Genomic DNA, 43,152 nt, shown 5'->3' on the forward strand with positions numbered 1-43,152 from the left:
ATAAAACAACTCTCAACAAAAGCTGCTTAACCTTATGGGGGTGTTTTGTTCCCCGCATATCTACGAGCACCCCCACCCTTCCTAACACTTTCAAGTAATGCGTGATTCACGCCACACGTGAATTGCATCTCAATGTAACGAGAAAAGATATGGCGCCTCGTCCAGCTGCTATAACGCAACCAGCCATTGCTCGCGCTTTAAGAGAAGCGAAAAAGCAAAAATGCGAACTCATAGAAATCAAACCTACCGGTGAACTGCTTATCTATCTTAAAGCAGATATTCCAATACCAAACTCAACAGCACATCCTGATAAAATATGGAATTTATCTCGTGATGATTATGAATTTGATATCATCTTATAGGTGTTCCCATGCCAAAACCACGCCCTCCTCACCTTGTGAAACAAATTACCCAACATGGCAAAATCGTATGGTATGTACGTATTGGTCATGGAAAACGTATTAGAATACGTGGTACCTATGGAACGCAAGAGTTTGTTGACAATTACAAAAGCGCACTTGCTGAATTACAAGGGCTTATACTCCCTAAATCCAAAACCGGTAAGCTAGTCGAAGGTTCATTTGCATGGCTCCTTAAACAGTATTTTAATAGCTCCAATTGGCATAGCCTCGCTAAAGCCACAAAGAAACAAAGAGAATACATCCTTATGAAGATATGCGATTCCGTAGGAGATATCCCATACCAAGCAATTAATAAGAAACATATCATAGCTGGAGTTGAACGGCGTAAAGAAACGCCAGCAATGGCTAGAGAATTTCTGAAAGTACTTAATGGGCTTTTTAATTGGGCAATTGACCAAGGTCTTTTGGAAAACAATCCGACTTTAGAGGTCAAAAGGCCTCCCCTAAAAAATAAGGGGGGCTTTGCTGTTTGGACAGAAGAAGATGTCGAAAAATATTATCAAAGATGGCATCATGGTACCCATGAACGCGTCTGGATTGATGTTCTTCTATATACGGGCTTGCGTCGTGGTGATGCGGTCCGCATTGGCTGGAAAGACGTCAAAGATAATATCATTCACATCAAAACAGAAAAGAGCCAATTTAAAACAGATGTATTTCTCCCAATTTTGCCAGAATTAGCCAAAACGCTTGAAGTTGGTCCTATTGGAGAAGAAACATTCATTTGTGGTAAACGCGGGAAAAAAATACCCAAAAAAAGCTTCGGAATTACATTTTATAATGTGTGTACCAAAGCAGGTATCAAAAAATCAGCGCATGAATTGAGAAAATTAGCAGCAAAACGTGGCCGCTAATTCTGGTGCAACAGTATCACAACTCAAAGCAATTTTTGGCTGGACAAATGATGCTATGGCATCTCTTTACACAAAGAGCACAGACCGTAAAAAACTCGCTCTTGCAACCATAAAAAAGCTTCAAAAAGATGAGGGATAGAGGCAAAAAAACTCAATAGAATCAAGATTCACCTATTCCCTTATATTAGACATAAATATTTTATTTTACTTGCTTTTTATTTGCCTAATGAATATACTAACAACTTCATAACATTGGTAAAATTATCCGGCGGGCTATTATTAAAAGAATCAGAAAGTTTTTTGTAAAATTCTTTCCACAAACATTTATTTTCAATAAAGCCACCTAATTCATCAGCCTTAACTTTAGCAAAGATATAACCAAAGTCTTCTAAAGCTTTAATGCGATAAAGAGTGAGAGTATAAAATACATGCATTTCATTTATTAAAGCAAATTCTTTTCTTTAAAAAGGTTATAGCCTTCTATCTAACAGCGTTTTTGCTGTAAAATTCAAATTATCGATCTGCTCAACTAAAGAACTTTCATTGTTTAGCTTTTGTGCTTTTTTCAAAGAGATGTGGGCTTTCAAGAATAAGCTTTTCTCGTGCTTTTTGTAACTGTTTAATGACTTCATCAATCTTTGATGGAGAACAAAAAGATTCTTGGCTATTCAACAAATGCAGCCTCTCCTTTCCCTCATACAAACATTGCATCTGAGATTGAAGTATTCTAACTTCTTGAAAAAAAAGACGTCCTGTTTCCTTAAAACCATTATTAAGTGCAAAAAGTTGATCGGAAATGGATAGCAGAATTTGTTTTAAAAAACGCTCATTTTCTTGGCGTTTACGATATTCTAAAATAAGAGCATGGCTTATCTCATCTAACTGTTTTTTTGTAGAATCAATTTGACGCAATAAATTTGGTTTTTCCCCCATATCACCTTTTCTCACCTTCACAAGCATAGCATGAATGTCTAATAACTTAATTGCGGAATGAGATAAATAATCAACAACTGTAGGCGTATTAACATAGCGTTTCCGTGCAATCATCACAAACTCACCTAATGACTGTTTTTTACATTCATCCCGCTATTTATTTTTCATTTTACAAGACCATTCTAAAGAAAGTGCTAAAAAATATTACCTCCAATACATTATTCGATGGAGCCTCTTCTCTCTTTTCACGATCAACGTGGAATCCGTGGAGAGAGAAAACGTACAGGTGTATAAAGGATAAGATGTGTTGTTTTTTCCAACACACTACTACCATCAGCAAGAAGGGCTTGACTAGGTGACAATTCTGTACCTTGCATAATTGTGGAAGCCAAAGAACCTTCTCGAGAAAGAGCCATCAATGTTGGCGAAGATGCAAAGACATTGTGTGCTCCCCCATCCACATGAGAGAAATCAAGAACAGCTATTCCATTTTTACGCAACATTTCAATATCTGAGCCATCGCCCACACGATGATGTCCACCCGTAAGACGTCCTGAAACCGCAAGAGCTTTATCCGCTCTGGATACTAAAATAGCGGTTGGCTGCGGGAGTTTTTTTATATCATTAAGTTGGCGCTCAAATACATCAACATCAATATCTGGTGCAGCCATTAATAAACTTGTAATACGACGAATAGGCCTATATTTTCCCTGTAACGCTAACGTTCTAAATGCTTCCATTATAACAAAATTGCCCATAGAATGTGCAATAACCGAAATTTGATCAGCATTGGTTTCACTAATAAGTGTTAAAAGCTCTATCAATCCGTCACGGGCAAAATTAGCACTGTCACGATCATAAATATAAAGAGGAACTGATCCGGCCGAAGGCCAAGAATAATGCACAGCGACAACATTTAAAGAATAATCGTGTGTAAACTGTGCTGTACGAAATGTACCATCTGCAAAATTATTATTATACCCATGGATAAAAAGAAAAATTTCTCTTTTTCCTTTTGGCTTTTTTGCTAAAGCAGCATTTAATCGCTGTTTAAACTGTTCTTTATTATCGTATTTTTGCAATGCTACTGCTGCAAAATACTTATCATGCGTAGGTTTATAGGCATTTATTTCAACAACCCCCTTTACATGTTGCTGAGGAATTCCTACGTCAACACGATTATAATGAACTTTATTTGATCGCTCTGCACCATAAGGTTGAGCGTAATTATTTTGCATCATACGACTCGTTGCAACATACACTGGAACGATGGCTTTTGGAGAAACTGGTTTCCCTTCAACTTCCCTTTCTACGGCAGTCATAGAAGGTGTTGCATGCACCCCATGCCAAAGTACAGCACGTGAATCACTACACGCTGATAATAAAGAAATACAAATAAGAAGTGTTAAATATCTCAGAATCATTATACTTCTCACTGCAACTTCACCCCACCTTATAAAAATATAACATTTCAAATGCATAGATAAAGTAATAAAAACGAAACATTATTGGCAACACACCAACAAATAACATACAAAAAAGATTTTTCTATAATGCCTATAAATCCCCTCTCTCTAACATAACTTCATCTCATTATGGAGAGACTCACTGCTAACTGGTGCGGTCGAGAAGACTCGAACTTCCACGGGTTGCCCCACAGCGACCTCAACGCTGCGCGTCTACCAATTCCGCCACGACCGCACGTGGAAAGAAAAAATCTTGGTTTTTAGCCTTTAACAAATCATAAAGAAAGGTACAAGCCAATTTTCTTTTTCTCATAATTTATTTTATCCGGATGCTTTATAACTTTATAAAGATTACGAGAAATATGGGCTTTACTATGACCTTTGAACCATCATCATAAAATGTGCTTGTGCCGCTTGATCTTTTTCATAATAACCATGAAAGTTTTTTGTAATTGTTGTAGAGCCCTGTTTTTGGATTCCTCTCATAGCCATACACATGTGCTCAGCCTCAATCAATACTGCTACACCATGAGGCTTCAGATACGTTTTTAACGCGTGAGCCACTTGCGCTGTCATAGCTTCTTGAGTTTGTAAACGACGAGAAAAAATATCTACAACACGTACAATTTTTGAAAGACCAACAATTTTTGCATTAGGAAGATATGCTATATGTGCTTTCCCAATAATTGGGATCATGTGATGCTCACAGTGTGAATAAAAAGGTATATTCTTTACGATTACGGCTTCATTGTATCCTGAAACCTCTTCAAAAACTGTACCTAAGGTTTCTTTAACCGATTGACTATAACCATTAAAAAGCTCGCGATATGCCTTGGCTATACGTTTTGGAGTATCTAAAAGCCCTTCTCTATTTGGATTTTCCCCTATCCATAAGAGTAATGTACGAATCGCCTCTTCCACCTCTTCAATACTCGGACGCTTTTCTTCAGATAAATTTGTGTCTTCTTTAACAACATTACGCATTCAAAAACTCCAAGCTTACTCTATACAAAGCATTTGCTCCATACCTATCTCATTTTGTATAATCTCTATATAAGCGAATTAAAAGTTTAAACAATCACGACTCTCAAAATTTCAGGCAATAGCGCATGATTGATAATATCTATAATGATAAAATACTTAAATATGCTGCACATATAGGCAAAATTGGGCGTCTTAATAATCCTGATGCAACATCAAGAAAACATGCACACCTTTGTGGTTCGACAATCACTGTAGATTTAAAAGTGGAAAATGGTATTATTACTGATTTTGCTCACGAAATACATGCATGTGTGCTAGGGCAAGCTTCAGCTTCACTTTTAGCATCTCATATCATCGGACAAACAACTCAAGATCTTAAAATATTGCGTGAAGTTATCTACCAAATGCTAACGCAAAATGGTCCTTCTCCTCAAGCTCCATTTGAGGATTTTTCTTGCTTACAGCCCATTAAAGACTATAAAGTGCGCCATGCAGCAACACTACTACCCTTTGATGCAACGATAGACTGCATTCAAAAAATTGAAGAAAAATAAATGTTCAAATCACAATCTAGACAAAAAAAGTTGACTCGGAATTACACAGGCACTTGGCAAAAAACACCCGGACGATTATTGGGTGTTTTCTTAATACGTTTCTATCAAATAACACTTTCGAGCCTTATAGGTAATCAGTGCCGCCATGCCCCGACTTGTTCAGAATATACATATGAAGCGATTGCACGCCATGGGCTTTGGGCTGGTGCATGGATGGGACTCTTTCGTATCATGCGTTGTGGGCCCTTTGGAACAGATGGCTTTGATCCAGTCCCTCCATCGCTTGGAAATTCTTGCTGTTTTTATAAACCTTGGTGTTACTGGAAAATTTCTGACAAACACAACAAATAATCCTTTTCTTTTTTCACATGTATTGATAAAAAATTAGTCTATAAGCTTTTTACTCAATTTTCACGAAACCATCCGCAATCGTTAGCGGAATTGGATTAAAAGGGTGTTTTTATGTCTTGCTCTATTTCTCTTTTTTTTCCCGATGGTTCAAAACGTAATTACCCCGCCGAAATGACAGGCTTGGAATTAGCAGAATCTATTTCTAAATCACTTGCAAAAAAAGCAGTCGCCTATAGTCTTGATGGTATCACGCGAGACTTATCGGATCCATTGGGACAATCTGGTCAAGTAGAGATTATTACCCGAGAAGATTCACGCGCTCTTGAGTTCATAAGGCATGATTGCGCCCATGTCCTTGCTGAAGCAGTGCAAGAGCTCTTTCCTGAAACGCAAGTAACAATAGGTCCTGTCATTGAGAATGGATTCTATTATGATTTTGCACGCCAACAACCTTTTACATTAGATGATCTCACCATCATTGAACAGAAAATGCGTGAAATTATCCAACGCAATAAACCTTTTAGAAAAGAAATTTGGTCTCGTGAAAAAGCAAGAAAAGTTTTTTCTGAGAAAAAAGAATTTTATAAAGTTGAACTTATTGATAGCATTCCTGAAAATCAAGATTTAAAAGTTTATTATCAAGGGGAGTGGTTTGATCTTTGTCGCGGACCGCACATGCAATCTACAGGGCAAATTGGGAATGCTTTCAAATTAATGAAAGTTGCAGGAGCTTATTGGCGTGGCGATGCCAATAATCCAATGCTCACGAGAATTTATGGAACAGCATTTGCAAATGAAAATGACTTAAAAGCCTACCTCCATATGCTAGAAGAAGCTGAAAAACGTGATCATCGCCGCTTGGGACGTGAAATGGACTTATTTCACTTTCAAGAAGAAGGGCCAGGAATGATTTTTTGGCACAAAAAAGGTTGGAAAATGTTCCAAAATTTGATCAGCTATATGCGTAGACGCCTTGATGATCATCAATATGCTGAAGTTAATGCACCACAAGTTCTCGATAGGTCACTCTGGGAAATATCTGGCCATTGGGGTTGGTATAAGGAGAATATGTTCAAAGTAATTTCAGCAGCAGAAGATTCAGATCATGGGAATGTTTATGCCCTTAAACCAATGAATTGCCCTGGTCATGTGCAAATTTTTAAACATGGTTTAAAATCTTATCGTGATTTGCCTATTAGACTTGCTGAATTTGGACTTGTTCATCGTTATGAGCCTTCAGGCTCTTTACATGGTCTTATGCGTGTGCGTGGTTTTACACAAGATGATGCGCATATTTTTTGTACTGATGAACAATTAGCCGATGAATGTCTCAGTATTAATGATCTTATTTTATCAACTTATGCTGATTTTGGTTTTAAAGAAATTAGTCTTAAGCTTTCAACACGTCCAGAAAAACGAGTTGGATCTGATGCATTATGGGATCATGCAGAAAGTATCATGGAATCTGTCCTTAAAACGATTGAAACAAAATTTGCAGGACAAATCAAAACAAGCATCCTTCCAGGTGAAGGAGCATTTTATGGTCCAAAATTTGAATATACATTAAAGGATGCTATAGGTCGTGAATGGCAATGTGGAACAACACAAATAGACTTTAATCTCCCTGAACGTTTTGGTGCATTCTATATTGATAAAGATTCAGAAAAACGTCAACCTGTTATGATCCACCGTGCTATTTTGGGATCAATGGAGCGTTTTCTTGGTATATTAATCGAAAATTTTGCTGGACATATGCCACTTTGGCTTGCTCCTGAACAAATTGTTGTTGTAACAATTACATCCGAAGCAAATGAATATGCCCAAAAAATAACAGCAAAACTTAAAGCTGTTGGGCTTTCCGCAACAATAGATCTCCGCAATGAAAAAATTAACTATAAAATACGAGAACATTCTTTACAAAAAGTCCCCGTAATTTTGGTATGTGGCAAACGTGAAGCTGAAACAAACAGCGTAAATATACGCCGCTTAGGAAGTACAAATCAAACCCTTTTATCTGTAGAAGATGTGATTAAACAACTCTCAAATGAAGCAACACCTCCAGATTTGCAACGTGTAATAAATGCATAATATCACAGAAGATGGTAATACGTTAATTTTTTACTATAAATCTTCAGTTTTTGTACAAAATGAAATAATTTGATATTGTAGTGTGTTTTTGTTTCATGCACAATGACCTATCACCAGAAAGAGTAACGTGCTCTCTCTCTACAAGGTGGATTGGTGAAAAAGTTGAATGTAAGCTATGAGCTGTTTAAATGCAAAAATCATAGACAATTGAATATTAATAATAACATTAATCTTTTACCTTTATAATGAAAAGATTCTGCTACTATCATGGATAGATCATTACAATAATTATAGCAACATCAAGCAAGAAAACTGAAAACAAGATTATATTTATTAATAAAAAATATGTAAAATTAGCTGAACAATGATATTTCTTATTCGTAAGATAAGCCCTTATAAAAAGGACAAGATATTGATTTATAATGATAATATATCGTTATTCATATTAAATAAGGTTTCGAATATCATAGGCTTCTCTTATTTTTAATATGTTTATGTTGAATCTATCAAAATCATTTGCTTGCACGAAACAAGCGGAATGAGTGTGTGGATAAAAATTATTGAGAAAGGACTTTTAAAATACCTACAATGAGCCGCCTAAAGTGCTAAGGATTGTTGCAGTCATTGAGAACAGGCTATAACTATAATGATGATGCCGACTTGAACCTTCATAAGTATAAAAATAGCGGTACTCAACGAGTTTACCATTAATCATTCACGAGGCATTATGGTAAAATAAGATTAAGAAGCCTTAAGAAACATCTCTTTAAAACAAGCACATGAATTGGTAAGCTAATGGCATTCTACATCCCGCAATCTACACTGATGAGATATTGCCTTAATTTTTATAAAGCCAAATCAAAAAAAATGGCAAAACTCAGCGTTTATTCTTTCTCTTCTTCATGTTTTACCAAATGAAAAACTCTTATAAAAAACTCGTTAAATATACACATACGATATATGACTACTCGTTGAACGTATAAAATTCTGGGCACATCCATAAAACATCTAAATATCTACGAAACACATATAAAATAAAAAAATATTATTATCGTGCTCTATCAAGAACACGCTTACATTCAATGAGTTCAAACAGAATTTCTTGTAACAATGCTTTATCAGTTTTATCTTTGTAAAGATTCACAGAACCGACAGATGTTTCTCCCTCACTCCTCATGAAACTCAAAAGCCCAAAAGAAGATTTCTTAGGCTTATTGCTAGCATTTTCAGAAGTTTGTCCTGCATGTTTCTTCTCTATGACCACATTCATAGCATCAAGATCACCATTACCCAATGCAGTTACAAAAGCAACACCATTTTCTTTCAAAAGGCGTTGCACACCTTTTATCGTATAACCCTGATCATATAGTAACTGCTTAATACCATTGAGCAAATCAACATCGACCGGACGATAATAGCGCCTTCCTCCCCCACGTTTCATTGGTTTAATCTGCCTAAAACGTGTTTCCCAAAATCTTAAGACATGCTGCGGAAGCTCCAATAACTCCGCTACTTCGCTAATTGTGCGAAAAGCATCAGAGCTTTTATCCATTTTGTAACACCTTATTTAAAACAAAATAAATTACTTTACAATGACTCATTCTGTCTCAATTTCTCAACAAGATTAGTCAAAAATAAGACCATCATTGACACCTTACTCACCAGTCTTTTTCTAAAAAACAAAGACCCTTATTTTATACATTTCTTTAACAAATACCAAACATACCATGGCATTTATTTATGAGATATCATTTTTTCTGTTTTGCACGATGCGAATCTAAAATTCTCTGTTTAAGAACATTGGCAGCCTTAAACGTCACAACACGTCGCGGCGGAATAGGTGCTTCAACACCTGTTTTTGGATTGCGTCCAACACGTTCATTTTTACTGCGAACCTGAAAAGTTGCAAAAGAAGATAATTTAACCGCTTCACCTCTTACAAGTGAGTTGCAAATCTCATCCAAAACCAATTCGACTAAAGCTGCTGATTCAGTATGTGACAAGCCCACTCTTTTACAAACTACGCTCGCTAAATCTGCACGCGTTACTGTCTTACTTGTCATTATAACCACCTATTAAAATATTAAAAATTACAAAATGACTTATACGTTTTCTTGAAATATGGTCAAGTAGCCATAATTTACCAACGAATAAGAATTGCTCCCCATGTAAATCCACCTCCCATGGCTTCTAACATGATAAGATCTCCTTCTTTTATTTTTCCATCGCAAACAGCTGTTGTTAAAGCCAACGGAACTGATGCAGCAGACGTATTACCATGTTGATCAACGGTAATCACAACTTTATCTAGTGAGATTCCTAGCTTTTTAGCAGATGCTTCAATAATGCGCTTATTAGCCTGATGAGGTACAAACCAATCTAGTTGTGAAGAATCCATACCTGCAGCTGCAAAACAATCATCAACCACATCCGTTATCATACCAACAGCATATTTAAAAACTTCTCGTCCTTCCATACGCAAATAGCCTGTCGTTTGTGTTGTTGAAGGTCCACCATCAACATATAGCTTATCTATATAAGCACCATTAGAGCGCAATTTCGCAGACAATATACCACGCTCAAAAGCAATACCCCCCTCAGTTTCTTGTGCTTCCAAAATAACAGCACCCGCACCATCACCAAACAAAACACATGTCGTACGATCTTCCCAATCTAAAATTCGAGAAAATGTATCGGATCCAATAACTAAAATTCTTTTAGCTCCCCCACACCGTAAATAAGAATCTCCTGTTGTTAAAGCAAAAATAAAACCAGAGCAAACAGCTTGAATATCAAAAGCAAATCCATGGCTCATTTCCAAAGCATGCTGAATTTCAACAGCAGAAGCAGGAAAAGTACGATTCGGGGTAGACGTTGCTAAAATAATACAATCGATGTCTTTTATTGTTAAACCAGCATTTGTAAGTGCTGCTTGCGCAGCCTCAACTCCTAAAGAAACAGTTGTTTCATTTTCACTGGCAATATAACGTTGGCGTATTCCTGTACGCTGAACAATCCATGAATCTGACGTTTCAACAAACTTTGCAATCTCATCATTTGATAAACTTCTTTTCGGCAAAGCACTTCCTACACCACGTATAATTGACCGAATCATTCAGCTCTTACCTTTTCTTCAAATTTTTCATTTCTATTATAAGAGCTTATCATAAGGACTCTCCATTCATCACCGCTTCATCTTCTTGGTCAAAAAGTGTTTCTTTATTTTCATGAAATCGCCGTAAATCAGCCGTTATTTTTTGTAAAAGTCCATTATTAACCATTTTATAACCAACGCGGATAGCAGAAGCAAAGCCATTAGCATTAGCACTGCCATGACTTTTTATAACAACACCATTCAAACCTAAAAGCACTCCTCCATTCACCCTATCAGGATCCATTTTATGTTTCAGTATACGAAAAGCAGCCCGTGATAAAAAATAACCAAGAGATGTTAAAAAAGAACTGCGCATTGCAGAGTTTAAAATCTCTCCTATCTGTCGCGCGGTTCCTTCTGCGGTTTTTAAAGCAATATTACCAGAAAACCCCTCTGTCACAACAACATCGACTGTTCCTTTTCCAATGTCATTGCCCTCAACAAATCCTTTATATTCCAATCCTTCTAATTGCACTTCACGCAATATCATTCCTGCTTTTTTTATTTCATAAAGTCCTTTAACCTCTTCCACCCCCACATTTAAAAGCCCAACACTTGGTCTTTCAGTGTGATATAAAGCGCGAAACATACCTGCTCCCATAACCGCCAAATCAACCAACTGACTAGCAGAGGCACCAATTGTTGCTCCAATATCTAAAACAATACTCTCACTGCGCAGTGTTGGCCAGATACCCGCAATACCAGGACGTTCAGCCTCTGCAAGCATTTTCAAACAAAAATAAGACATGGCCATGAGTGCACCCGTATTACCAGCAGAAATGCAAGCATCAGCTTCACCATTTTTTACCGCTTCAATGGCGTACCACATTGATGATTTACCACGTCCATTACGAAGTGCTTGGCTTGGCTTTTCATCCATGCGTGTATAACTTTCTGTAGGGCAAAAGCGCGATACAGAATCCAAACAGGGATATTTTTTTAAAACTGGACGAACAGCCTCCTCTACTCCATAAAATAGAAAATAAATATTTGATAAATATTTTTGTACAATTGCTGCTCCTGCAATAGCTGCTTCTGGACCGTAATCACCGCCCATGACATCCACAGAAATTCTAATCACGCTTGCATATCCCACATCTTTTCATTTACATCTTTAAATACATATTATGATTTTTGGCTCCTGAATACTCACACAGCACATCTTGCGAAAATCGCTTCGCAGAAAATACCGTTTAGCATACAATAGATATTTTTTGTATGTTTTTACAATCACTTCCAATTTTTCAAAACAGAAAATGGAGAGAATTTTCGCTCTGCTTCTTCTAAATTTTCACCCATATTCATCTTTATCCCTTCTTTACGTGGATAATGATTAATAGACAACTCAAAAAACTCTTCCATGATTGCGCCAATATCAATTTTATCATCATAAAATACTTCAGGAGTATCAAGCCCCTCCACATCTAAAAACAATTCCCCTGTATCCTCTGATATTTTGGGCTTCATCAAATTTGAATCTTCAGGAACAAAAACAACCTCAATATTTTCACAAAGGATATTTTCTAATGGTTCTAATGTAACAACACATAACTGTAGTATACGCGCTTGCAACAGACCTTTTATACGCACTCCGCGTTTTTTCCACGGGAAAATATGGAATTTTCCCTCACAAGATTTTACTTCAATTAAATCATGGTTCTGGGCTAAATGTGTACATTCTTTTTTGTTTGCACAAAAATGAACCCTTATACCTTTAGCAGGTAGAGAACGTACAGATATTGGATAAGCCAAAGCAAATGTCATTTGAGGAACATTTTGAACATTCATTGACAACTCCCAAACATAAAAACGCGTAAAGCACTATGTTTTTATTTATCTCAAGTATTTATGCATTTTTTTCTTTTCTAAAGAAATTCTATATGGCATAATTTGCTTTATAACAGGGAAACTCAGTGTAAGCTACGGTAGATTAAGTTAAAATTAGAAAAAACTTGAGGTTGCCTTCTTGTCCTACATCTCAGTATAAAAAGGAGATACTATTGTTTCAAATGCCTCACATAATAGCCTTAATCAAACGTAAATTATTGATTGGTCTATCAATAGCAAGCATAGGAATGCTTGCTGGGTGTAGCCTTCTTGATTCTTCAGGTTCGAGCCAAATTTATAGAGAAGGCTATGTTCTTGATAAAAATGCTCTAAGTTCTATCTCTATTGGCTCAAGTCAAGAGCAAGTTCTTTTAACTTTAGGGACCCCTTCATTAAAAACAAAATATGATAATGAAGTTTTTTATTACATCTCACAGACACGTTATCGTGGGATGCAGTTTATGAAAACAAAGATTATTGATCGCAAAGTTTTAGCCATTTACTTCAATAAAAATAATCAGGTTGCAAAAGTTGCAAATTACGGATTACAAGACGGTCAAGTGTTTGATTTTATTACACAAACAACGCCAACTGTAACAAAAGAACATCCTTTCTTAATTCAAATTATAAAAGGCCCTGCGAATTTGCCACCCCATAACTAAATTATATAGTCTGCATACCGTTTCAATATTATAGGTCTGATAATATCAGATCTATAATAGGGGGGATTTGTAACTCTTAGAGGCGAACTTTTTTTGCCATACTGTCAAGAACTGCATTAACAAGTTTTGGCTCATCACCTTCAAAAAACGCCTTTGCTATGTCAACATACTCATTCATGACAACCGCAACGGGAACATCTTTACGGTTGATCAACTCCCATAAACCTGCTCGTAAAATTGCTCGCAATATAGAATCAAGACGTGAAAGAGACCACTCTGCAGAAAGCTGTTGATGAAGCAGAGGATCAAGCTGCTTTTGATCTTTTACAACACCCGTTATAATAGCCAAAAACCATTGAAAATCAGCTTCAAGATATTGGTCTCCATCAATATCTTTTCCCAAACGATAAGCCTCATACTCAGCTGCCGTTTCCATCACCCCCGAACCCACGATATCCATTTGATAGAGTGCTTGAACTGCAGCGAGTCTTGCTGCTCCACGTTTATTGGCTGAACGCGGAAAATGTCTGCTTTTTATATCAGCCATATTTAACGATTATCTCCAAATCTCTTTTTTAGAGCGATCATACATAAAGCAGCTTCAGCCGCAAAACCACCTTTATTTTTGTCATCTAATTTTGCACGCACCCATGCTTGTTCTTCGTTTTCAACAGTCAAAATACCATTTCCAATAGCCAAGTGCTGATGAACAGTTAAATCCATCAATGCACGACAAGAATCATTAGCAACAATTTCAAAGTGATATGTTTCACCTCGAATAACACAACCAAGAGCAACATAACCATCATACGATATCTTGTTTTGTTCAGCAAAAGCTATTGCACTTGGTATTTCTAATGCTCCAGGAACCGTTACAACATCATAACTTGCTTCAGCTTTTTGCAAAGTATTCACTGCACCTCTCAAAAGTGCATCAGAAATCCCCTCATAAAAACGTGCCTCAACAATCAATACGTGAGGCTTTTTACCTATCTCTTTCATCATAATGGAATTCCACAAAAAACGAATCAAAAAAATCAAAGTTATAAAGCATAAAATTCTGAAAACGATCAATAGAGTGTTGGCTTATTCATCTTCTCTTTTTAAAGCAAAAAGTTTTGCAGCATAACGAGCAAGTTGATCAATTTCCAAATTGACCCGATCTCCAATTTTAGCTTGTCCCCACGTTGTCATTTCAAGTGTATGGCGAATAATAAGAACATCAAAAACACAATCCTCAACACCATTAACAGTCAAAGATGTCCCATTAAGTGCAATAGATCCCTTATTAACAATGAAAGGCATAAATTGTCTTGAAACTTTTAAATAAAAACGAATTGCATCCCCTTCATTTTTTTGATCAATGATTTCAGCCAAACCATCAATATGACCAGAAACTAAATGTCCTCCCATTTCATCACCCAATTGAAGCGAACGTTCCAAATTAACAAAAGTTCCTTTTATCCATTGTGCAAGATTCGTTAAACGTAATGTTTCTTCCCACGCCTCAACAACAAACCAATTAGAATCTTCTTGCTTTAATCCTCGCTCTACAATTGTCAGACAAATTCCTGAACAAGCAATTGACGCGCCAATTGCTAAGCTTTCTATAGCATAGCGGGTAGAAATCTTTAAACGCATCCCCTGCTTTAAAGGTTGAACATCTTCAACACAACCAATATCCGTTATAATTCCTGTGAACATAATGTCTTACGTCTCCACTTATAAAAACGGTCATTTCCAAACATTCTTGTCTCAATCTCATGAAACTGCGAGAGATAATTTCCAAAATGAGGGGCTTCAATACGATTTTTGCCTAAAACAATAGGGGTATGAAAACATATCAAATGATCAACACAACCAGCATTCAAAAATTTTTCCCCTGTCTTGACGCCCCCTTCCAATAAAACACTATTAATCCCATGTTTATAAAGCATCTGTAAAAGAGCAAAGGGTTCTACACAACCATTGTTCATCTCGACCGAATAAACAGACACACCATATTGCTCCAATGCATTTTTTTTGCTTTTCTTTGAAAGATCCACATCACAAATAACCCATGTAGGAATTTTTATGGCTGTTTGGACAACTTTTGCATCAAGGGGGATAGATAAATCTGCATCCAAAATAATACGAATTGGTGAGCGCATCTCCATCCCTGGCAAGCGGCAATTGAGTTGTGGATCATCTGCTAATATAGTACCAATACCAACGAGGATAGCATTATTTTGAGCACGTAGAATATGCGTATGAGCATGAGAAAGCGTTCCACTAATTTTTACGCTGCCCTTCTCTCTTTTTCCAACACCATTATCGGCAGAAATTGCCATTTTAAAAGTGACCGCACAGCGTTGTATCTTCCTTATGCACCAATGCGTCCATAAGGATTCAAAAGCCTCTTCAGCTAAAATGCCCTCAACCACTTCAATACCCGCTGCTCGCAAAAGAGCAATACCATGACCATCAACACGCTTGTCACAATCAGTCAGCGCAACAACAACTCGAGAAACACCTGAATCAATAAGCGCATTCACACACGGCGAAGTTTTTCCATAATGCGCACAAGGTTCTAAAGTAACATAAGCAGTCGCTCCTTGAGCCAAAGAACCTGCCATGTGTAAAGCTTGCACTTCCGCATGAGGACTCCCATGAATAGCTGTTACGCCATAGCCAACAATAAAAGCCCCCACAGCACCATTATCGTTTCGCACAATTAACGTACCAACGGAAGGATTCTCACCTGTAAGACCGACATGACGTTCTGCTAAACGAATAGCTGCAGCCATAAACCGTTCATCTTGCACTTTTTTATTCATCAAAACGAGATTCTGTATCCGCGATACCCTTTGACAATTCATCTATAACATCGTGAAAATCGCTTGCATTACGAAAATCTCGATACACAGAAGCAAAACGAATATAAGCAATATCATCAATTCTTTTCAATGCTTCCATCACAAGATGCCCAATTTTTTCTGAAGCAATCTCTGGTTCTCCCAAACTTTCAAGCTGGCGTACAATGCCAGAAATTGCTCGTTCAATATGATCAGGATCAATATTGCGCTTACGTACAGCCACATCAACTGATCGCATTAACTTATCACGATCGAAGGGTTCACATCGTCCACTTTTTTTAGCAACCAAGAGCTCACGCAACTGAACACGTTCAAAAGTTGTAAAACGACCACCACAAACGGAACACACACGGCGGCGGCGAATCACTGCCCCCTCTTCTGCTGGACGTGAGTCTTTGACCTGTGTATCCTCATATTGGCAGTAAGGACAGCGCATCCTTTGTATCCTTAACGAGTGGTAAGATAAGAGTAAAGAGGAAATTGATTCGTTATATCTTTTACCTTTTTCTCAACAGCCATTTCAACGACATGATTATCTTCATCACTTTTTGCACTCCGAAGACCATCAAGAACTTCTGAAATCAGATGACCAACTTGAATAAACTCTTTTTCTAAAAAACCACGCGTCGTGGCAGCAGGTGATCCCAAACGAATTCCTGATGTTATAGATGGCGTTTCAGAATCAAAAGGAATGCCATTTTTATTGCAGGTAATATGAGCGCGTCCCAAAGCCAATTCAGCACGTTTACCTGTTAGATTTTTGGAACGTAAATCAACCAACAACAAATGATTATCTGTACCACCAGAAACAATATTAAAACCATTACCCTGTAATGTTTTTGCTAAAGTTTTCGCATTAGCGACAACATTAGCACTATAACTCTTGAAAGAGGGACGCAAAGCCTCCTCAAACGCAACAGCCTTTGCGGCAATCACATGCATTAAAGGACCACCTTGGAGACCAGGAAAAATTGCAGAATTAATTTTTCTGGATAAAGCCTCATCATTTGTCAATATTAAACCACCACGTGGACCTCGAAGCGATTTATGTGTTGTTGTTGTTACAATATGCGCATGTGGAACAGGTGAAGGATGCACGCCACCAGCAACAAGACCAGCAATATGAGACATATCAACGAGTAAATGAGCACCGATTTCATCTGCAATTTCACGGAATCTTTCCCAATCCCATAGCCGTGGATAAGATGAGCCCCCTGCTATAATAAGTTTTGGCTTACGTTCTTTTGCAAGCTGCTCAACCTCATCCATATCAATAATCTGATCTTCTTGACGCACACCATAGGAAACAACATCAAACCATTTTCCTGACATATTAACAGGTGAACCATGCGTAAGGTGACCACCAGCATTTAAATCCAACCCCATAAATGTGTCACCAGGCTGAAGTAAAGCTAAAAAGACAGCTTGATTCATTTGGCTACCAGAATTAGGCTGTACATTCGCAAACGCAGCACCGAAAAGCTGTTTTGCCCTTTCAATAGCTAAATCTTCAACGACATCAACAAATTGACACCCACCATAGTAGCGCTTTCTTGGATAACCTTCTGCATACTTATTGGTTAAAACAGACCCCTGCGCTTCAAGGACCGCTCTTGAAACAATATTCTCTGAAGCAATCAGCTCAATTTCATGTTGTTGACGCTCAAACTCCCCTCTAATTGCGTCAAAAATTGCACCATCAACAGTTTGTAAATTATCATTAAAAAAGCGCTTTTGTGCGTCATTTTCTTGCTGAGTCATAAAACACATTCCTAACATAAAAAAATAAAGTCAAGGAACGATAACACAGCAAACCATGCAAACCAAACATTTTAAACTACTTACACTCAAAAATAATGAGGTAAATATTTATCTTATTCTTTGTTATAAAAACAACGAAAAAACTTCCCTCTCGAGAATGGTAAAAAATGAGATTACATTTCTTTTTTTACACTCTTATTTGTTTACACCTTTTACAAAAGGTATCTATAATCTAAAGAAATTCAATAATTTAATGATTAAAAATAATTTATAATGTGAAAAGCTGAATATAATAGGCAAAGTTAATACGAAGGCAAATAAGAATGCTAACCAAAGTTTTTATTGATGGTGAACATGGCACAACCGGACTACAAATACAAAAACGCTTAGAAAGGCGTACAGATTTAAAACTACTCTCTCTTGCTCATAAAGATCGCCATAATGTTCATCTGCGACAAAACTATCTTAATCAAGCCGATATTGCTATTTTGTGTCTTCCAGATGATGCTGCACGCGAAACAGTTCATTGGCTTAAAAAAAATAAAAACATTAGGATTATTGATAGCTCGACAGCCCACCGTGTTGCACCAGACTGGGTTTACGGTTTTCCTGAAATGACAGCAGGACAAAGAAAGCGCATCCAAGCAGCACATTATATAACCAATCCCGGATGCTATCCTACCGGTGCCATTAGTTTGATTCGCCCACTCCGTGAAGCAGGATTGCTAGACGCCGATTATCCCATCTCGATTAATGCAATCTCCGGCTATACCGGTGGTGGAAAACAGTTGATTTTACAAATGGAAAATCAATCTCAACAAAATATTCAGGACAATTATTTTATCTATGGTCTTAATCTTGAACACAAACATGTGCCAGAAATCAAAATCTATGGACAAATCAATCAAACCCCAATTTTTATACCAAGTGTGGGTCGTTTTCCCCAAGGAATGATTGTGAATCTTCCTCTGCATCGCCATTTATTCACAAAATCAGCAAACTGTTCTGATTTGCGCGAAATTCTCGCAAACCATTACGATGGACAAAATACCATTTTAGTAGCATCACAAGAAGAAACTGTTTTACTTGAAAGACTTAATCCAGAATGTTTAGCCAACAAAGATGGTATGAAACTGTTCGTATTTGGAAATGATCGTGAAGGCATTTTTAATCTCAGCGCCCTATTCGATAATTTAGGAAAAGGCGCATCAGCTGCTGCTGTCCAAAACCTTGATTTAATGCTTTCAGGCAACTAAACTTCATCTAGATACAAGCTTTATTCAACAGCACAATATGCCCCTTTTGTTGCTCGCCAATGCGCAACAACAAAACACAACACGACTAATGCCATACTTTGATGAATGAGCCCCAAACTTATCGGAACCTCATGTAACAGTGTCAAAATACCTAAAAGTGCTTGGATAATAATCATACCACAGATAAGAAATGCACGACGAGAGTGGGTTGAACGGGGAACATTTTTTTGTACATAGAAAGCATGAATAGCCGAGGCAATCAATAAAAAATAAGCAAAAAATCTATGAATAAACTGAACCGTTAAGGGATTTTCGAATAAATTGAGCCAAACAGGACGATGCTGTAACAATCCATCAGGAATAATCTGACCATCCATAAGGGGCCATGTATTATAGACTTTTCCTGCATGAAGCCCTGCAACCAAAGCACCCCAATAAATCTCTATCAAGACGAGAATAACAAGCCAAGCCGCAAAATATTGCACCTTTTGATTTGCTGGCTTTTCTGAATATTCTGCAAGCCCTCGAGATAAATAAGTAACAAAAACAATAACAAAACATGCCGTTATAAGATGAAATGCCAAACGATATTGGCTCACACTTGTTAAACTACTTTGCCCAATCCCTGAAGCAACCATCCACCAACCAATAAAGCCTTGAAAGGCGATAAGAATAGGTACAACAATAAGCGGGAGTAAGATATTTTTTTCAACACGCTTAGTCGCCCAAAACCAAATGAGCCCCAATAAAGCGACAAGACCAACAAGACGCCCAAGAACACGATGCGCCCATTCCCACCAAAAAATGACCTTAAAAGCACTTAAGGTCATATCAGGATTAAGCAGCTTATATTGTGCTATCTGTTGATATTTTAAAAATTCCTCTTGCCATTGATCCACACCAATCGGTGGAATAACGCCGTGTATTGGCTTCCATTCCGTTATAGATAATCCTGATCCCGTCAAACGAGTAGCGCCACCCACTAAGACAATTGCCAAACACAGCAATAAAATAGAGTAAAGCCACACCTGTATATGTTTTCTATTTTCCTTTTGCACAGGCGTTAAAATGCTATTGTTTAATCTCTTTACTACCATCTCTGATTGCCCCACGCTTCTCTCCAACTAAAATGCATTTTAAAATTTAAACATTAACTCTTTGTCTATTTTAGTATGTACTACAACTTTAGCAAAAAACAAGCGTACCACTATAACACGCGATACATATTTCTTTTTTACTTTACGAAGCTTATGATGCTACAACGCGATAAACAGTCTTTGGAAAGCTGTCTACCATCCGCATCATCCATTCTTGTTCATTAAGAACAGTATTACAAATATAATAGTCTGTTAGCTCTGCAAATTGCTCAAACCCATATTTTGGTTCGCTTGCCATCTCTAGGATGATAAAATCATATTCTTTTTTAAATTCTTGTAATATATGAAAAATATCATTTGAAAAATCTTGTGCTGAAATGGCACTTGTTAACCCCTGAGGAAGAATATCAACCCCCGTATCATAATCACGGTAAATAACATCATGCAACTTGGCATTGCCCGTTAAAATATCACTCAGTCCGCGATGTGGGCCAATGACTTTCTCTATTTGTTGACCAGAAATATCGACCAACAAAATTGTTTTGTTCTCTTTTGTGAGATGAAGTGAAAGCTTTGCCGCTGTCCGTGCAGCCTCTAGTCCAATGATTGAAATAATGGTTGAAGCACGCCATTTCAAAACATCAGATAATCCCTCTATCGTAATAAAAGCTTCAAAATTTTTCATTTCTTGAGAGACTAAAATATTCTCATTCTTCTTAAGAGAATTTTCTTTTGATCTCAAATCCTCTTCTGAGATTTGGTCTTTTTTCCTTTTAAAGCACGGATAGAATAACAAGATTCCTAGCAAAAGAGTAAGGAAGCTGGCCAATGCACTCACAAGAATATTTTTTCCATAAAGAGCCATAAAAGAAATTGGTGCTAACGTTATTGGCATAACCACGTGGATATTTGTATTTTGTAAGAGAAGAGGATTATCACTCAATCCCCAATATGAACCAATGACTTTTTCTCTTCGTTGAACAGACTTGCTCATCGCTTTATTTTGGACATCGATCGCTGCTTTTATTTTATTTTCAAATTCATTAAATATTTCATTCAAAGATTGGGATTGATCTTTTATAAAAAAACTCACCCTTTTTTGAAGCTGTTTTTCCAATTCCGTTGCAATAACCTCATCTGAATGAACTTGATAAACAATCTGTAAAATTTTATTTTTTAATTGATGAGAAACTGTCTCTAATTCTGCAGTCATCGCTTTAATTTGAGGATGTGTCCACCCTAATTGTGCAGCCATATGTGCTCTTTGCGTTTCCAAGAGATCACGTTTAGATTCCAGAGCAACAATTGCTGAATTGCCTGCAATAAACGATAAAGACAGTAAAGACTGCCCATTTTCACGCATCATGTTAATCGTTGAATTCAAACTTGTTAAATGAATACGCTTTAAAGTTGCTTGCGTTAATTGCATCGAAAGATCATGAAGCTCTGTTTGTTTTACACCACGCTGAATAAAAGAATCAATAGATTTACGAAATTCCTGCACGATATTAAGGATTGCAATATTATCATATTGTTTGTCTTCTAATTTATCATTTAACAAGAATTGTTTCTGTTTTATGATTGCTTGTGAAAATGCGGAAAACCAAGTTTCCAACCCACGTTGAGCTGCTTCAAGTGTCTCGGCTTCAAAAATAAGATCGATAAAATCACCATGACGCGATAAACGGATATTTTCATGATTTTTTTTCTTATAAGAAGCACTTAAAGAAAAATTCGAATCATTGAAGAACATAGGCTGTGAAAACAAAAAAGCGATAACATTGTCTTGCTTTTTAATTGGTAATGGCTTTCCTACAGAATCAGATAATGAAAATGTTAAAGTTGCTTGGTAACCACGGGGCTGGACAAAATAATACAACCAAATCAAAGATACACATAGCATTTGTAATAGCAAAACAATCAAAATGCTTCGCCATACGGTACGTACGAATAGTCTTTTATTACACGTAAGACTCATCTTTATTTTAACCAGCAAAATACTTCTTCATATTGTTTTATTAAGAGAAAGTAGTAACTATCCTCTTAACTTGCTGTCATATTATTTTGAGATAATAAAAATATAAAATTTAAGCACAAATGTTCAAAAATAGCTTTAAAGAACTTAATTCATATTTTTTTTGAGGCTCTCTAGTTGTTTTTTTGCTTCAGAAGTAACAACCGCTCTAATGGTAATAGACCCATCATCATGCCCTTCTTGCACTATTTCCGCAGAGTTTTCATAAAACCAATCAATAAGCGACATTTCATGAGGTTGTAAAAGATATTCAATGCTTTGCACCTCTCCAAAAATTCGCTTTTCAATGGCTCTTAATAATTGATCGAGTCCATCCCCCTTAAGTGCTGATACCATGAGAGCAGGATTTAATCGCGTCTTTGCGCTTGTTTGTAAAACATTCAATGCTTGCTCATCTAACATATCAATCTTATTCCAAACTTCTATGATGTGCTCCATATCATCAATATCGATATCAAGACTTGAAAGCACTTCTAAAACATCTTGGGCATGTGCTCGATGATCAAGATCTGACATATCTCTTACATGAAGAATGAGATCCGCTTCAACCACTTCTTCAAGGGTTGCTCTAAAAGCTGCAATCAAATTCGTTGGCAAATTAGAAATAAACCCTACAGTATCAGACAAAAGAACAGTTTTTCCATGGGGAAGAACAACTTTGCGCAAAGTCGGATCAAGCGTTGCAAATAACATATTCTTTGCTAAAACATCTGTACCGCTTAAACGGTTAAAGAGAGTTGACTTTCCTGTATTCGTATATCCTACCAGCGCCACAACAGGATAAGATGTTTTTTTCCTTTTTGCTCTATGAAGTGCACGTGTTTTAATAACCGTTTGCAATTCGCGGCGAATACGAATAATTTTTTCTTGTAAAAGACGCCTATCTGCTTCAATTTGCGTCTCACCAGGTCCACCTAGGAAGCCACGCCCCCCCCGTTGCCTTTCCAAGTGCGTCCAACTCCGCACAAGCCTCCCTTTTTGATAGGACAAACGCGCTAACTCTACTTGCAAAACTCCTTCTTTTGTTCGTGCACGGTCCCCAAAAATTTCAAGAATCAAAGCCGTTCTATCGATAACTTTGCAATTCCACAATTTTTCTAAATTACGCTGCTGTACTGGCGTTAAAAAGTGATCTACAATCGCAAGCTCAATAGAATATTCATCTATATAACAGGTTAACGCATCTACTTTACCTTTTCCAAAGAGAGTCGCAGAGCGAGGCGTTGCAATATTAATCGTTTCATAATTAACAACTTCTAACCTTATAGCACGTGCTAACCCCAATGATTCTTTAACACGAGAAGATATAGAACACTCTCTCAAAGAGCTTTCACTTCTATTTTCTTGAAAAATCGGTATCAAAACAAGTGCGCGCACCTGTCCTGTATTCTGCGAAAATACCCCTCCTAATCTCTCATTTTCATTTATCATAGCAATCTAAGTACTTTTAAATGGGATAAGAGGTCTATCTTAAAATGATATGTTTACTCAGGACTTTCACCCTCAAACATCTGTACAGGCTGTCCAGGCATAATCGTAGAAATAGCATGCTTATAAACCAATTGCGCGTGTCCATCTCGGCGCAAAAGAACACAAAAATTATCAAATGAAGTTACAATACCCGTGAGTTTAACGCCATTGACAAGAAAAATTGTAAGGGAAATTTTTTGCTTACGCACCGTATTTAAAAACACATCTTGCAGGTGTTGTGATCGCTCTGCCATTATTCTTACACCTTTATCTAGATTGCATAAAATATTCGTGCATGCATATCGACTGAAAAATATCCAATTGTCAACGTAGAAGCTTAAAAATTCAGCAACAAACAACTGAAATTAGAGAAAAAACGGCTCTTTAAGACAATAATAAAGTACAACTTACGAAAAGCTATATTAAATTAAAAATTTTTCCACGTTTACTTTTTTATGAGCTTACAATTCAAAGGCATACTTTTATACATCCTAAGCTATTACAGACTATATGTGATGATGAATCTGCTTCGTTTAGAATCAATAAAAGTAAGCGGACAACAACATTTATTAACGATTATCGATATTAAAGAGAGGCATTTGCACCTTACTGTATATATAACCGCTATTAAAGTCCTTATTTCAAAGACTGCCGGCTTATAAAGCTTTCTATAAACACAAGTTGTAAACAGTATTTTTGTTTTAGTTAGATTTAAATAATAAATTGTTTTCACTATATTTTATAACATTTTTAAACAGGGTATAAGAAACCGCGTTAACTTTATCTTGATAAGTTTTTAAAATTTTTCCCTAAGCATATTCCTTTCTAAATAATTAACAGCTAGTATGTAGAAATTATGTGGAAGAGGACGTATCCCTTTTCCGGCTGTAAGAGTACGAGGCGAGTATGGCACGCAGAACAAAATTGCAAACATTTGAAGTTGAAGTTGAAGAAGCCCTCACAAAAGCTATGAACTTTGATTTCGATGACACAGGATTTGAAACAATATCATCCAATAATTCTGAAAATGTTGTTAATGTCGATGATCTGATTCAAAAAATTGCAATGGCAGAAGAAGAATTTTTTGCTGAAAACGGTACGTCAACTTTTGTTTCTAATATTCATGATGAAGCTGTTATTGATAAATCCGTTGTTGAACAGCTTTTTGCTCCAAAACCTTCACCTGATATTTCAGGTGGAACTGTTCATAATACATTATTGCCTACAAAACTTCTTCCCGCAAATGATGATATAACAACCCCTGTAAATTTTGGACCATTCAAGCAGCGTTCTTCCTCTCGAGTCTACTGGTATACAACAGCGCTTAGTGCTTTATGGGCAACGGGAGGAGCTTTTATTGCGCATAAGCTCGCACCTACCGGACTCAGCTCCTTATCCAATATCAGCACTTTTGTTACATCCCCAACAGGACTTGCTGTAGCAGCCGGAACAGCAATTCCTATCCTTATATCTTGGGGCGTTGCTCAATTAACAAAACGTTCAAACGACTTGCATAATATTGCGCTTCTTATGACCAATGCTGCACAGCGCCTTAGTGAACCACAACATCTATCTGAAAAACAAGCTATTGCTATAGGGCAAACCATTCGTGAAGAAGTAGCGGCAATGAACGAAGGTATTGAACGTACCCTCGGACGTGCTGTTGAACTTGAAGCAATCATACAAGGTGAAGTTCATAATCTAGAACAAGCCTATGCTGAAAATGAATCACGCATTCACACATTAATCAAAGAATTGAGTAATGAACGCATAGCCATTTTGAATCATGCAGATCGCGTACAATCAACAATTAAAGGAACCCAAGAACAACTGAGTGATGAATTTGGTTTGGTTACCTCTAACATTGTAACCAATGTTGAAAAGCTTGCACAAACCCTTTCTCAAACTTTACAAAAACAAGGCGAAGACCTCGTTGAAAAACTTTCCTATGCTGGTGATGGCGTAACAAATCAGCTTGTTGAAAAATTTAACAAAACAACAACACAAATTCAGCAGAAAAACACGGAATTTTTTCATGAATTAGGAAAAAACTTCGATGGCTTTGCAAAACGATTTGATCATAATGAAAAACAAATAGAAAAAACTTTTAATGAAACAGCTGAAAAAGCAGAAGTACATGTTGCTAAAATTGCAACACATATACAAGCAGTAACAGATCAAACTTTGCACGCTGTCGATGAAAAGTTTAAAGCCTTGGATAAAGCTCTTATTGATCGTAATAATCAATCTCTACAGAATTTTGATGAGAAGATCTTAAAGCTCGACGACCAAGCACATAAACTCTCTTCTAAATTTGATAACGTAACCTCGCAAGCAATTGGAGCCTTTGAACAACGTTTAGCAACGGTTGATCTTTCTCTTAAAGAACATAGTGATTCCATCATTGATTCCTTTATAGAACGCAGTCAGGCTTTAGAGGATAATGCTGAAAAACTTGGTAACTTCTTGGAAGCTCATGTCTTGAAAATAAATGAGAACCTCCAAGAAAAAACAGCAGACATTACCCATGCATTTACAAATGGACGTGAAGCTATTCTTTCTGCAATTGATAAAAGTAAAGAAAGTCTGAGAGAAGAAATTCAATATGTCGACAATGCCATTGTTGATATCATACAAGAACGTTCACAAGATTTTAAAGTACAACTTTCTGATCAACGAGCTCTTATGGCAGACATGCTCGATAACGAGAAGAATAAAATTGCGGATACATTAAGAAATCAAATTGATGTTTTATCCCAAAATACTTCTCATATTGAAAAAGTTTTGGCTGACAATGTTCAAGTCGTTGATAAACAAGCTGAAAATCATATTACAAACATCATTCAATGCACTGAAAAGTTACAAGATGTCATTGTACAAAGTTGTAATACAACCCAAGATGCTTTAGAAGCACAAGCGAGAAATATTGATATCCGTGCCGATGCTCTGCGCGATTCTTTAGCGATTAATAGTTTTTCTCTCAATGAAGTTCTTGCCGATCAAGCACGTACACTTGAACAACGCATGGAAACAATCCATAACCTCATTGCAAAAAGTGATATACGTGTCGATGTTGCATTGAAACAACAAATAGATTTAGTTGAGAGTGCAATTGTCGCCAATAATAAAAACATTACTGAAACGGTTCAAGATCATATCAAAAACCTTGAAAGCCATGCCGAAATTTTAAAGAATACTCTCTCTCAATCGAGTGGTGTTTTCTTTGAAACCCTTGAAACACGTATGGAATCATTCGATACAGATCTAGAAGATCGTGCACACAAAATTTTTGAACGGACAACAACGCTAGAGGAAACATTATCTGAAAAATTTAGCCAAATCTGTGAAGCCATTGATATGCAAACATCTGTTATTGAGGAACGTTCTGACACATTAAAAACGTCTCTCATGATTAATAATGAGCAAAGTCAGATAATTCAACAAGCGCTGGAAAGCAGTGTTGACAATATGCGTGTAACCTTAGAAGACTCTGTTAATACAGTGACAGATAACCTGCATAATAAGATTATAAAAGCTTCTGATATTCTTTCTTCTACGAGTGAACAAATTCTTTCATCTGTTACAAATGTTACTGCACAAGCAGAAAATATTCTCTCAGAATCAGGCAATCGCATTGTATCAAATGTCAAAAAAACTGTTTATGATACCAGTGAAAAAGTTCTGTCCGTTCTGTCTGAACAAACAGCGCATACTGTCGAAGCTTTCGCAACAGCCAGTCATAATGCACAAGCATTATTGAATGAAACTATTCACACATCAACAACAGCAATAGAACAAGTTCTTAATGAACGCTGTGATGTTCTTCATCACTCTATGCAAAATCTTAAAAATAATTTAGGATATCAACTCTCTGATGTAACGAGCCGTCTGGAAGATGCTGGAAATCAAACAACAACACAAATTTCAAAACATGTTGGAAAAATAACAGAGCTTACAAATCACTTAAATCAAGCAGCGCAAAATACGACAGAATCAATTGATTCTTTAACACAGCATATCGGTGAACAACTCTCTCTTTCCACACAAGATGCTGAACAAAGAATTTATGCACATAATGAATCTTTAGTGAATAGCTTAACCAAAGCTAACTCTGAAACACTTCAAACAATAACGATTATGAAGGAAGAGCTTGTTAATAATGTCTCATCCATCTTAACACAGTTGAATCAATCAATTTACAATTTTCACGAAAATAGTAATGTTTTATTATCAGCTGTTCAAAATATTGATGGGCAGTTTAATGAGAGTACGAATAATTTTTTCCGCAACACGGACCAAGTAGCAGAGCGTTTGTCAGCCTCAAATCAAGCGCTCAATACTAATGTTGAAATTCTGCAAGGACTTTCAAAGAGTACCTTTGAGCAAATTAATCATATAACGAGCAGTTTTGGTGAACATGCAAAGACACTTTCCCAAACTATTCATGTTCTTGAACAGTCTGAAAATTCACTTAGTGCAACACTTGAAGAAAAACATAATACGCTTTCTGTATTAAGCGATGCTCTTGTTTCAAAGTCTCATGAAATTAATCAAATGATTGGGCATTATGAAAAAATCTTCAACTTAGCACTTGAACGCTCTGATAAGAATGCGCGTAACTCCACAAATTCATTTCAACAATCACTTAATAAGCTTGTTAGTGAAGCATCAACGCGTTTTTCAGAAGCAGCAGAAGATATACGTCGCTCCGCTGATGAAGTTCGTTTAGAGCTTTCAAAGATTAATAATGATATCAATGAAAATGTAAAAAAACTTCCAGAAAAAACAAAAGAAACAACGCAAACAATTCGCACAGCTTTGAATGAACAGATTACAGCGTTACAAGATTTAGTCAGTGTTATACAAAATGATCAAAAGAGCGCACAAAAACAGCTAATATCAGCATTTCCTACATCATCAATGTTTAATCAAAAAAGTGACAGTTCCACTGAGTCTGTTAAAAAGATTGTGCCACCTAAGCCTATTTTGCAACAAGATCAAAGCAAAAAAAGACCAAATAAATGGGTATCAAATCTCTTAGAAAGAGCTTCACGTGAAGAAACATTTTATGATGCTCCCCCTAGTGATGATGTTTTAACATCAGTGCAAACAAAACCATCTCCTGCAAACTGCTCTCTTAATTCATTAGCTTCTGGTATAGTGCAAGCTATTAATCACAATGCCATTGTTGAGCTATGGGATCATTATCAACGTGGACAAAAAAACATCGTAACAGAAAACCTTTATACCTTAAATGGACAAAAAATATTTGAAATGATTAAGAAAAAATATATGAGCGATTTTGGGTTTAAACGTTCAGTGAATCAATATGTTACAGATTTCGAAAAGCTCTTACGTGATATATCGCGCAGTTCTGGCTCTTCCAACTCAGTTCGCAAGTACTTGATATCAGATACCGGAAAAGTTTATACTATGCTTGCTCATGCAAGTGGTCGAATCCAATAACAAATGAGAAAGTGGAAAAAGATATTTTTTCCACTTTCTCTCTCCAGTTGTTTTAATGGCTCATCATAGAATGCTTTTTTTTCAACTGTAGCTTTGTACTTCAAAGGTTGGGATAATTGGCATGCGGTTTTCTTTGACATCCTAAGCAATAACCCTAAAGAAGCGTAATGGCTTATCAAACAACGTATCATTCTAAGAATGATAAAGCATGTTTTCTATTTCCTTATCTTTTTCTTAACTCCTTTATTTTTCATAGTTTCATAAAGGTACAAAATCGGTAATAATTATTTTTATTAATTGTGAAAAAAATTCATGCTTTTGTATTAAAATAGCTCATAGAAACACTTCTATTTATTTTTTTTAATGTTTTTTATCCACATATTACTCTCGTTGAATTATCTAAGTAAATATTTTTTATTATATTAGGTGAATTTGAGCTAAAAGAATCTTATTGTATTCAAATTTCTCATTCAACATACGAGATGATTCATTATAAATTATAAAGTTCGCATTATTAAGAGTTCAATTGAATAATAAATAAAACAACTCCCATTTTTAAAGTTCCAATTTCCTTTTAAATAGCTGCAAAAATAATTTATAAATTGCAAATTGTTATTTAAAATTTCTTCTACCTCTCTATAGAAATTTAAATAAAGAAGATGAAGTTAATAGAAAGCACTCTTCTTTTCTTTCCTTAAGTTGTAAGCATTGCAAAAAAAATAATGGCTTGGTAATGTAATTATTAGTAATATTTTATTCGTTTGTGGACTAATCAATTTTTACGGGTTTTATTAAGGAAAGAAAAAACTAATCGTGCTGCTATCAATGAAATTATTCATGCACACAAACAAAAAGAATTATCAAACTGGTTTTACGATCCAGAAGAGTTTTCTCATACTCATACATTTTGATATTCAGAGAAATGAGGATTTATTAGTGGACAAAACCTTATCGTAGATGGAACATCTCATATACACATACGCTAACTTGGATATCATAAAAATGTCTAGAGAACAAAATAGTGATTTCAGTTCACCAAAAGCTGAACTTGACAGTGCCGCACTTTTTTATCACCAACACCCAAAACCTGGAAAATTGGAAATACAAGCAACAAAACCTCTTGATAATCAACGTGATTTAGCTCTTGCTTATTCTCCAGGCGTTGCAGCACCATGTCTTGCGATTCATGAAGATCCCAATCTTGCTGCTCAATATACCTCCCGTGCTAATTTAGTCGCTGTTATATCCAATGGAACTGCTGTTCTTGGTTTAGGGAACATTGGTCCACTCGCTTCCAAGCCAGTTATGGAAGGCAAAGCCGTTTTATTTAAAAAATTTGCGAATATTGATGTTTTTGATATTGAAATTGATGCATCCGATATAGAACAAATGGTACAAACAATATCGACCTTAGAACCTACATTTGGTGGTATTAATCTTGAAGACATTAAGGCTCCTGAATGTTTTGACATCGAAGAAAAACTTCGTGCTAAAATGAAAATTCCAGTTTTTCATGATGACCAACATGGAACTGCCATTATTGTTTCTGCGGCTGTATTAAATGCCTTAAATCTTTCAGGAAAAAAAATTGAAAATGCAAAAATAGTTACCTCAGGTGCAGGTGCTGCTGCCCTCGCTTGCCTTAATCTTTTGGTTCGTCTTGGGGCAAAAGTTGAAAATATTTGGCTTAGTGACTTAGAGGGAGTTGTTTATGAAGGTCGCAAGACCCTTATGGATCGTTGGAAAATCAATTACGCACAAAAAACGGACGCACGAACTTTATCTGATATTATTGATGATGCGGATATTTTTCTAGGCCTATCTGCGGGTGGTGTTTTAAAGCCTGAATATCTTAAAAGAATGGCTCAAAATCCACTCATTTTAGCACTGGCTAATCCAGTACCAGAAATTATGCCTGAAGAAGCACGCTCTATACGACCAGATGCAATGATCTGCACAGGACGCTCTGATTATCCCAATCAAGTTAATAATGTCCTTTGTTTTCCCTATATCTTCCGTGGTGCATTAGACGTAGGTGCTAGTGCAATTAATGAAGAAATGAAAATGGCCGCTGTTCATGCGATTGCTGCCCTTGCACGTGAAGAAACTTCAGATGTTGTAGCACGTGCATACTCGAAAGAACCACCCAATTTTGGACCAGACTATCTGATCCCCTCTCCTTTTGATCCGCGTTTAATACTGCGTATTGCTCCCGCTGTTGCTAAAGCAGCAATGACAACTGGTGTCGCCATTCGTCCCATTGAAGATATGGAGGCCTACTATGATATCCTCAATCGATTTGTCTTTCTTTCTGGTTTAACAATGAAACCTGTTTTTGCTGCAGCAAAAACAGCAAAACGTAAACGCGTCATCTATGCCAATGGTGAAGATGAACGCGTCCTTCGTGCAGCACAAGTTGTCATTGAAGAACAAACAGCAACGCCCCTCCTTATCGGCCGTCCACATGTCGTAGAAGCAAGATTAAAACGCTTTGGTTTAAGAATTCGTCCTGGTATAGATTTTGAATTAACAAACCCTGAAGATGATCCACGTTTTCGTGATTATGTTAATTTATTTTTTCATTATACAGGGAGGCGTGGTGTTACGCCTGAAATGGCAAAAACAGTAGTGAGAACATCAACAACGGCTATTGCTGCCCTTGCCGTTATGCGTGAAGAAGCAGATGCAATGATTTGCGGCTTAGAAGGACGCTTTGAACGTCAACTTGAATTGATTGAACAAATTATCGGTCTTGATCCTCATGTTCACCGTTTTTCTGCTATGAGTTTGCTTATCTCTCAACAACGTACTCTTTTCCTCACAGATACTTACGTCAATGAAAATCCTTCTGCAGAAGAAATCGCTGAAATGACTGTGTTGGCAGCTCAAGAAGTTGAAGCATTTGGAATAACACCAAAAGCAGCCTTATTATCACACTCAAACTTTGGTTCTAAAAACACAGAAAGTGCGCGTAAAATGCGACGTGCAACAGAAATTCTTGCCAAATTACACCCTGATTTAGAAGCAGATGGTGAAATGCATGCTGATGCTGCCCTTTCCAAAGTTTTTCGTGATCGTGTTTTTCCTAATTCTCGTCTTAAAAGTGAAGCTAATTTGCTTGTCTTTCCAACACTTGATTCAGCCAATATCACGCTCAACACTGTTAAAAGCCTCACAAATGCACTCCATGTTGGTCCTATTCTAATCGGGGCAGCACGTCCCGCCCATATCTTAACGCCTTCAGTAACTTCCCGGGGAGTTGTTAATATAACAGCCCTTGCTGTCCTTGCTGCCAATAGAAAAAATAGTCTTGTAAAATAAATGCGCAATAAAATTTCAAAGTTTTTTAAATATTGAGATATAGTATTTCATGTACTGTAAACCTCTTTTCTCTATAGATAAAGATAGCTATATTCTGGATTAAGTCTTTTTTTTAAAGAGAAAAAAGGCTAGAAGAACAATATTAAATGTATTTTGAATTTACTAACTCTATAATAAGGAATCCGTACATTGCCTTCCACGTTTGATAAAGTTGCTGATATCATTGCAGAAATCAGTGAAATTGATCGCAATACAATTACACCTGAGAGTCATACAATTGACGATTTAGGAATCGACAGTCTTGATTTTCTTGATATTGTTTTCGCTATTGATAAAGCTTTCGGAATAAAAGTCCCTCTAGAACAATGGACACAAGAAGTCAACGAAGGTACCGTTGCAACAGAAGAATACTTTGTTCTTAAAAACCTTTGTGCAAAAATTGATGATCTCGTTGCCTTAAAACAGGCGGAGTAGTTTTTTCGCCATGCATGATCAATCTGTATTCATCACTGGTATAGGTCTCATAAGCTCTCTGGGGGCAGGAACTGATCAACATTGGAATCTCTTAAATGATCCAATCCGTACACCAAACCTAGATTATACAACTTTTTCACCTTACACGGTTCATAAATTGCCCGAAATTGATTGGAGTTTACAAATTCCTAAAAAAAGTGATCAACGGCAAATGGGAACATGGCAGCGTCTTGGTACCTATGCGGCTGGTCTTGCTCTTGATGATGCTGGCCTGAAAAATAATGAACAACTCACTTCAACAATGGATATGATCGTAGCGGCAAGTGGGGGAGAACGTGATATTACTGTTGATACACAGATTCTTTCTAAAGCGCGCGCAGTTGCCGATCATGCTTCTATGTTAAATGTTGCTCTTTCAACTGAACTTCGTCCAACATTATTTTTGGCACAACTTTCAAACCTTTTGGCAGGAAACATTTCAATTGTTCATAAAGTCACTGGATCATCTCGTACATTTATGGGAGAAGAAGGCAGTGGTCTTTCTGCACTTCAAATTGCTGTAGCTCGTATTAAATCAGGTCAAAGTACCCATGCTCTTGTAGGAAGTTCCTATAATGCACAAAGTTATGATATGTTGTTGGCGCATGAGCTTGGTGGTCTTTTAACCCATAATGGATGGAGCCCAGTGTGGAATCGTGGAATCTACCCAGGCGGCGGTGTCATAGCCGGTTCTGGTGGTATCTTCCTAGTTATTGAAAGTGGAGAACATGCCAAAAAACGCAATGCACGTGCTTATGCTGAAATTAGCCAAATTATTACAGACCAAACAGATAGAACCAAAATTCCACTTAGAGATTCAATTGCAACAATGTTAAAAACTGCGGGCGCTAAATCTGCCTTAGCCATTTCAGCAGCCTCAGGAGCTCACGAAGCAACAAAAGCAGAACAAAATGCTCTTGATAATGCTGATCTATCTTACCGTGGCATTACAACATTATTTGGTTATATGCGGGAAGCACAATTTCCTCTAGCTTTAGCTCTTGCAGCACTTTCAATTGAAAAAAAACGCGGTTTTCCAGCGTTAAGTCCTCATGAAAAACCTTTTTCTAAAGAAGTACGTGAAATATTTGTTACAACGATTGGTATAAAAAGAGCTGAAGGTATTGTGCGTCTTACTGCTGTTTGAAGGGGAATTTCTATAGTGAAATATCATGATCATTTTGGGCGTCCACTTGTAGCAATAACTGGTGCAGGCATTGTCACATCACTGGGGCAAGGGAAACATGAAAATTGGCAAAAATTAACAAGCGGTGTAAGTGGTATCCACAAAATAACACGTTTTCCCGTTGAGGGATTAAATACATATATTGCTGGAACAATTGATTTTCTTAAAGAAAGTACACTTGGTGCTTCAGCTCTCTCTGAGAAGCTTGCACATCTTTCTGCTGAAGAAGCTTTAGAACAAGCTGCTATTGATAAAAAAAATTTTAATGGACCACTCTTTCTAGCTGCTCCTCCTGTTGAACTTGAATGGAAAGCACGTTTTAGTCTTGATCAAGAGGAAGAATTCAATAATGAGCCTTCTTATGCACATCTTCTTAAAGTCTGTAAGGATAAACTCCATGAGACGCTTTTTGAATCCACACAATTTGGTGCAATTGCAGAAAAACTTCAAAAAACATTTGGCACAAAAGGACTTCCTGTTACACTTTCCACTGCCTGTGCATCTGGTGCAACAGCAATTCAATTAGGTGTTGAGTCTATTAGACGGAGAGAGACAAATAGAGCTCTCATAATTGCGACAGATGGATCAGTTTCAGCAGAATCTCTTATTCGTTTTTCGCTACTATCTGCTCTTTCAACTCAGAATGAGCCTCCAGAAAAAGCAGCAAAACCCTTTAGCCGTGATCGAGATGGTTTTGTTATGGCAGAAGGCTCAGGCGCTCTTGTTCTTGAATCTCTTCAAAGCGCATTAAACCGTAATGCTACAGTTTTAGGAATTTTAGCTGGCTGTGGAGAAACCGCCGATGACTTTCACCGTACACGTTCAAAACCCGATGCATCACCAGCAATTGAATCCGTTCGCAAAGCTTTAGACGATGCAAAAATAACCATCAATGAAATTGACTATATTAATGCCCACGGAACTTCAACACCTGAAAATGAGAAAATGGAATATCTTGCATTATCAACAGTATTCGGTGATCTTTTAGAGCATATTCCTGTCTCTTCTAATAAATCAATGATTGGGCATACATTAACTGCTGCTGGTGCAATAGAAGCGGTTTTTTCGCTTTTAACCATTCAATCGGGAATACTTCCACCGACAATAAATTATGATAATCCTGACCCTACTATCCCTTTAGATGTTGTTCCTCATCATAGCCGTAAGTCCTGTGTCAATGCGGTTTTGTCAAACTCATTTGGATTTGGTGGTCAAAATATGAGTCTTGTTATCACTGCATATAAAGGATAATCCTTTAATAATAAAATTTTATAACGCTAACCAATAATATATTTAAGGGGGATGATAATGCGTGCACTGAAACTCTTCGATGATCGTCGGCTTGAAATCACCAATATTTCCCCGCCATCTTCACCTAGTATAGGTGAAGTAACTGTGCGGATAAAAGCCGTTGCTCTTAATCATATTGATGTATGGGGATGGCGTGGCATGGCTTTTGCGAAAAGAAAAATGCCACTCATCATTGGTGCAGAAGCCTCTGGTGAGGTTATACAAATAGGAGATGGCGTTGAACATCTCCAACTTGGACAGATTGTCTCAATTTATGGTGCACAAACCTGCGGAGTATGCCAAGCTTGTCATGAAGGACGGGATAATCTTTGCAGTAATGTAAAGGGAGTCTATGGTTTTCACCTTGATGGATTTGCGTGTGAGCTTGTCAATTTGCCAGCACGTTTATTAGTTCCATCACCTCCCCAATGTGATGAATTGCAAGCAGCAGTTGCTCCAATTACTTTTGGTACCGTAGAACATATGCTTTTCGATAACGCAAAACTACAAGCAGGAGAAACAATCCTGGTACAGGCTGGTGGCTCAGGTATTGGTTCTGCAGCCATTCAACTTGCAAAACACATGGGCTGTACAGTTATCACAACTGTAGGTTCAGATGAAAAAATTGCAAAAGCGCACTCTCTTGGGGCAGATCATGTGATTAATTATCGTAAAGATCGTTTTGAAGGTGTAGTGCGTAAATTAACCCAAAAAAAAGGTGTTGATGTTGTTTTTGAGCATGTTGGTGTCGATACATGGAACGGTTCTCTGTTATGTATGAAAAAAGGAGCACGCTTAGTGACTTGCGGTTCTACCTCTGGTGTTTCAGCACCAATAAATCTCATGCAATTATTCCAGCAACAGCTCAAGATATTCGGTTCATTTGGCTGCCGTATGGAAAATATGAAAAATGCCATGCAAAAAATGGCACAAAAAGCCGTACACCCTGTCATTGATACAATTGTTGGGCTGGATGAAATTGATACAGCTTTAAAACGAATGGAGAGTCGTGATGTTTTTGGTAAAATTATCCTTAAAATCGATTAAATCATGATGAAGCTTTCTCTTAAAAATCTCATATATCGTATTAAAATTATAGCTAAAAAAATATCCTACTTGTTATGGGCATATCTACTCTTTGGTTCTTTATTTATTCTAAAATGTTTTCCAGCCAAAATGGGAATTTCTTTTTTTGCTTGGTTAGCAAAAAAAATTGGTCCCCTTGTACATCGTCATCAAATCACACTTGCAAACCTTAGGAGTGCATATCCAGAAAAAACAGAGCAAGAACTCCGTGCGATTGCAATAGAAATGTGGGAAAATATAGGACGTTTCCTAGCTGAATATATTTTTCTTGATAAAATTTTTGATTTTGATCCTCATGCAGACGAGCCAGGTTTCATTGAGGTTAAAGGCATTGAAATATTTGAGCGATTAAAAAATGAAAAAAAACCACATATTTTTTTCACCGCACATACTGGCAATTTTGAACTTCTGCCTATTTGTGCACAAAGTTTTGATCTTAATGTTACGGTATTATTTAGACCACCCAATAATCCCTATGTTGCCAAACGAATCCTTAAAGCACGACAAACTTCTATGGGACATCTTGTTCCCTCCAAGGCCGGTGCAGCATGGGCATTAGCAGCCAAATTAGAAGAAGGTGAAAATGTTGGTATGCTCGTTGATCAAAAATTTCGCCGCGGTATCATGGGAACATTTTTTAACAGACCTCTTAAAACAAACCCCTTAATTATAAAACTTGCTCGACAATATGACTGTGATATTTATCCAGCACGTTGTATTCGTTTGCCTAGTGGACGTCATCGTTTAGAGTTATATGAACATGTAGAACTTCCACGTGATGAAAAAAATGATATCGATATAGCTGCTTCTACGCAAAAATTAAATGATATTGTTGAATCTTGGGTCCGTGAATATCCTGGACAATGGATGTGGTTACATAGACGTTGGGACATCTAACATAAGCTCTATTGCTTACAAAGGAAGTGCAAAATGTTAGCCTCAAAAGATATCAGAGATCTCACTACAATTATCACTGCATTACGAAACTCTGATAATGGTTGTATCTGGCATAAAAAACAAACTTTTGAATCCCTCATACCCTATATGCTCGAAGAAGTTTACGAAGTCATCGATGCCATTGAACGAAAAAATCGAAAGGATCTCTGTGAAGAACTTGGGGATCTTCTTTTACAAGTTGTCTATCATGCTACCATAGCACAAGAAGAAGGCAGCTTTACTTTTGAAGATGTTGTTTATGCAATCACGGAAAAAATGATTCGACGCCATCCTCATGTTTTTGGAAATGCCGAGCAAAAAAAACGAGGATTTATAAAAGAGGAGTGGGAATATATAAAAAAAAGAGAACAGGTTGAACAAAAAAGAATGTGCGAAGAAAAAAACAACAATTCCTCCACAAGCATACTCGCAACAGTAAAACAAATCCAGCCAGCAAACCAAGAGGCACTTGCTTTACAAGAAGCAGCAGCTAAAGTAGGTTTTGATTGGCAAAAAAGTGATAAAGTTTTTGAAAAAATAGAAGAAGAACTGGAAGAGCTCAAAGAAGCCATCAAAAGTAAACAAAACTCAGAAATAGAAGCAGAGTTTGGAGATCTCTACTTTATACTTCTTAATCTCGCGCGCCACTTAGCGATTGATTCACAAAAAGCATTAAAAAAAACGAATATAAAATTTCGAAATCGTTTCGCCTATATTGAAGAAAAGCTATCCACTCAATCTAAAACACTCACTGACGCATCCTTGAATGAAATGGAAGCACTTTGGAAGCAAGCTAAAAATGAACGATAAAAAATAGTAGATTTCTTCTACCTAAAAGAACAAGCCCCTCTAAAATTACTAAATTATAATTTAGCTCAGCTCAATTTGTTTTATATTGATCCTGCGTAGCAGGACGAAGTTCCACCGATTCGCCACACCCGCATGCTGAAACTTGATTAGGATTTTTAAAGACAAAACCAGACCGCAACGTTGTCACTTCATAATCCATCTGCGTTCCTAATAAAAATAATACCGCATCATGTGCTACAAAAACACGGGCACCATTCACTTCAACAACATCCGCAGCTATCCCCTTTTCTTTGACAAGAGTAATTGTATACTCCATCCCTGCACAACCACCTTTTTTGATACCAACAAGAATACCCTGTGCATCTTTTGCATCCATAATCGCTTTAACACGATCCACTGCTGCTTGCGTCAAATTTATTACCGAAAAACGGCTCATAGTTTACTCTTTTCTTAGTTCAATAGACACTTTGAAAGTTTTTCCTCTATAATATTTTATCTGATCTTTTAGAAAAAAAACGAAACATAAATTAAAGCATTCTGACCTTGTTTATTTGGATAAAAATACATACCCGTAAAATGAGATTTGTAATTATACAATCCAGAACTTACAATTTTTTATCCACATAAAATGCAAAATACCTCATCTATAAAACTCTAAAAAAACGAAACTTTTCAAAACCATACATTCACTCCTCTTCTTTTGAAAATCCTTATCTTTTTAGAAAAGTAACGATTAGGTAAGAAAACAATATACCTTCCGCACTCATTTGCTCCAATTCATACCCCTAAAGTCACCAATCTTACCCCCCTCCTCACAATCTCAAAAGTAATTAAATGCATACATCTATTAACTATAAAGCTAAAAATTTAATGATCACAAAGAATTTTACAAATTCGTTATTTATCTTGAATTAACAACAAAATATTGATGTCCAAAATTTTTACTTTCAAAAGCTCTAAGTGCAAAAGCATTTTAGATTTTATTCTGTTTATTTTTTCTCTTGCCTTTAAAGAAACAGTCATTTAATCGTTTTACACGAACTCGGAGCGTAGCGCAGCTTGGTAGCGCACTTGACTGGGGGTCAAGGGGTCGTGGGTTCAAATCCCGCCGCTCCGACCATTTTTAAAATGCTATAAAATAAGCTTACTTAAAAAGTGAATTATTATGCATTTCAATTGCACACACATGATTTTTTTCTTCAACGTAGAATAATGTGCAATGATATTTTATCATAAATTCGAGATAAGCTGTTTTATTAAAATGCGCTTCGTTCTTAGGAAAACACATACGAAACGCGAGACCTTTTGCCTCGCGTTTTTTATTCTTCAGAAAAATTTATAATTATCCGATCTCATATTTTCTAAATTTTCTTTACACGATAACGTCGCTGTTATCATTTTTTGTAATGGATGGTGACATCTGTACGGTTATCTTTTTGGGTTTTAATTCAGCTGGCATTTCCCTTTTAAGCTGAATATGAAGAAGCCCATCTCCAAGTTCTGCCCCAATAACCTTAACATGATCAGCCAAATGAAAACGCCGTTCAAAAGCACGCGAAGCAATACCTCGATAAAGGAATTCTCGCTCTTCATCATCATTTTTAGACTTTCTGTCTCCCTTAACGATCAGCTGGTTACAATGCGTTTCAATATCAATTTCATCTTGAGAAAAACCAGCAACAGCCATAGAAATTCTATAAGAATCTTCAGTTAAACGCTCGATATTATAAGGGGGATAAGAAGAAACTTCGTCTGGTTGTGTTCTAGAATCAAACCAGTTAAAAAGATGATCAAAACCTACTGTGGAACGATAAAATGGTGAAAAATCTACTTGACGCATAATATTGCCCTCCTCTAGAGCGACTATAATTTATAATTAATTCACAAAGTTCCCACATGGCAAACTTACTTGTGAACCTGCGGCCCCATCATGGCAACCGCACTATATTATCTAGTAATCGTTTTTCTTTATTTCAACTCTTTGGGACCTAAATTGATAAAAACTATCTAAAAAGCAATATACCCCTTTTTTAATCCTCTTTCTTCATTACATAAATGTCAAAGCACTAAACGGCAAATACACTGTAAAGGATTTCAATTGGAAACACCTCTTTATCCCATAGACTGGGGTTCCACTTCTCTTAATATCCATCATGATACTCTTAAAATAGCAATAGATCACGAAATTCGTTTTGCTATAACATATCCTGAGGTGGAAAAATCTAAGGGAACAATTGTTATTCTCAAAAGCTACGCAAATACTTTAGAAAAATATTTTTTATTAATGAATGAAATTTCTAAACGCGGTTTTCATACAGCAATACTTGACTGCTTTGATCAAGAAAAAATATCCTTCAAGATAAGAAAACAAAGTCGACATCATTGTTTTGATATAAATAATGATATTAATGACTTATATAAATTTCTTAAAAATATTGTTTATCCTAATTATCCGCCGCCTTACTCTATGCTCACCTATGGCATAGGTGGATTGATAGCACTTAGCGGATTAGATCTCATTAATCATCAGTTTAATAGATTGCTCTGTGTTTCTCCTCTTTTTGCTCCATTCGGCAATAAAACGAATAGTTTTCAACATAAATTAACACAATTTCTTTCTGATATAGGTCTTGGCTTTATACCAGTGAAAGATGGGAAAAAATTAAACAAGACAAAACAAAAAAATATACAATTGGGACACATACATAAAGTGCCGCTCCCTTCCATTAAGCCCCCAACATCCCAATGGATGGCTTCAGTATTTAATGCGATTGATTCTATGAAGAGAAATGTACTTCATGGAAATTTACGAATCCCAACACTCTTTATTCTTGCCAATCAAAACAATATTGCAAACAACATTGAAGTGCGGCAATTATGCCAACACACACGTTTAACAGAAAGTATTACTATTACAGGCGCTGAACTGGATACAATTATGGTTAACGAAGATTATAAAAAACAATTTTGGGCTGCATTTGATGCCTTTATTCCCGATAATATATCTGTAAAATAACACTAAACCTTAATTTCCGCTCCACCCCATCAAAAAAGAAAATTTCTACGAGCATTGAATCTACAAACACTTTTAAATATAATAGTTTTTTCTTTCCAACCACTCATATGATTCGTTTTCTAGCCTTTACAGGCAAGCCATGACCTAAATATTCACCACGCATTCTAATAAAAAAACTATTTATATAAATAAAAATAATAAATCTATCTTAATATAACATGATACATATTTACAAATAAAGCATCAAAATACTATTTTTGATCTGTTATTAAGTGATAATTTAATATTATATCTAGGAAAACAATAGTTTTCATCTATTTAAGGAAAAAAATGGAAATAAAGCGCATTTATAATATTTATTACAAATCTCTATAAAAACAAATAACTATAAAATTTCTATTTCTTAGGAGAACTTTTTAAAAACAATAAATTAACATAATATTCTTCTAATTTCTCGATATATGAAAACCCTACAATAACGATTTTCATAAGTTTTTTAATGGAATTCTGATAATAATCAGTAACTTTAAAAGAAAAGATAGTAATGAATCATCTTAGTAGTTTTAGAGAACCCCTTCTTTTTTCAAAATCACATATATTTCGAATTTAACCAACTCACAACGAATATGCTGTATTTTGAATCAGAATGTAAGAATTAACCATTTTGCCATTCATTTCAATTATGAGCCTTTTACCATCTTTTTTATAAATACTCTATATTGTATAATTGATGCGGCAAAACTCTGACAAATGGAGCCATTGGAATATAATCATGAAACGAATCCTGCTCGCAGAAGATGATAACGATATGCGTCGCTTTCTCGTAAAAGCCCTAGAACGTGCAGGCTACGAAGTCGCCGATTTCGATAATGGTATTAGCGCATATGAACGTTTACAAGAAGAGCCATTTTCCCTTCTCCTGACTGATATTGTGATGCCAGAGATGGACGGAATCGAACTTGCACGACGTGCTACTGAGATTGACCCCGATTTACGAGTAATGTTCATTACGGGTTTTGCAGCGGTAGCACTCAATTCAAATAGTGATGCCCCTCCTGATGCAAAGGTTCTCTCTAAGCCATTTCACTTACGTGAACTCGTCAATGAAGTTGAAAAGATCCTTATCGCTGCTTAAAAAGTATTTTTTAAAGTTATTTGCATCTGTTGAAAGAGAAAATAAAATTAGGCATTGACGTTTGGCATTCTATATGGTGTATGCAACATCAATGAATGGGCGTGTAGCTCAGCGGGAGAGCACTACGTTGACATCGTAGGGGTCACAGGTTCAATCCCTGTCACGCCCACCATTGCATTTTATATCAACAATAATTTATTGATTTTACATATGTTTTTTTAAGTGAGGGATACCTTAATAAAGTTAAGGGAATAGGATTTTCTAACATTTCTCTATAAAGCACGCTTCGCACAATGTTTCTAATGTTTCTTTGAAGTCTGCTAACGCTTCTTGATGTAAGCCATCTAAAAGTCTCATAAACGCAACAACAGTTTCACGTTGCAACGAAGTAGAAGGCTTTATGATGATGCTTTTTCGACAAGAATAGGCTTCTTTTTTTAAGAGAGAAGCCTTCTCTTTATCTAAACCATAAAGCTCTATGATCTTTTCCTCCAGTCCTACAGGAACAGATTTTTTGCCAATCTCGACAGAAGATAAAAATGCTACAGATATGTCTAATTTCTTAGCCATATCTAAGAGGCGTTCGGAGTGATCAATGCGAAGTTTCCGTAAAATTTTACCAAA

The 43,152-nt window shown here is 36.5% G+C and carries 38 protein-coding genes, 3 tRNA genes and 1 pseudogene; 19 read left to right on the forward strand and 23 right to left on the reverse strand.

The features are described 5' to 3' along the window. The first annotated feature begins 149 nt into the window (after positions 1-149). Together ACFIME_RS01810 and ACFIME_RS01815 are read left to right on the forward strand one after the other, a co-directional pair. On the forward strand, positions 150-362 hold the full coding sequence (locus tag ACFIME_RS01810) for a hypothetical protein (RefSeq protein ID WP_375684399.1): 213 nt from the start codon (positions 150-152) through the stop codon (positions 360-362). A gap of 8 nt (positions 363-370) precedes the next feature. Beyond that, positions 371-1,415 (forward strand): annotated as a pseudogene (locus tag ACFIME_RS01815) (tyrosine-type recombinase/integrase). Positions 1,416-1,491: 76 nt separating this feature from the next. Here the strand turns inward: ACFIME_RS01815 and ACFIME_RS01820 are convergent. The 5 genes from ACFIME_RS01820 to folE form a co-directional block, all read right to left on the reverse strand. After that, positions 1,492-1,710, reverse strand: a complete 219-nt coding sequence (locus tag ACFIME_RS01820; RefSeq protein WP_375662128.1) for a hypothetical protein — start codon at positions 1,708-1,710, stop codon at positions 1,492-1,494. 106 nt (positions 1,711-1,816) lie between these two features. Continuing rightward, positions 1,817-2,323 carry a hypothetical protein gene (locus ACFIME_RS01825; protein WP_015856440.1) on the reverse strand — a complete coding sequence of 169 codons (507 nt, stop codon included), beginning with the start codon at positions 2,321-2,323 and terminating at the stop codon, positions 1,817-1,819. A 137-nt stretch (positions 2,324-2,460) separates the two neighbouring features. Further along, entirely contained in the window at positions 2,461-3,633 is a 1,173-nt protein-coding gene (locus tag ACFIME_RS01830; protein ID WP_375618498.1) for an alpha/beta hydrolase, read from the reverse strand. A gap of 192 nt (positions 3,634-3,825) precedes the next feature. Then, a tRNA-Leu gene (locus ACFIME_RS01835) sits at positions 3,826-3,910 on the reverse strand. A 137-nt stretch (positions 3,911-4,047) separates the two neighbouring features. Further along, positions 4,048-4,659, reverse strand: a complete 612-nt coding sequence (gene folE / locus ACFIME_RS01840) for a GTP cyclohydrolase I FolE (RefSeq protein WP_375633139.1) — start codon at positions 4,657-4,659, stop codon at positions 4,048-4,050. Between the two features lie 125 nt (positions 4,660-4,784). Here folE and ACFIME_RS01845 point away from each other — a divergent pair, with 125 nt between their 5' ends. The 3 genes from ACFIME_RS01845 (at position 4,785) to thrS (ending at position 7,652) form a co-directional block, all read left to right on the forward strand. Beyond that, entirely contained in the window at positions 4,785-5,213 is a 429-nt protein-coding gene (locus ACFIME_RS01845; RefSeq protein WP_375679302.1) for an iron-sulfur cluster assembly scaffold protein, read from the forward strand. Further along, positions 5,214-5,564 carry a membrane protein insertion efficiency factor YidD gene (gene yidD / locus ACFIME_RS01850; RefSeq protein WP_375633141.1) on the forward strand — a complete coding sequence of 117 codons (351 nt, stop codon included), beginning with the start codon at positions 5,214-5,216 and terminating at the stop codon, positions 5,562-5,564. Positions 5,565-5,675: 111 nt separating this feature from the next. Next, a complete protein-coding gene (gene thrS / locus ACFIME_RS01855; RefSeq protein WP_375684400.1) occupies positions 5,676-7,652 on the forward strand; it encodes a threonine--tRNA ligase in 1,977 nt (658 codons plus the stop codon). 1,048 nt (positions 7,653-8,700) lie between these two features. Here the strand turns inward: thrS and ACFIME_RS01860 are convergent. The 5 genes from ACFIME_RS01860 to ACFIME_RS01880 all read right to left on the reverse strand — a co-directional run bounded on the left by ACFIME_RS01860 (position 8,701) and on the right by ACFIME_RS01880 (position 12,594). Next, positions 8,701-9,204, reverse strand: a complete 504-nt coding sequence (locus ACFIME_RS01860; RefSeq protein ID WP_375633143.1) for a MerR family transcriptional regulator — start codon at positions 9,202-9,204, stop codon at positions 8,701-8,703. A 196-nt stretch (positions 9,205-9,400) separates the two neighbouring features. Further along, entirely contained in the window at positions 9,401-9,715 is a 315-nt protein-coding gene (locus ACFIME_RS01865; RefSeq protein WP_273791377.1) for an integration host factor subunit alpha, read from the reverse strand. Positions 9,716-9,792: 77 nt separating this feature from the next. After that, on the reverse strand, positions 9,793-10,767 hold the full coding sequence (locus tag ACFIME_RS01870) for a beta-ketoacyl-ACP synthase III (protein WP_375684401.1): 975 nt from the start codon (positions 10,765-10,767) through the stop codon (positions 9,793-9,795). Between the two features lie 49 nt (positions 10,768-10,816). After that, positions 10,817-11,887: a phosphate acyltransferase PlsX gene (plsX, locus tag ACFIME_RS01875; protein WP_375662133.1), complete on the reverse strand. Its 1,071-nt coding sequence runs from the start codon at positions 11,885-11,887 to the stop codon at positions 10,817-10,819. A 149-nt stretch (positions 11,888-12,036) separates the two neighbouring features. Beyond that, positions 12,037-12,594 carry a DUF177 domain-containing protein gene (locus ACFIME_RS01880; protein ID WP_375618504.1) on the reverse strand — a complete coding sequence of 186 codons (558 nt, stop codon included), beginning with the start codon at positions 12,592-12,594 and terminating at the stop codon, positions 12,037-12,039. A 221-nt stretch (positions 12,595-12,815) separates the two neighbouring features. Here ACFIME_RS01880 and ACFIME_RS01885 point away from each other — a divergent pair, with 221 nt between their 5' ends. Beyond that, complete coding sequence (locus ACFIME_RS01885) at positions 12,816-13,295, forward strand: outer membrane protein assembly factor BamE (protein WP_375607172.1); 480 nt, start codon at positions 12,816-12,818, stop codon at positions 13,293-13,295. Between the two features lie 76 nt (positions 13,296-13,371). On the opposite strand, the gene nusB is transcribed toward ACFIME_RS01885, so the two are convergent. The 6 genes from nusB to glyA form a co-directional block, all read right to left on the reverse strand. After that, complete coding sequence (nusB, locus tag ACFIME_RS01890; RefSeq protein ID WP_015856452.1) at positions 13,372-13,842, reverse strand: transcription antitermination factor NusB; 471 nt, start codon at positions 13,840-13,842, stop codon at positions 13,372-13,374. Between the two features lie 2 nt (positions 13,843-13,844). Beyond that, positions 13,845-14,300: a 6,7-dimethyl-8-ribityllumazine synthase gene (locus ACFIME_RS01895; RefSeq protein WP_375611572.1), complete on the reverse strand. Its 456-nt coding sequence runs from the start codon at positions 14,298-14,300 to the stop codon at positions 13,845-13,847. A gap of 81 nt (positions 14,301-14,381) precedes the next feature. Then, positions 14,382-14,999, reverse strand: a complete 618-nt coding sequence (locus ACFIME_RS01900; RefSeq protein WP_375662134.1) for a riboflavin synthase — start codon at positions 14,997-14,999, stop codon at positions 14,382-14,384. Further along, entirely contained in the window at positions 14,981-16,111 is a 1,131-nt protein-coding gene (gene ribD / locus ACFIME_RS01905) for a bifunctional diaminohydroxyphosphoribosylaminopyrimidine deaminase/5-amino-6-(5-phosphoribosylamino)uracil reductase RibD (protein WP_375633148.1), read from the reverse strand. Before ribD ends, ACFIME_RS01900 begins: the two co-directional genes overlap by 19 nt. After that, complete coding sequence (gene nrdR / locus ACFIME_RS01910; protein ID WP_015856456.1) at positions 16,104-16,586, reverse strand: transcriptional regulator NrdR; 483 nt, start codon at positions 16,584-16,586, stop codon at positions 16,104-16,106. Before nrdR ends, ribD begins: the two co-directional genes overlap by 8 nt. 11 nt (positions 16,587-16,597) lie before the next feature. Next, the gene (glyA, locus tag ACFIME_RS01915) at positions 16,598-17,911 is read right to left on the reverse strand and encodes a serine hydroxymethyltransferase (protein ID WP_375634485.1); all 1,314 of its coding nucleotides are present in this window, start codon (positions 17,909-17,911) and stop codon (positions 16,598-16,600) included. A gap of 323 nt (positions 17,912-18,234) precedes the next feature. On the opposite strand from glyA, the gene argC reads away from it, so the two are divergent. Continuing rightward, positions 18,235-19,167: an N-acetyl-gamma-glutamyl-phosphate reductase gene (gene argC / locus ACFIME_RS01920; RefSeq protein WP_375684402.1), complete on the forward strand. Its 933-nt coding sequence runs from the start codon at positions 18,235-18,237 to the stop codon at positions 19,165-19,167. Positions 19,168-19,187: 20 nt separating this feature from the next. On the opposite strand, the gene ACFIME_RS01925 is transcribed toward argC, so the two are convergent. The 4 genes from ACFIME_RS01925 to hfq form a co-directional block, all read right to left on the reverse strand. Beyond that, positions 19,188-20,264: a COX15/CtaA family protein gene (locus ACFIME_RS01925; protein ID WP_375634488.1), complete on the reverse strand. Its 1,077-nt coding sequence runs from the start codon at positions 20,262-20,264 to the stop codon at positions 19,188-19,190. A gap of 151 nt (positions 20,265-20,415) precedes the next feature. After that, entirely contained in the window at positions 20,416-22,242 is a 1,827-nt protein-coding gene (locus ACFIME_RS01930) for a hypothetical protein (RefSeq protein ID WP_375684403.1), read from the reverse strand. A gap of 144 nt (positions 22,243-22,386) precedes the next feature. Then, positions 22,387-23,730, reverse strand: coding sequence for a GTPase HflX (gene hflX, locus ACFIME_RS01935; RefSeq protein WP_375662137.1), 1,344 nt, complete (start codon positions 23,728-23,730; stop codon positions 22,387-22,389). Positions 23,731-23,783: 53 nt separating this feature from the next. Continuing rightward, positions 23,784-24,023, reverse strand: a complete 240-nt coding sequence (gene hfq, locus ACFIME_RS01940) for an RNA chaperone Hfq (protein ID WP_005773461.1) — start codon at positions 24,021-24,023, stop codon at positions 23,784-23,786. A gap of 652 nt (positions 24,024-24,675) precedes the next feature. Here hfq and ACFIME_RS01945 point away from each other — a divergent pair. The 8 genes from ACFIME_RS01945 (at position 24,676) to mazG (ending at position 38,377) form a co-directional block, all read left to right on the forward strand. Beyond that, on the forward strand, positions 24,676-29,235 hold the full coding sequence (locus tag ACFIME_RS01945; RefSeq protein WP_375684404.1) for a hypothetical protein: 4,560 nt from the start codon (positions 24,676-24,678) through the stop codon (positions 29,233-29,235). 1,002 nt (positions 29,236-30,237) lie between these two features. Further along, the gene (locus ACFIME_RS01950; protein ID WP_375618513.1) at positions 30,238-32,556 is read left to right on the forward strand and encodes an NADP-dependent malic enzyme; all 2,319 of its coding nucleotides are present in this window, start codon (positions 30,238-30,240) and stop codon (positions 32,554-32,556) included. Positions 32,557-32,745: 189 nt separating this feature from the next. Then, positions 32,746-33,030 (forward strand): acyl carrier protein, encoded by a 285-nt coding sequence (locus ACFIME_RS01955; RefSeq protein WP_005773457.1) that lies wholly within the window; start codon positions 32,746-32,748, stop codon positions 33,028-33,030. 10 nt (positions 33,031-33,040) lie between these two features. Then, positions 33,041-34,216, forward strand: coding sequence for a beta-ketoacyl-ACP synthase (locus ACFIME_RS01960; protein WP_375684405.1), 1,176 nt, complete (start codon positions 33,041-33,043; stop codon positions 34,214-34,216). A gap of 15 nt (positions 34,217-34,231) precedes the next feature. Further along, positions 34,232-35,506 carry a beta-ketoacyl-ACP synthase gene (locus tag ACFIME_RS01965; protein ID WP_375613071.1) on the forward strand — a complete coding sequence of 425 codons (1,275 nt, stop codon included), beginning with the start codon at positions 34,232-34,234 and terminating at the stop codon, positions 35,504-35,506. Positions 35,507-35,563: 57 nt separating this feature from the next. After that, a complete protein-coding gene (locus tag ACFIME_RS01970) occupies positions 35,564-36,592 on the forward strand; it encodes a zinc-binding dehydrogenase (RefSeq protein ID WP_375633158.1) in 1,029 nt (342 codons plus the stop codon). 6 nt (positions 36,593-36,598) lie between these two features. Further along, complete coding sequence (locus ACFIME_RS01975) at positions 36,599-37,528, forward strand: lipid A biosynthesis lauroyl acyltransferase (RefSeq protein WP_273791402.1); 930 nt, start codon at positions 36,599-36,601, stop codon at positions 37,526-37,528. A gap of 33 nt (positions 37,529-37,561) precedes the next feature. Continuing rightward, positions 37,562-38,377 carry a nucleoside triphosphate pyrophosphohydrolase gene (mazG, locus tag ACFIME_RS01980; RefSeq protein ID WP_375633159.1) on the forward strand — a complete coding sequence of 272 codons (816 nt, stop codon included), beginning with the start codon at positions 37,562-37,564 and terminating at the stop codon, positions 38,375-38,377. Between the two features lie 70 nt (positions 38,378-38,447). Here the strand turns inward: mazG and ACFIME_RS01985 are convergent, their stop codons facing one another. Further along, positions 38,448-38,813, reverse strand: coding sequence for an iron-sulfur cluster assembly accessory protein (locus tag ACFIME_RS01985; protein ID WP_375633160.1), 366 nt, complete (start codon positions 38,811-38,813; stop codon positions 38,448-38,450). Positions 38,814-39,420: 607 nt separating this feature from the next. Between ACFIME_RS01985 and ACFIME_RS01990 the strand changes: the two genes are divergently transcribed. After that, positions 39,421-39,497: transfer RNA gene (locus ACFIME_RS01990), tRNA-Pro, on the forward strand. Positions 39,498-39,749: 252 nt separating this feature from the next. On the opposite strand, the gene ACFIME_RS01995 is transcribed toward ACFIME_RS01990, so the two are convergent. Beyond that, positions 39,750-40,217, reverse strand: a complete 468-nt coding sequence (locus ACFIME_RS01995; RefSeq protein ID WP_375613075.1) for an Hsp20 family protein — start codon at positions 40,215-40,217, stop codon at positions 39,750-39,752. Positions 40,218-40,475: 258 nt separating this feature from the next. Between ACFIME_RS01995 and ACFIME_RS02000 the strand changes: the two genes are divergently transcribed. From ACFIME_RS02000 to ACFIME_RS02010, 3 genes are all read left to right on the forward strand, one after another. Next, a complete protein-coding gene (locus ACFIME_RS02000) occupies positions 40,476-41,393 on the forward strand; it encodes a serine aminopeptidase domain-containing protein (protein ID WP_375662140.1) in 918 nt (305 codons plus the stop codon). Between the two features lie 772 nt (positions 41,394-42,165). Then, on the forward strand, positions 42,166-42,528 hold the full coding sequence (gene cpdR / locus ACFIME_RS02005; protein ID WP_005773448.1) for a cell cycle two-component system response regulator CpdR: 363 nt from the start codon (positions 42,166-42,168) through the stop codon (positions 42,526-42,528). Positions 42,529-42,625: 97 nt separating this feature from the next. Further along, positions 42,626-42,700 (forward strand) — tRNA-Val (locus tag ACFIME_RS02010). 89 nt (positions 42,701-42,789) lie between these two features. On the opposite strand, the gene ACFIME_RS02015 is transcribed toward ACFIME_RS02010, so the two are convergent. Continuing rightward, positions 42,790-43,152: helix-turn-helix domain-containing protein (locus tag ACFIME_RS02015; RefSeq protein ID WP_375684406.1), on the reverse strand; the 363-nt coding region annotated here is incomplete at its 5' end.

The sequence above is a fragment of the Bartonella sp. AP1QHHD genome, from assembly GCF_042196265.1.
Lineage (GTDB): Bacteria > Pseudomonadota > Alphaproteobacteria > Rhizobiales > Rhizobiaceae > Bartonella.

What these genes read in the sequence shown, in the direction of transcription:
- hfq (WP_005773461.1), bottom strand. Translation starts at nt 24,023, where the DNA reads ATGGCAGAGCGATCACAACACCTGCAAGATGTGTTTTTAAATACGGTG.
- ACFIME_RS01985 (WP_375633160.1), bottom strand. Translation starts at nt 38,813, where the DNA reads ATGAGCCGTTTTTCGGTAATAAATTTGACGCAAGCAGCAGTGGATCGT.
- ACFIME_RS01885 (WP_375607172.1), top strand. Translation starts at nt 12,816, where the DNA reads ATGCCTCACATAATAGCCTTAATCAAACGTAAATTATTGATTGGTCTA.
- nusB (WP_015856452.1), bottom strand. Translation starts at nt 13,842, where the DNA reads ATGGCTGATATAAAAAGCAGACATTTTCCGCGTTCAGCCAATAAACGT.
- glyA (WP_375634485.1), bottom strand. Translation starts at nt 17,911, where the DNA reads ATGACTCAGCAAGAAAATGACGCACAAAAGCGCTTTTTTAATGATAAT.
- ACFIME_RS01960 (WP_375684405.1), top strand. Translation starts at nt 33,041, where the DNA reads ATGCATGATCAATCTGTATTCATCACTGGTATAGGTCTCATAAGCTCT.
- nrdR (WP_015856456.1), bottom strand. Translation starts at nt 16,586, where the DNA reads ATGCGCTGTCCTTACTGCCAATATGAGGATACACAGGTCAAAGACTCA.
- argC (WP_375684402.1), top strand. Translation starts at nt 18,235, where the DNA reads ATGCTAACCAAAGTTTTTATTGATGGTGAACATGGCACAACCGGACTA.
- ACFIME_RS01825 (WP_015856440.1), bottom strand. Translation starts at nt 2,323, where the DNA reads ATGATTGCACGGAAACGCTATGTTAATACGCCTACAGTTGTTGATTAT.
- ACFIME_RS01925 (WP_375634488.1), bottom strand. Translation starts at nt 20,264, where the DNA reads ATGGTAGTAAAGAGATTAAACAATAGCATTTTAACGCCTGTGCAAAAG.
- hflX (WP_375662137.1), bottom strand. Translation starts at nt 23,730, where the DNA reads ATGATAAATGAAAATGAGAGATTAGGAGGGGTATTTTCGCAGAATACA.
- ACFIME_RS01820 (WP_375662128.1), bottom strand. Translation starts at nt 1,710, where the DNA reads ATGCATGTATTTTATACTCTCACTCTTTATCGCATTAAAGCTTTAGAA.
- ACFIME_RS01845 (WP_375679302.1), top strand. Translation starts at nt 4,785, where the DNA reads ATGATTGATAATATCTATAATGATAAAATACTTAAATATGCTGCACAT.
- ACFIME_RS01970 (WP_375633158.1), top strand. Translation starts at nt 35,564, where the DNA reads ATGCGTGCACTGAAACTCTTCGATGATCGTCGGCTTGAAATCACCAAT.
- ACFIME_RS01810 (WP_375684399.1), top strand. Translation starts at nt 150, where the DNA reads ATGGCGCCTCGTCCAGCTGCTATAACGCAACCAGCCATTGCTCGCGCT.
- ACFIME_RS01830 (WP_375618498.1), bottom strand. Translation starts at nt 3,633, where the DNA reads ATGATTCTGAGATATTTAACACTTCTTATTTGTATTTCTTTATTATCA.
- ACFIME_RS01895 (WP_375611572.1), bottom strand. Translation starts at nt 14,300, where the DNA reads ATGATGAAAGAGATAGGTAAAAAGCCTCACGTATTGATTGTTGAGGCA.
- ribD (WP_375633148.1), bottom strand. Translation starts at nt 16,111, where the DNA reads ATGAATAAAAAAGTGCAAGATGAACGGTTTATGGCTGCAGCTATTCGT.
- yidD (WP_375633141.1), top strand. Translation starts at nt 5,214, where the DNA reads ATGTTCAAATCACAATCTAGACAAAAAAAGTTGACTCGGAATTACACA.
- ACFIME_RS01950 (WP_375618513.1), top strand. Translation starts at nt 30,238, where the DNA reads ATGTCTAGAGAACAAAATAGTGATTTCAGTTCACCAAAAGCTGAACTT.
- ACFIME_RS01860 (WP_375633143.1), bottom strand. Translation starts at nt 9,204, where the DNA reads ATGGATAAAAGCTCTGATGCTTTTCGCACAATTAGCGAAGTAGCGGAG.
- folE (WP_375633139.1), bottom strand. Translation starts at nt 4,659, where the DNA reads ATGCGTAATGTTGTTAAAGAAGACACAAATTTATCTGAAGAAAAGCGT.
- thrS (WP_375684400.1), top strand. Translation starts at nt 5,676, where the DNA reads ATGTCTTGCTCTATTTCTCTTTTTTTTCCCGATGGTTCAAAACGTAAT.
- ACFIME_RS01880 (WP_375618504.1), bottom strand. Translation starts at nt 12,594, where the DNA reads ATGAATGTTCAAAATGTTCCTCAAATGACATTTGCTTTGGCTTATCCA.
- ACFIME_RS01995 (WP_375613075.1), bottom strand. Translation starts at nt 40,217, where the DNA reads ATGCGTCAAGTAGATTTTTCACCATTTTATCGTTCCACAGTAGGTTTT.
- ACFIME_RS01865 (WP_273791377.1), bottom strand. Translation starts at nt 9,715, where the DNA reads ATGACAAGTAAGACAGTAACGCGTGCAGATTTAGCGAGCGTAGTTTGT.
- ACFIME_RS01900 (WP_375662134.1), bottom strand. Translation starts at nt 14,999, where the DNA reads ATGTTCACAGGAATTATAACGGATATTGGTTGTGTTGAAGATGTTCAA.
- ACFIME_RS01945 (WP_375684404.1), top strand. Translation starts at nt 24,676, where the DNA reads ATGGCACGCAGAACAAAATTGCAAACATTTGAAGTTGAAGTTGAAGAA.
- ACFIME_RS01930 (WP_375684403.1), bottom strand. Translation starts at nt 22,242, where the DNA reads ATGAGTCTTACGTGTAATAAAAGACTATTCGTACGTACCGTATGGCGA.
- mazG (WP_375633159.1), top strand. Translation starts at nt 37,562, where the DNA reads ATGTTAGCCTCAAAAGATATCAGAGATCTCACTACAATTATCACTGCA.
- ACFIME_RS01975 (WP_273791402.1), top strand. Translation starts at nt 36,599, where the DNA reads ATGAAGCTTTCTCTTAAAAATCTCATATATCGTATTAAAATTATAGCT.
- cpdR (WP_005773448.1), top strand. Translation starts at nt 42,166, where the DNA reads ATGAAACGAATCCTGCTCGCAGAAGATGATAACGATATGCGTCGCTTT.
- ACFIME_RS01870 (WP_375684401.1), bottom strand. Translation starts at nt 10,767, where the DNA reads ATGATTCGGTCAATTATACGTGGTGTAGGAAGTGCTTTGCCGAAAAGA.